Origin of the sequence: Alistipes megaguti, assembly GCF_944320325.1 — a bacterium.
In the GTDB taxonomy this organism is placed as follows: Bacteria; Bacteroidota; Bacteroidia; order Bacteroidales; family Rikenellaceae; genus Alistipes; species Alistipes megaguti.
Genome location: NZ_CALUHA010000012.1, coordinates 1 through 57,671 on the forward strand (window position 1 = coordinate 1; position 57,671 = coordinate 57,671).

The following is a 57,671-nucleotide window of genomic DNA, read 5'->3' on the forward strand; positions in this document are numbered from 1 at the left end:
TTCGATTGGTGTGTTGCAAAAATAGGGATAAAATTTGCAACATGCAAGTGCAAACGTTACAAATACGTTGCAAAAACGCGCCTCGAAGGGAGATTTGAGAATTCGGAAAATTTTTCTCTGTGTCGCTGTAAGTTGCTGATTGCCAGTGTTTTTATTCTTCGATTTTCCGAGTTTTGCTGCGTCAAGTTACTTTCCGATGCAGAATTTTGAGAAGATATTTGCCAGAACTTCGTCCGGGGCGATCGCACCGCGTCCCGTGATCTCGCCCAGGTGGCGGATCACCGGCCGGATCTCCTCGCTCAGCAGGTCGGCCGGAAGCCCTTCATCCAGCCCCCGCAGCGCCCGGCCCAACGACTCCCGGGCCGCCGTCAGCGCCTCGTAGTGGCGGCTGTTCGAGACAACCGGATCCCCGTGGTACAACCCTTCGGTATCCACCGCCTCGCGCAAAGCTTCGCACAACGCTTCGATCCCTTCGCCCCGTTTGGCCGAGATGCCGAGCGCCCCCTCCGGCAGTCGGAATCCTGCGGGTGCCGCATCCAGCTTGTTATAGACCGTCAGCACCCGCTGATCGGGTCGGATTTCGATCTTGGGGTCGGCTTCGTCCGAATCTTCCGCCGCCTGTGCGTCGATCAACCGGACGATGATCTGCGCCCGGCGGATGGATGCCTTCGTGCGTTCGATGCCCATCTGCTCCAGCCGGTCACCCGTCGTGCGGATTCCTGCCGTGTCCAAAAAACGGAACAGCACCCCGCCGATGTTGGCCCGCTCCTCGATGACGTCGCGTGTCGTGCCGGCAATCTCCGAGACCATGGCCCGCTCCTCGTTCAGCAGGCGGTTCAACAGCGTCGACTTTCCGACGTTCGGCGCCCCGACGATCGCCACGGCAACCCCCTCCTTGATGGCGTTGCCCAGCGCAAAGGAGCTCCGCAGGCGGTCGATCTCCCGCCCGATCCGCTCCATCGTTTCGCGCAGCGCCCGCCGGTCGGCAAACTCCACATCCTCCTCCGAGAAGTCCAGTTCGAGCTCCAGCAGCGAGGTGAGGTGCAGCAGCTGGTCGCGCAGCCCCTCCAACTCTTCTGAGTAGCCGCCGCGCATCTGATTCGTGGCCAGGGCGTGGGCCGCGCGCGTCGACGAGGCGATCAGGTCGGCTACGGCCTCGGCCTGCGAAAGGTCGAGTTTCCCGGCCAGATAGGCCCGGATCGTATACTCGCCCGGCTGGGCCATGCGGCCCCCGGCGGCAATCAGCAGACGGAGAATTTCGGAGACAATATATGAGGAACCGTGGCACGAGATCTCGACCGAATCCTCGCCCGTATAGGAGTGCGGCGCCCGGAAGACCGTGGCCAGCACGTCGTCCACCACCCGTTCATCGTCCACGATGCGGCCGTAGTGGACCGTATTGGCGGCCGCCTTGGCCAGCGGCCGGCTCCCCCGGAAGATGCGGTCGCAGACCGCCAGCGCCTCATCGCCGCTTATACGGACGACGGCAATGGCTCCCCCCTGCGCCGTGGCCGGGGCTACGATGGTATCATGATCCGTGCCCATTATCTACCCTCGATGCGCAGACGTTGGCCGATGCGGAGCTTGTGGGCGCTCTTGAGCTTGTTCCAGCGCATGAGCTGGGCCGTCGTCACCCGGTAGCGCCGGGCGATGGCTCCCAGCGTGTCACCCTTCTTGACCACGTAGATCGTCGTGCGCTGCTCGAGTTTTTTCTTGTCGATGTTTGCCGGGTTGATGTACTCCTTCAGGTACATCGAATCCTTGGCCATGATCTCCGGTTCGTGGGCGATGTATTGTGCCACGCAGCGTTGCGGCAGGACCAGTGTATAGGTCTTGGTCGTGGCCGGAATGATGTCCAGTTTGTACTGCGGATTGAGCTGTCGCAGGGTCTCCAGCGGGAGGTCGATCGTCGACGAGATCTGGTTCAGGTGCATCAGCCGGTTGATGTGCAGCGTGTCGACCGACAGCGGAATCGGTGCTTCGGTCGGCTCGATGTGGTGGAGCCGGTGGTAGGCATAGGCGTAGGTGGCGCCGATGAAGGCCGGGACGTAGCCGCGGGTTTCACGCGGCAGGTAGTTGTAGATCTCCCAGAAGGTCTTGCCGCCCGAACGGGCCATGGCCTTGTTGACGTTGCCCGGGCCGCAGTTGTAGGCCGCAATGGCCAGCGTCCAGTCGTTGTAGATGGCGTAGAGATCCTTCAGATAGCGGCAGGCGGCCTCCGTGGAGCGGAGCGGATCGCGGCGTTCGTCGACCAGCGAGTTGATCTCCAGCCCGTAGCTCTTGCCCGTGGTGGGCATGAACTGCCACAGACCGACGGCTCCCACCGGCGAGACGGCCGTCGGCGAGAGGGCCGATTCGATGATCGGCAGCGCCCGCAGTTCGACCGGAAGCCCTTCGCGGAGCAATTCGCTTTCGATGATCGGGAAGTAGTATTGCGACATGCCGAGGATGCGGCTGATCGTTCCCGAACGGGGGTCGACATAGCGGTTGATGTAGCCCCGGACGATCGAATTGAAGGGCAGCTGGATCGGTGACGCCAGATTGCGCAGCCGCTGCGTGTAGATCGAATCGGGGGTCTGATCGACCACGGCGGTCGAATCCTCGAGGATGTAGTGTTTGAAGAATTCGCTGTAGGCATCCTGTCGCTGGCGTTCGCGCCACTCGGCCAGCAGCGAGTCGGCCTGTTCGGCCGTCAGTCCCAGCGTGATGTCGTTCACCGGCGGTTCGACGGGTTCGGGCCCGGCCTCTTCCACCGGTTCGGGGCAGACCGTACGCAGCGAATCGGGCGTGAGGATCTGCGTCTGTTCGGTTTGGGTTTTCTTCTTTTTCTTGTTCTTGGCCCAGGGCCAGCGGTCGAGCGCCGACGCCGGAGCGGCTACAGCCAGCAACAGGGTGAATATCAGGAGTCTTTTCATCGTCTAAAAGTTGAGGCTCAGGTTGAACCCGAAGACCGGGCGGTTGCCCCGCAGCGTCGGTACGTAGGTGTAGTCGACCAGCGGCTCGAGATTCATCGACAGGTCGTCCGAGATGTCGTAGTCCTTCAGATGGGCGTCGACGTGGGCGTCGATGATCTGCAGCACGTAGAGCGCACCCGAGAGGATGATACACAGGTCGCGGTTGCGGCGATAGTTGTCCCTCAGGTTCTTGATGAAGTCGGCCGAATAGCGGCCCCGGAATTCGTCGGTCGGGCCGTTCGGATAGTTTTCGGGGTGTTGCTCGTAGTCGGACAGCAGGGCATAGGCCTTCTTGAAGCGTTGGAAGCCGCGGTTGTTCCAGTCGATGCAGTAGATCATCGAGGCGAAGCCGCCCACCACGAAGGGAACCTTCCAGTAGCTGCGGTTGTAGATCTGTCCGGCACCGGGGAAGATGCAGGCCAGCGTGGTGGCCTTCTTGACGGCCGAGACGTCGTTGGTCGAGTAGCTCACGGCCGCATCGCCGATGAAGTAGATGTACGAGGCGATGGTGAGTCCCAGATAGAGCTGTCGGCGCGTATTGCTGCGGATCATCTTCTCCTGCAGGGCGTCGAGTTCGGGCGTTCGCGTGAGGCTGACGTTCGTGTAGGAGTTGTACTGGCGGCGCAGGGGCTTGTAGGTCTTGTTTTCGTGGATGTAGAGGCCGAGGCCCGTGCCGACGAGTCCGTAGAGGATCGGCAGTTTCCAGTACTGCTTGTTGTAGACCTGGCCGTATCCGGGCAGGACGGTGGAGATCCAGCACACCTTCGAGAGCGACATCGAGTCGCTCATGAACCACCCCTTCTTGTAGACCTTGCGTTTGGTGGTGGTGTCGATGCCGTGCAGGGCGGCGTCGTAGCGGGCCAGGGCCGCGGAGTCGAGTTCGTGCAGGTTGTCCGTGCGCACGGCGGTGACGGCCGTCGAATCGATGAGGTAGTCGACCTGCAGGGCGGAGTCGATCTTCAGGGCGAGTTCCGCGAAACGGATCGAATCGCGCCGGGCACGCAGGGAATCCGGTTTCTGGAACATGCCGCCGCGCACGATGCTGCGGGCACTGCGCGGGAGTTGGGCCCGGGCGGCGTGCATTCCCGACACGGCCGCCACGACGAGCAACAGGAGAAACCGGATCTTCGCCATGGTTTCAGCAGGGATTTAGGCGTGTTTCGTAAAGCGTTCGATGAAACGTTCGATGTCGCGGTCGTCGTTGAAGCCGATGACGATCTTGCCGCCGCCGTTCTTCGAGCGTTTGATCGAGATATCCTCCGAGAAGTAGGTTTCGAGCTGTTCAACCAGCCGCGAGTAGCTCTCGGGATACTCCTCCTCGGCACCGGGAGCCGGTTTGGCCTGCGCTTCGGCCAGCATGCGGACGAGCTCCTCGACCTGGCGCACCGAGAGCCCCTTCTTGATGCAGCGCTTCAACACGCGCAGCTGCTGCTCCTCGGGGGCGCCGGCGATGGCCTTGGCGTGGCCCATCGAGATGAGTCCCTCCTTCAGGGCGAGCTGCACCTCGTCGGGGAGTTTGAGCAGGCGCAGGTAATTCGACACCGACGAACGCTTCTTGCCCACCTTCTCCGAGAGGGCGTCCTGCGTCAGGTGGCACTCGTCGATCAGACGCTGCATGCCCAGTGCAATTTCGATGGCGTTGAGGTCCTGGCGCTGGATGTTCTCGACCAGCGCCATGGCGTGAAGGTTCTCGTCGTCGACCTCGCGGATGTAGGCCGGCAGGGTCTTCAGATCGGCACGCCGGGCGGCCCGCCAGCGGCGTTCACCGCTGATGAGGATGTATTTTCCGTCGGCGGTCTTCTTGACCGTCACGGGTTGGATAACCCCCAGCTGGCGGATTGAGTCGGCCAGTTCGTCGAGCGCCTCCTCGTCGAACTGCTTGCGCGGCTGGGTGGGGTTGGGGATGATGTCGGCGATCTCGATCTCGGTCATCTGGCTCATGGGTTTGAGCTTCACGTCGACGGGCTCGCTGCCGAAAATCGCGTCGAGCCCCCGGCCTAATCCCTTCTGTGATTTCATAGTCTTCTCCTTTTATATCATTGGTACGGAGCGGGCGGATGGTCTGGCGGTTGCCGTTGGCAGATCCCTTCCCCGACCTCTCGATTTTATTTTTTTTTTCCCCCCCCCTCCTACTTCCGGTCAGTTGCGTTTTTTGCGGTTGCGCTTCAGGAATTCGCGGGCCAGGTTCAGGTAGTTCTCCGAACCGACGGCGCCGGCATCGTAAAGCATGACGGGCTTTCCGTGTGAGGGTGCTTCACCCAAACGGATATTGCGCTGAATTATTGTGTCGTAGGCCAGATCGCCGAAGTGTTCGCGGACCTCGGTGACCACCTGGTTGTTGAGTCGGTTGCGCATGTACATCGTCAGCAGGAAGCCTTCGATTTCGAGTGCGGGGTTGAAGGTCGATTTGATCTTGCGGATCGTATTGAGCAGTTTGGAAAGGCCTTCGAGGGCGAGGTATTCGCACTGGACGGGGATCAGCACCGAGTCGGCGGCCGTAAGGATGTTGACCGTGGTGTATCCCAGCGAGGGGGAGCAGTCGATGAAGATGTAGTCGAAGCGGTCGCGCACGGCGTTGACGATGCGTTTCATGACGAAGTGGGCGTTCTCCATCTTGGGCAGTTCGGTGTCGGCGGCCACCAGGTCGATCGACGAGGGGAGGAGCCAGAGGTTTTTGACGTCTTCGCTGTGGAGGATCACCTCTTCGGGCTGTTTCTCGCCGGTGAGACATTCGTAGATGCCCTCGAGATTGATGTCGAAGCCCAGCCCCGAGGTGGCGTTGGCCTGCGGATCGGCGTCCAGCAGCAGCACTTTCTTACCCAGCAGGGCCAGTGAAGCTGCCAGATTGATGGCCGTGGTGGTCTTTCCCACGCCGCCTTTCTGGTTGGCTAAAGCGATTACCTTTCCCATTTTCAGATTCGGTTTATAAGCAGGCAAATTTACGCAAATAATATGGCCCGTGCAAATCCGGAGCCGAGCTTTTCGTAAAATGGCCCCTGGGGACGGGTGTGGTGCCGTACGGCCGTGCGGAGGCGAAGAATTTCGGGATGAGGGGGGATGCATCCGCGAATTTTTCGTATCTTTGGAGGCTGTTGTACCGGCGTGGCCGGCACGATATGTGGGGCGCAGCGGACGGCGGGACTCCGACCGTTGCGGAGCGCCCGCAATGGATCAGATGGAAAACGTCATGCAGGAGATGAACGAACACAAGCAACAGGGGGAGTCCCGGACGGAGACTCCCGGAAGAGCGGCCGGCCCGGGTGTCGGAGCGGCCGAAACTGGGGGCGCGGCCAATACTGGGAAGGCGGCCGAAACTGCGGGGGCGGCTGAGACGGCGGGTGCCGCCGGAGCGCCGGAGCGCGAGAGCACCGGAGCGGCCGAAGCCGCCGGGCGTGCTGGAACTGCCGGTGTCACGGATGCGGGCCGGGCCTCCGAGGCCGCCGGTGCGTCGCAGGCGGGGAGCTGCAATGCGTCGCAGGCCGGAGCGCCGAAACCGGGCGGGAGCCGTTTCCCGACCTTCGGCGATCTGCTGGCCATGCTGGGAATCGCCTTCGTGGCCCAGATTCTGGTCGGGGTTCTGGGGCGGTTCGTCCTGGTGGCGATGGGTTACGGCGGCGATGCCTCGACCCTGACGCAGGATGTCGTCGGCAAGATCATGGCCGTACTTTATTTCGTCTCGATGTGTGTGACGCTGGGCGGCGTACTCTATTATCGGCACGTGCGCGGGGGACGCGGACGCTGGGCCCGCTTCTCGATCCGCGGACTCAACCCGACCCTGCTGCTGTGGGCCTTCGTGCTGATCTTTGCCGTCGGTGTCGTCCTTGAGCCGTTGCTGCGCCTGCTGCCCGAGGTCTCGCTCGAGGTCGGACGCGGCCTGTGGACCATGGTTTCGCTGATCGTGCTGGCCCCCGTTTTCGAGGAGCTGCTCTGCCGCGGCGTGGTGCTGGGCAGTCTGCGCGAACGCTACGGCGTGACGGTGGCCTGGCTCGTTTCGTCGCTCTTCTTCGGGGTGCTGCACCTGCAGCCCGTCCAGGTGGTCAGCGCCACGGTCGTCGGACTGGTGCTCGGCTACGTCTGTCTGGCCACCGATTCGCTCTGGCCCTCGATGCTCCTCCATGCGCTGAACAATGCCGCGGCCTATCTGCTCATGATCCTCTTCGTGACCCCCGGCGAGAACACCTCCACGCTGCTGATCGATCTGGTGCAGAACCACACCCTCTATGGGGTGATCTACGGGGCGGCGGTGATCCTTTCGGCCCTCTCGGGCTGGATGATGGTCCGCACGCTGCGGCGGATGAAGGAGGCGGAGAAAAATCCCGCCGAGGCGTAATATTCCGCCCGCAAAGTGCGTTACTTACGAGTAAAAAACCTATCTTTGCCCTTTGGAAAATGAATTGGCGTGCGAAAATAACGGTCGCGGCCGGTGTGCTGCTCCTGGCGGGTTGCCGGGAGCTGCCGCGCTATTTTGCCAGCGACACGACCATTGCCCGGGCCGGAGGCAAGGAGTTGCGCATGCTTGATGTCCGCTCGGTGGTCCCCAAGGGTTTGTCGGGCGACGACAGCGCCGCCTTCATGAAGCTCTACGTCGATCGCTGGATCGTCAAACAGCTCAAGCTCAAGGAGGCCGAGACGCTCTTCTCCTCGTCGGCGGGTGATATCGACAAGATGGTCGAGGAGTACCGGCAGGCGCTGCTGATCAAGCAGCTGGACCAGCACTACGTCGACCGTTCGATCGACACGCTCTTCACCGAAGAGGAGATCGCGGCCTACTACAACGCCCACAAGGGCGATTTCAAACTCGACCGGACGATCGTCAAGGGGCGTATCGTGCAGTTTGCGGCCGGCTACCGCCAGGCTGCCAAGCTCAAGATGCTGATGGCCTCGAAGAACAGGGTCCAGCAGCAGGATTTCAGCGACATCTGCGAGAAGAACAACTTTACGGTCAGCGATTTCCGCCAGCAGTGGATCGACTTTCCGGAGTTCCTGAGCTACCTGCCGACGCTGCGCTCGCAGAACTACGATTCGGTGCTCGCCTCGACGGCCGTGCAGGAGATGCGCGACAGCCACAGCCGCTACTATTTCCAGATCGACGCCGTGATGCGGGTCGGCGAGCCCATTCCGCTCGAACGCCTGCGGAGCAACATCCGCCGCATCCTCTTCAACCAGCGCAAGGGGGAGATCATCCGTCAGCACGAGGAGGAGCTGCTCCAGCGGGCCGAGGAGGAGGGTAAGGTGAAGATCTTCGGCGGCAAGCGGAATCCGTCCGAGGTGCTCACCGACGAGACGTCCGACGGCGGGATCGATAACGAAAACGAAGCTAAACGATAACAAGAAACCAGGACAAGATGTTGAAAAAAGGGATATTGGCCGTGGCTCTCGCGCTGCTGTTTGCCGGAGCGCTGGCCCAGAAACGTGAGGTGATGCTCGACAAGGTGGTCGCCGTGGTGGGCGGATCGTCGATCCTCTACTCGGAGGTGGACGACTATGCCCGGCAGCTGGTCGAGCAGCGCCGCCAGGAGGGTTACACGTCGGACCGCGACCCGATGAACGAGGCGCTTGAGGCGCTTCTGACCCAGAAACTGCTCTACAACCAGGCGCAGATCGACTCGGTGACGATCAACCAGGGTGACATCGTGTCGCGTGTCGAGGAGCAGGTGCAGCAGATGGTCGACATGGAGGGTTCGATTCCGGCGCTGGAGGCCAAACACCACATGCCGATCTTCAACATCCGCGAGATCATGCGCCAGCGCTACGAGGAGCAGGCCTACGCGCAGTCGATGCAGAGCGAGGTGATGAACAAGGTGACGGTGATCCCGGGCGAGGTCGAGCGCTTCTACAAGTCGATCTCGCGCGACAGTCTGCCGACCATCGCCGACCAGTATGTCTACGCGCAGATCACGAAGTTCCCCAAGTCGATGACGGCGGCCAAGCAGCGCACCCGCGAACGGCTGCTGGACATGCGCGAACGCGTCATCACGGGCAACGCGAAGTTCGAGAACCTGGCCCGGATGTATTCGCAGGACGGTACGGCCATGCGGGGCGGAGAGATGGATCCTTCGCCGCTGGCGAGTCTCGATGCGTCGTTTGCCGCGGCGCTCGAGAACATGAAGCCCGGACAGATCTCGGAGGTGGTGGAGTCGCAGTTCGGTTTCCACATCATCCAGATGCTCGACAAGCGCGGCCAGTTGTACCATTTCCGCCACATCCTGCTGCGTCCGGTCTATACGTCGGAGGAGCTGGGCGAGTCGCTCAACCTGCTGGACAGCATCGCCGATCTGATCCACAAGGACTCGATCACCTTCGAGCAGGCCGCGCTGAAGTATTCGGACGACGCTTCGTCGAAGATGAACGGCGGCATCGTTTCGAACCACGACATCCTGGAGCGTTTCAACGCCTTCGATGCCAAACTGACGGTGACGAAGTTCCTCAAGGAGGATTTCGGCCGCTTCAAGAGTCTCGATGACTACAACGCCCTGCAGCGGCTGAAGCCCGGCGAGGTATCGGATGCCTATCTGACCGAAGACATGCTCGGCAACCAGATGGCCAAGATCGTCAAACTGGTGGAGGTGATCCCGACCCATACGGCTTCGCTCAACGAGGACTACCTGCGGCTGGAGGAGATGGCCCTGCAGGACAAGCAGAACCGCGTCTTCCGGGAGTGGCTCTCGAAGAAGATCGACGCCATGTATGTCTACATCAGCCCCGAGTTCCGCAACGGGGAGTTCGAAAACAAACATTGGGTGAAATAGGCCGTGCGCAGGCTTGTATCCATAGCCGCCGTGGTGTTGGCCGTCGCCGTGGTGACGGCCCGCAGCGGCATGCAGGCGCCCGGTGCGGCTGAAGAACAGGAGGGTGAGAAGAAGCTCATCGACCTGAAGTCGGATCTGATGGGACCGGTGGCTCCGGGGGATTCGGTGGTCTTTCTTGTGGGCAACTTCGCGGCGCAGCACAACGGCGCCGTCATCACGTGCGACTCGGCGGTGCGCTACTCGGACATGCGCATCGAGTTCTTCGGCAACGTGCTCATCAACAAGAATACGACCTACATCTACGGGGACCGGGCCGAATACGACGGCAACGTGAATGAGGCGCGGGTCTATTCCGACATCGTGAAGGTGGTCGACGGCGACGCCACGCTCTACACCTATAAATTCCTCTTCAATACGAAGACCAACGTCGGGGAGTTTGCCGACGGCGGGGTGCTGACCAACCGCGAGAATCTGCTCGAGGCGGTGCGCGGCTACTACTATGCCGACACGAAGGATCTGGTGGCGGTCGATCAGGTTGAGATGCGCAACGACGAGTACGAACTCAAGGGCGACTCGGTGGTCTACAACATGGCCACGGACAACGCCTACTTCTTCGAGCAGACGAACATCTGGAACCGCGACGGCGACTACCTCTATGCCGACCGGGGCTCCTACGAGAAGTTGGACACGCTCTACATCATCACGCGCAACGGCTACATCCTGACCGAGAAGCAGGAGATCTGGAGCGACAGCATCGACTACTACCGCACGAAGAACCATGTCATCATGCGCCGTGACCTGCAGCTGGACGATACGGAGCACAAGGTGATCGGCTTCGGCGACTACGGTGAATACTGGAAGGAGCCCGGGAATGCCTTCCTGACGCGGCGCCCGGCCGTGGTGAGCTACGACCTTTCGCAGGGCGACTCGCTCTTCATGCGGGCCGACTCGATGTATCTGTTTACGATCAACGAGGCGCAGCAGCGCCGCGAGGCGGCTGCCGCCGCAGCCCGGGCTTTGGCCGATTCGCTGGCACACGCCGGGCAGGGGGCGCTTTTGGATGGCGATTCGTTGCGGCAGAGTCGGCGGCCGCAACTGGATTCGCTCGGGCGTCCCGTTCCTCCGGCCTTGCAGGAGGGTGCCGAGCGGCGCGACTCGACCCAATTTCCCGAGGCGGCCGATTCGCTGCGGACGGGGACCGACTCGCTGACGGCCGCGCCGGTCAATCCGCTTGATACGCTGGTCGGGGATGCCCGCAAGGCCTACCTCAAGGAGCAGGCACGCAAGGCCCGGGCCGAGGAGAAGGCCAAAAAGGCGGCGGCCAAGAAGGAGCTGCTGGCCAAGATCGCAGCCGAACGGCAGGAGAAGGCCACGGCCAAACTGCTGGCCCAGAAGGAGCGCGAAGAGGCGCGGCTGAAGGCACAGCGGCTGAAGGCCGAATCGAAACTCAAGGCCCGGCAGGCGCGGGCGGCCCGCAAGGGCAAACTCAAACCGATAGATCCGGGGGATCTGGCTGCGCTGCAGGAGTTGCAGGAGCAGATCGACCGCAATATCCGCGAACAGGATTCGCTGATGATGCGTCTGGTGGATTCGTTGGCCGCAACGGACTCGGCGGCGATGGTGATTCCTGCCGATTCGATCGACTCGCTGGCCGCACCGGCTGACTCGATCTACCGTCTGATGAAGGGCTTCCGCAACGTGCGGGTCTTCCGGTCGGATTTCCAGGCCGTGTGCGACTCGATGACGGCCATCAGCACCGACTCGACGATTCACCTCTATATCAATCCCGTGCTTTGGAACCAGTCCAACCAGATCACTTCGGACGTGATGGACATCTACACGGCCAACCAGCAGATCACCCATGCGGAGTTCGTCGGCAGCCCGATGATGGTCTCGCAGCTCGATACGACCCATTATAACCAGGTGGCCGGCAAGGAGATGACGGCCTGGTTCCGCGACAACGAGATCTACCGCGACGACGTGAACGGCAATGCCCAGACGATCTACTACATGCAGGACGGCGAACCTCCCCAGATCACGGGCATGGGGGTCATCGAAAGCGGCGACTGCTCGTTCTTCATCGAGGACAAGCAGATCGTGACGATCGTCTACCGCAAGGATCCCGTGTGGAACATCTACCCGATGGAGAAGATCCCGGCCGATCAGGACCTCTATTTGAAGGGCTTCAAGTGGGAGGGCGCGCGGCGTCCGTCGCAGACGGATGTCTTCGACCGTAGGATCCGGCCCTCGCAGCGCAGCGTGAAGTCGCGGTTGCCGCATCCCTCCTTCCCGTTGCAGCAGGTGCTCGAACAGCGCAAGAAACTCTATATCGAACAGGGCCGTTGGTCGGACCGCAACGATCTGGTCGATCCGGCCACCGTGGAGTGGATGCACGCGCTGGGCTACGAGGTGGGTCAGCCACGTGAATCGGGTCCCGAGCTCTGACCGGGAGCCGATGCCGGGGACCGTGAACTGCAAACCGGGAGTCGGGGCGCAGTACGATTCCGACCGGGGCGGATTCGAACAGGCTCGCCGAGTTTGTGAAAAATTTGAAAAAAAGGAAGAGGGCGAAGAACGCTTTCTTCCTTTTTTCGTTACTTTTGCGGCCGGTTAGTGAGAGAATCCGTTCGATGAAAAAGAGTCTTATCGCTCTGGCCTTTGGTACGCTGGCGCTCGGAATGTCGGAATTCGTGATGATGGGCATCCTGCCCGATATCGCCCGCAGCCTCGGTGTTTCGATCCCTATGGCCGGACATCTGATCTCGGCCTATGCGCTTGGGGTCTGCTTCGGTGCGCCGCTCATGGTGCTCGTGGCCCGCAAACGCCCCCTGAAACAGATCCTGCTGGCGCTGACAACGCTGATTATTGTGGGCAATACCTGTGCGGCGCTGGCCCCGAACTACTGGACGCTGCTGCTGATGCGCTTCGTCTCGGGACTTCCCCACGGTGCCTTCTTCGGCGTGGGGTCGATCGTGGCCGAACGGGTGGCCGACGAGGGCCGCCGGGCCGAGGCCGTCTCGATCATGGTCGTCGGCATGACCATCGCCAACTTGTTCGGCGTGCCGCTCGGAACCTTCATCAGCGGGGCGGTCACCTGGCGGGCCACCTTTGCCATCGTGGCCGTCTGGGGCGCCGTGGCCACGCTGCTCGTCCGGCTCTGGGTGCCGGCGCTCCCGCCGCTTCCCGATACGGGCCTCAAGGGGCAGTTCCTCTTTCTGAAGCATGCCGGACCGTGGCTGGTGCTCGCCTCGGTGATGCTGGGCAACGGCGGTATCTTCTGCTGGTACAGCTACGTCAGCCCGCTGCTGATCCATACGGCAGGATTCCTGCCCGATCGGTTGACGCTGCTGATCATGCTTGCGGGCTTCGGCATGTTTGCCGGCAATCTGATCGGCGGCCACTATGCCGACCGCTTCTCGCCCGAACGGGTCGTGCGCTGCACGCTGGCCGTGGCGACGTTGGCCCTGGTGGGGATTTTCTTCGGGGCCCGCATGCCGATTCTGGCCGTGGCGCTGATGTGCGTCACGACGGGATGCCTCTTCTGTGTCTCGTCGCCGCAGCAGCTGCTGATCCTCGAGAATTCGCGCGGCGGAGAAATGCTCGGTGCCGCCCTTGTGCAGGTGGCCTTCAACCTCGGAAACGCCCTCGGAGCCTACATCGGCGGACTGCCGATCGAACGCGGTCTGGGGTACGAATATACGACACTGCCCGGCGCCCTCTTCACGCTGCTGGGCATGGTCGTCATTGCGGTTTATATCCATAAATTCCCTCGTCATGCCACACGATAATCAGAAGGAGCTCTTCCCGGTGGTCGAAGCCTCGGGACGGGTTGTCGGAAGCGCCACCCGCGGCGAGTGTCACGGCGGTTCGATGTTGTTGCACCCGGTGGTGCACCTCCATGTGTTCAATTCGCGCGGGGAGCTCTACCTGCAGCGGCGTCCGCTGTGGAAGGACATCCAGCCCGGACGCTGGGATACGGCCGTCGGCGGCCATGTCGACTGCGGCGAGACGATCGACGAGGCGCTGCGGCGCGAGGTGCGCGAGGAGCTGGGAATCACCGATTTCCAACCCGAGCAGGTTGCGGTCTACGAATTCCGTTCGGAGCGCGAACGCGAACTGGTCCACGTCTTCCGCACGGTCTACGACGGCGAGGTGCACCCGAGTGCGGAGCTCGATGGCGGACGTTTCTGGTCGCCCCGGGAGATCCTCGACAACCTGGGCCGCGGGATCTTTACGCCCAATTTCGAGGGCGAGGTTCATCGAATCCTGAAATAGCTCCCGTTTCGGCGCGGTAATTGCGTCGTACCGGGGCATGCAAGCTCTTCTGAAACGTTGGACGCACGCCCTGCTCGAGTGGTTGGGCGTGACGTCGTCCTCCAGCGATGCGATGGATCGCTGGGTGGCCTTCGCTTTGGTCGTACTGGCGGCTCTGCTCATTGACCTCTTTCTGCAACTGATTGTCGTGCGGGGAATCCGGCGGCTGGTCGAGCGTACGCGTGTGAAGTGGGACGACCGTCTGTTCAGCGTCCCGGTGCTCAACCGTTCGTGTCATGTGGTGATCGCCGTGCTGTTGACGGCCGTGCTGCCGGTGATCTTCGACGAGCAGTCCGTCGGGCGGATCGTCGTACTGCGCATGATGCAGGTCTTCATCGTCTTCACCTTCCTGCGGTTGATCAATGCGCTGTTGTGTGCGGCCTTCCACATCGTCTCGTTGCGCCCCGACTGGCAGAACAAACCCATCAAGGGATTGCGGCAGACGGCCCAGGGCTTCTTTACGATCGTGGCCGTCATCCTGATCGTCGCCATCCTGATCGACAAGTCGCCCGTAAAGCTGCTGACGGGGCTCGGCGCTTCGGCGGCGGTGCTGATGCTGGTCTTCCGCGACAGCATCATGGGCTTCGTCTCGGGGATCCAGCTCTCGGCCAACAACATGCTGCAGGTCGGCGACTGGATCTCGGTGCCGAAGTACGGTGCCGACGGCACGGTCGAGGAGGTCTCGCTCACGACGGTCAAGATCCGCAACTGGGACAACACGCTGGCCATGCTGCCTCCCTACCTGCTGACGACTGACTCCTTCACGAACTGGCATGCCATGCAGCTTTCGGGCGGGCGGCGCGTCATGCGTTCGGTGTCGATCGACATGACCAGCGTCCATTTCTGCACGCCGGAGATGCTGGCCCGTTTCCGGCGGATCGACCTGCTGCGCGACTACATCGACCTTACCGAACAGCGCGTCGAGGCCTACAACGCCGCCCACGGCATCGCCCCCGGCGAGCGGAAGATCAACGGCCTGCACCAGACCAATCTGGGTGTTTTCCGCGCCTATCTGGTGCGTTATCTCGAGGCGGAGGTTCCGGTCAACAAGTCGATGACGCTGATGGTCCGTCAGCTGCAGCCGACCGAGACGGGTATTCCGATTCAGCTTTACTTCTTTACCGATACGGTGGTCTGGACCGAATACGAGGGTATTCAGTCGGATGTCTTCGACCATGTGCTGGCGGTGATTCCCGAATTCGGGCTGCGGGTCTTCCAGAGTCCGGCGGGGTCGGACGTTGCGGCGTTGGGCGATTATCTGCAGGGGGATGATGCTGCCGGGGATCCGGGCGCGGATGCCCCCGTGGCGAATGATTCCGACCGTCCGGATGCGGAGGATTCGCCCTCTAAAGGGTCATCATCAGCAGGACCTGAATGATGATCACGCGCAGGAACATGCAGACGGGGTAGACCGTGGCGTAGGAGACCGACGGGTTGTCGCCTTCGATGGTGTCATTGGCATAGTTCAGCGCCATGGGGTTGGCCATGCTGCCGCAGAGCAGCCCTGCGACCGATCCGAAGTCGACCTTCATCACCCGCAGGGCGAAGAGCCCGACCAGCACCACCGGCACGAAGGTCAGCAGAAATCCCACGCCGAGCCACAGCGCCCCTTCGGGACGCATGACCGTCTCGAAGAAGTGCGCCCCGGCGTCGAGACCCAGACAGGCCAGATACATCGAGAGCCCCAGGGCGCGCAGCATGAGGTTGGCACTCTGCGTCGTGTAGGTGATCATGTGCAGGCGGGGTCCGAACGTGCCGATCAGAATGCCGACGATGATCGGGCCGCCGGCCAGTCCCAGCTTGACGGGGATCGAGATGCCGGGGATCGAGACCGGAATGCTGCCCAGCGTCAGTCCGAGGATCAGACCGACGAATACCGAGATGAGGTTGGGTTCGTTGAGACTCTTGACGGCGTTGCCGAGAATCTTCTCGACGTTGCGGATCGCCTGGGCTTCGCCCACGACCGTCAGCCGGTCGCCCATCTGCAGCCGCAGGTCGGGAGTGGCGAGCAGCTGTACGCCCGAACGGTAGACGCGGCTGATGTTGATGCCGTAGTTGTTGCGCAGACGCAGCTGCGAGAGCTTCTTGCCGTTGATTTCGGGCCGGGTGACCAGGATGCGCTGCGAGATGAGCTGACTGTCGACGGCGTTCCAGTCGATGTTCTCCTTGTTCCAGTCCTTCTTCTCCTGCTCGCCGAAGATCATCCGCAGCGCCTCGGCATCGGCCGGGGTGGTGATGACGAGGATGACGTCATCCTGCTGCAGGGTCTTGTCCGACGTGGGGATCGAGACCTGTCCGTTGCGCCATACGCGTGAGATGACGAAGTGGTGGTGGCTCTGCAGGGCGATGTCATGGACGCTCTTGCCGAAGAGGGCCGGATTGGTGATGTGGTAGCTGGCGATGAAGACGTTCTTGCGGTGTTCGGCGTCGGGGCCGGGCAGGTCCGACGGCCGGACGAACAGTTTGCGCAGGAAGGCGATGGCCAGAATCACACCGACGACGCCCAGCGGATAGGTCACGGCACAGCTCAGCGCGGCGCCGCTGTCGTCCATGCCCAGCTGCTTGAGCACCTGCTGGGCGGCACCCAGTGCCGGGGTGTTGGTCGTCGCGCCGCACAGGATGCCTGACATGTCGGACATGCGGATGCCGAAGGCGTAGCTCAGACCGGCAGCCAGGAGCGTCCCGACGAGGATCAGGGCGATGGCCGGCGAGAGGAGCCGCGTCCCCTCCGAACGCATCGAGCTGAAAAAGCCCGGGCCCACCTGCAGCCCCAGTGCATAGACGAAGATGATCAGGCCGAAGCTCTCGGCATAGGTCAGCATCGCCGGATCGAGCTTCAGCCCGAGGTGGCCGGCCAGAATGCCCACAAAGAAGATGAAGGCCGTGCCGAGCGAGATTCCCATGATGCGGATCTTGCCCAGTCCGATTCCGAGTGCGGAGATCAGCGAGATGACCACCACGGCCTGCAGGGCCGTGGGTTCGAAGAGCAGATCCTTGAGCCATTCCATCTTGTGCGGGTTTTGAGCGGATTATGCGGTTTGAAAACGGTGCAAAAGTAGGTCAAATTTTTCTTTTTGCCGCCTTTTCGGCCGGAAAAAGTGCAGCCCGGGAGGCGCGTTTTGACCGAAGGGTCTGTATTCTGACCTGCAAAAAGCCCGGCTTTCGCGAGAAGGCCGGGCTCTGTGGCTGGGTGGGACGGGGAGCCTACCGGATGCGCAGGAACGAGTATCCGTAGCGCTTGACGGCGGCACGCTCCAGCTCCTCGCGCACCGACGGATGGGCGATTGCGATTAGCGCCCGGGCCCGTTCGGCGAGGTTCTTGCCGCGCAGATGGGCCACGCCGTACTCCGTGACGACGTGCTGGATCATGTGGCGCGTGGTGACCACGCCGGCGCCGGGCGTCAGCAGCGCCTTGATCTTCGACTCGCCCTTGGGCGTCATCGAGGGCATGGCGATGAAGGTCTTGCCCCCTTCCGAGAGGGCGCCGCCGTACATGAAGTCGTGCTGTCCGCCGACCCCTGAGATGATGCGCTCGCCGACCGAGTCGGCGCAGACCTGTCCCGTCAGATCGACCTCCACGGCCGAATTGATGGCCATGACCTTCGGGTTCTGACGGATGCGGAACGGATCGTTGGTCCACGCCACGTCCTTCATCACCAGATCCTTGCGGTAATCCATGTAGTCGTACAGCCGGCGTGAGCCCAGGGCTAGCGAGGCCACCGTTATGCCGGGCAGGACGACCTTCTGCGAGTTGTCGATCACGCCGCTCTCCAACAGCGGCAGCACGCCGTCGGTCATCGCTTCGGTGTGCAGACCGAGGTGCTTGTGGTCCTTCAGCGCGCCGAGCACGGCATTCGGGATGCCGCCGACGCCGATCTGCAGCGTGGCGCCGTCGGGGATCAACTCGGCGATGGCGCGTCCGATGCGCAGTTCGGTCTCTGTCGGTACGGCCGTCGGAACCTCCACCAGCGGGGAGTCGACCTCCACGGCCGCGGCGAAGCGCGACGAGTGGATCACGGCGTCGCCGTAGGAGAAGGGCATGGCCCGGTTGACCTGGGCGATCACCGTGCGGGCGCACTCCACGGCCGAAACGGCCAGGTCGGCCGAGATACCGAACGAGCAGTAACCCTCGGCATCCGGGGGCGAGACGTTGATCAGCGCCACGTCGAGCGGCAGGGTGCCGTCGCGGAACAGCCCCGGGATTTCGCCCAGAAAGGCTGGGATCGACTGCCCGTAGCCGTCGGCCAGCCAGCGGCGGATGTTGTTGGCCACGAAGAGGCTGTTCACGAGAAACGATTCGCGGTATTCGGGACGGCAGTAGGGGGCCTCGTGGGCCCCGACGGCAAAGGCCGAGTAGAGCTTCACGCCGCGCAGCTCCGCTCCGCGGTCGGCCATGGCGGCCACCAGCACCTCGGGGATCGACGTGCTCCCCTGGATGTAGACGCTTTGGCCCGATTGGATGAGTTTTACCGCCTCCGCGGCTGTCGTGTATTGCATGGCAGGTTGAATTTTCGCTTACAGCGGGTGGTTTTCGGCAAAGGCCTGGAGCCGCCGGTCGAGCAGCTCGAACTGTTCGGGGCGGTTCATCTGCGAGACGCAGACGCGGATGCCGTGCTGACGGCTGCCGGTCGACGAGAGCGAGATGGCGCAGACGCCGCACAGCAACAGTTCGCTCAGCAGCTCGGCACTCGTCATCGTGCCGTAGCCGATCGTGTAGAAGAATCCGTCGCCGACCCGCTCCTCGCGGTCCTTGTCATAGACAATGCGGAAGCCGTGGCGCAGGAAGATCTCCTTGGTCAGCCGGGCCCGGTGGGCATATTCGGCCGTTTCGCCGACGAAATCCAGCCGGCCGTCGGCCGCCGCGCGGAACATCGCCGCCAGGGCATACTGCGCCGAGTGGCTCGTGCCCGAGGAGGCGGCGTAGAGGAACGTCAGCACGTAAGCGTCGCCCAGCCGGGCAATGCCGTAGCGCTGTCGCAGCGCCTCGTATTCGCGCTGGAACAACGTGTCGGAGATCGCCGCCACGGCGATGCGCTGTCCGGCGTAGCTGAAGATCTTCGATCCGGAGATCAGGACGATCCAGTTCTTCGTATAGCGGGCCACCGTCGCCTGATAGGGTGTCTCGAAGGGGCGCCCGAGCGGTTTGCGGAAGTCCATGCAGAGGTAGGCCAGGTCCTCGATGACGATCGTATCGTAGCGTGTGGCCAGTTCGCCGATCGTGCGCAGCTCCTCCTCCGTGAGGCAGACCCACGAGGGGTTGTTCGGATTCGAGTAGACGATGGCCGCCACGTCGCCCTGCGCGAGGTAGCTCTCCAGCTTCGGACCGAGCTTTTCGCCGCGGTAGTCGTAGATGTCGAACGAGTCGCTGGGGATGCCGAGGATGTGCACCTGACTCCGCTGGACGGGGAAGCCCGGGTCGATGAAGAGGATTCTGCGCCGTGCGGGGTCCAGCTGCGAGCACATCAGGAAGGTGGTGAAGCTCCCCTGCATCGAGCCGACCGTCGGGATGCAGCCCCGCGGCGAGATCTCCACGTCGAGGTAGGCCTTGATGAAGCGTGCGGCCTGCTCCTTCAGCTCCGGCAGTCCGTACATGTTCGGGTATTGCGAGGCGACCCCTTCGGCCAGCGCCCGGCGTTCGGCCTCGATGCCCACCTGCTCGGGCGGAAGCCCCGGAACACCCATCTCCAGATGGATGAACTCCTCGCCCGTCGCGCGTTCCATGATGCGGGCGATGTCGCCCGACTGGCGGATCGTCGCCCGGGCGATGTCGGCGATGTCCATCTGCTTCAGCGCCGATTCGAGATACGAGCGGTCGTAGGGTGCGTTCATCGTGCGGTCTGTTTTTTGGCGGTTTCATACCCCGCACGGAAAGCCGCGAGGTTGGCCTCGACCACCGCCTCGCCCTTGCGGGCGAAGATGGCGCGGATGCCCTCTTCGAGTTTCGCGGGCTCGATGTCCAGCAGCGGGGCGGCGGCGCCCAGCAGCGCCATGTTGGCCGAACGCGGCGACGAGGCTTCGCGGGCCAGGGCGTCGGCGTCGAGCCGTACGACGTGCGGCAGCGAGGCAAGCTCCGCCTCGAGGGCTGTCTGGTCGGGGTAGTTCGGAATGTTCACGACCGGAACGGTGTTCGTTACCACCCATCCGTCGGCCGAGAGCCACTCCAGGTAGCGCAGCGACTCCATCGGTTCGAGTGAGACGATCAGGTCGGCCCCGCCGCGCGGGATGAGGTCCGAACGGATCTCCGACGAGGAGATCCGCAGGTGCGACTGCACGTCGCCGCCGCGCTGGCTCATGCCGTGAACTTCGGCCTGCTTGAGCTGCAGCCCCTCGGAGAGGGCGGCCCGGCCGATCACCGTGGCGATCGAGAGGATTCCCTGTCCTCCGACGCCCGAAAGTATGATATCTTTTTTCATCTCTGTGCGGTTTGGTTTATTTCCTGTACTTGGCGGCGGCATGGCGTTTGGCCGTCTGGATGCACTCGCGGCGCGGGATGATCACCGAGACGCCCCGGTAGGCGATCTCCTCGCGGATGACGCGTTTCATCTCCTCGCGGTTTTTGGGCAGGGGCACCACCACGCGGATGTGGGCCGGGTCGACGCCGATGCCGGCGCAGATCTGTTCGAGGCGTCCCGTGCCGGCCGAATCCTGTCCGCCGGTCATGCCGGTGGTCAGGTTGTCGGAGATCACAACGGTGATGTTCGCCCCTTCGTTGACGGCGTCCAGCAGCCCCGTCATGCCCGAGTGGGTGAAGGTCGAGTCGCCGATGACAGCCACCGAGGGGTGTTGTCCTGCGTAGGCGGCGCCCATGGCCATCGTGATCGAGGCGCCCATGTCGACGCACGTGTCGATGGCGTGGAACGGGGCAAGCCAGCCCAGCGTGTAGCAGCCGATATCGCTGAATACCTTTCCGTTGGGGAATTCGCGCACCACTTCGGTCAGGGCGGTGTACATGTCGCGGTGTCCGCATCCCTGGCACAGGGCGGGCGGACGCGGCACGACGATCTCACTGGCGGCGTGTGCCCGATGCGGAGCCAGCCCCAGGGCGGCCCGCACGCTGTCGGGGGTCAGCTCGCCCGTACGCGGAAGTTCGCCCGTCAGCCGGCCGCAGATCTTCAGCGGTGCGGGCAGTACGCCCCGCACGGCCTGCTCGATGAAGGGCTGTCCCTCCTCGATGACGAGCAGTTCGCCGCACTCCTCGGCCAGCCGCCGCACGAGCGCCTTCGGCAGCGGATACTGCGAAATCTTCAGCACGGGATAGGGACATCCGTCGGGGTAGTTCTCCATCAGGTAGTTGTAGGCGATGCCGCTGGCGATGATGCCCATCCGCTTGTCCGTGCCCTCCGTGTAGCGGTTGAAGCGGCTCGCTGCGGCCTCCTGCTCCAGACGTTCGTTGTCGGCGATGAGCTCCTTGCAGCGCACGCGCGAGTTGCCGGGCATGAGCACCCACTGGCGCGCCTTTTCGGGATAACTCAATGCATTTTCGGGCTGCGGCTCTCCCACCTCGACGACGGCCCGCGAGTGGGCCATGCGGGTGGTCATGCGCATCAGTACCGGAATCTGGTACTTTTCCGAGAGGTCGAAGGCCGTGCGGATCATGTCGTAGGCCTCCTGCTGGGTCGAGGGTTCGAACGTGGGGATGAGGGCGAACTGCCCGTAGAAGCGCGAGTCCTGTTCGTTCTGCGAGGAGTGCATCGAGGGGTCGTCGGCCACCACGACAACCAGACCGCCGTGGGCGCCGGTCATGCCCGAGTTGACGAAGGCGTCGGCGGCGACGTTCAGCCCGACGTGTTTCATGCAGACCATGGCCCGTTTGCCGACGAACGACATGCCGAGGGCCTCCTCCATGGCCGTCTTTTCGTTGGATGACCACGTGCGGTGGACGTTGCGTTCGGCGGCCAGCGGGTGGCTCTGGATATACTCCGTGATTTCGGTCGACGGCGTGCCCGGATAGGCGAAGACGCCCGACAGTCCCGCATGGAGGGCCCCCAGTGCGAGGGCTTCGTCTCCCAGTAAGAGTTCTCGTTTTGGCATAGTTCGCGGTTGGTTGGTTTTCGGTTTTTACAAAGTTACAAATTTTCAGCAGAATGACAATATTCCGCGTCGATTTATTAAATAGGTGTGCCGTTTTATGAAAAATAACCTGAAGTGTCAACTTTTTTATTTAAATGTGTAAAACGGCTGTCGGCATTTGTCCGGAGCCCGGTCTTTTGTCCGTGTCTCAGGGGCTTGCGCTTCGCAGGAATTTCCCGCGTCAACGGGGCGATGGAGCGACCTGTTCCCTCATCGGACAATATTGGAAGATTTCTTCCAACCTTTCCGATAATCGGATTTCAGGTGTGTTGATTCCCCGTTTTTTTATGCTTCAGAAAAAAATGGCTCCGGAGGGCAAAAATTTTCGTTTTAATCTTGGTCTGTTAACCTTTTTTTCTATATCTTTGTGCGTGGTTCGAAATTGGTATACCAGTTTGGTGATCCAGTTTGGTTGACCAAACGGGTGATTTCGGGCCTCTGTAAGTGCCATATAATCAATAAACTAACCTATACTTAAAGCTGCATTATGGCTAAAAATTACTTGCTGAAGTCGCTGATGCTGCTGGCTCTGCTGGTCAGCTCGGCAACTGTCCATGCGCAGAAAATCACGGTCCGCGGTGTGGTCAGTGATGAGAACGGCCCTCTGATCGGTGTCTCGGTGGTGGTCAAGGACCCCCCCCCGGCAACCGGAACCGCAACCGGTATTGACGGTTCCTATTCGCTCTCCGTTCCCGGAGAGGAGACGTTGCTCGAATTCTCGTATGTCGGTTATAAGACGGTGGAGATCAAGGTCGGCAAACAGACCACGATCAATGTGAAGATGGAGCCCGAGACTGAAGCCCTCGATGCGATCGTTGTCGTGGGCTACGGTGTGCAGAAGAAGTCCCACCTGACGGGTTCGATCGCCAAGATCGAAGGCAGCGTGCTGGCCGACCGCCCCGTTTCGGACGTTACGACGGCGCTTCAGGGTCAGATCCCCGGTCTGACGATCAACAATACCACCTCCGAGGTGGGTGTCATGCCTTCGATCCGCGTGCGCGGTACGGGTTCGATCTCGGCCGACAGTTCGCCGCTGGTGATCATCGACGGCTATCCCGTTCCCGACGGTCTGCAGACGCTCAACCCCTCGGATATCCAGTCCATTGAAATACTGAAGGATGCCGCCTCGGCCGCCATCTACGGTTCGCGTGCCGCCAACGGTGTGATCATGATCACCACCAAGAGCGGCTCGTCCGAGAAGCCCCGCTATTCGGTCAAACTCTATCAGGGCGTCAAGTGGGCCTACCGGCTCCACGACCTGCTGACCGCCACGGAGTATCTCCAGTGGCAGGAGAGGGAGGCCGCGTGGGGAGGTCCGGCCGTCAAGACGCAGGACAAGGTGGCTGCCTGGATCGAGCAGAATATCGGTTCGACCGACTGGCAGCGCGAGGGTCTGCGCGATGTGGCCAGCGTTACCAATGCCCAGTTCTCCGTCCAGGGCGGCAAACGCGACATCCGCTACTATTCGTCGGCTGCCTGGACCCGCGATCAGGGTATCATGTTGCAGAACGAGGTGCAGAAGGTGACCTTCCGTACGAAGGTGGATGCCAACCTGTCGAAGGCCGTCACCTTCGGCGTGAACGTCTCGGCCAACTACCAGAAGGCCTCGCGCCCGCGCAACAACTTCATCGACTTCTACCGTACGCCGTCGTTCCTGCCCGTCTACCACAACGCCTGGACCACGGCCCTGACCGGTTATACGGGATTTGCCCGCGGCAGCCACTTCAACAATCTCTATGCGCCGATCGGCGATCCGGACGAGTATGGCAACCCGACCTACAATACGACGGCCGTGTCGCCCTTCAACTCGGCCAACAACAACCCCCGCAGCGTGATGGCCAACACCACGCGCTGGAACGAGAACTTCCAGGGCATGGCCAACGTCTATCTGACGGTGGATATCTGCAAGGGCCTTCAGTTCAAGACCTCGAACGGCGTGAACGTGCGCTACCGCCCCTCGTACAGCTATGCCAACAAGAATGCCACGAAGGATGGTACGGCCAGTGAGGCCACCTTCACCAGCTCGCTCTATGTCGACATGCTTACGGAGAACACGCTCAATTACAACCGCACCTTCGGCCGTCACGACCTGGATATTCTGGCCGGTTATACGGCCGAGTCGACCCGCGTGCAGAACGTGGCCCTGAGCGGTACGGGCTTCCCGACGGACAACATCCAGACGCTCAACGCCGCCACGATCTTCGAACTGGCCTCCGAGAACAACGGCAATGGCAGCGGTACGGGAACCTTCCGTTACCCGAACGAGGTGCTCGAATCCTATCTGGGACGTATTTCGTACAGCTACGACGGCCGTTATCTGCTGTCGGCCTCGCTGCGACTCGACCGCTCGTCGCTCTTCTCGTCGGGCAACCGCAACGCCTGGTTCCCCTCGGTATCGGTGGGCTGGCGCATCTCCGAGGAGCAGTTCATGAAGGAGCAGCGCGTCTTCTCGAACCTCAAGCTGCGTGCCTCGTACGGTGTGACGGGTAACAACAACATCGACTATGTGGCAGCCCTCGAGGTGCTCAATTCGGCCAACTATCCCACCGGTGCGGGCAACGGCTCGTTGACCCCCGGTTCGGCCAACACCTCCTCGACGCTGGCCAACTCGAACATTACGTGGGAGCAGACCGACGAGTGGAACTTCGGTCTGGATGCGGGCTTCGTCGACAACAAGATCGCCCTGACCTTCGACGGTTACTATTCGGTGACCCGTGCACTGCTCTTCGAACAGCCCACGCAGTCGTTCACCGGCTTCCAATACTACTGGAACAACATCGGCAAGGTGCGCAACGCCGGCGTCGAGATCCAGCTCGACACGCGTCAGATCAACCACAAGAACTTCGAGTGGTCGACGACCGTCAACTTCTCGCTCACGCGCAACAAGCTGCTCGAGATCGGCGGCGAGGCGCAGGTCATCACCCAGGGCGAACGCTCCGAAAGCTACATCGCCCGTGTCGGCGACCCGCTGATCCAGTACTACGGCTTCAAGAGCATCGGCGTATGGAACTCGCAGGAGGAGATCGAGGCCAATCCGCACTTTGCGGGTGACGTGCCGGGCGGTCTGCGGCTGTGGGATGCCGACGGAAACGGCGAACTGAACGACAATGACCGCGTGGTGCTGGGTGATCCCTATCCCGATTTCACGTGGGGCATGACCAACAACTTCCGCATCGGCAATTTCGACGTGTCGTTCCTGCTGCAGGGCGTGCAGGGCGTGACGGTCTTCAACGGCGACATCTTCTACAACGAGTCGCACAAGTACAACCGCGCCTACATGGAGAACCGCTGGGTGAGCGATACGCACCGCGGCGACGGCAAGACCCCCTACGCCAAGAACGGTTACGACATCATGCTCACGGACCTCGGTCTGCAGGATGCCTCGTACCTCTGTCTGCGCGACCTGACGGTCGGCTATACGCTGCCGAAGAAGTCGGCCCGCAAGCTGGGTTTGAACGGCCTGCGCTTCTACGTGACGGGTTCGAACCTCTTCTATCTGTGGAGCGACGACTACAAGGGCATCAACCCCGAGTCGCGCATGACCTCGGGCAACTACGCCAGCCCGCTGATCGACGGCTACCAGCGAGGAGGCTTCCCGCTGACGTCGACTTTCACGTTCGGCATCGACCTTAACTTCTAACACCCGGAACGAAGATGAAAACTACGCTCAAATATATCGGTTCGATGATCCTGACGCTCGCTCTGGGCGCCTGCAACCTGGATCAGTACCCCTATTCCGAAATTGCTGCCGACGAGTACGTGAAGGATGCCTCGGCGGTCAACGACCTGGTGATCGGCACCTACAACGGCCTGCACAACGTCATGTATTACGAGTGGGCGCTCACGGAGCTGCGTTCGGACAACACGCGTATGCGTGTGAGCGGCTCCTCGTCGCAGGATACCAAGCTCATCGAGCAGCTCGACCAGGGGACTATCACCACGGCCCACACCTGGGTCGAGAACTACTGGAATGCCGCCTATGCGGCCATCGACCGCGCCAACAAGGTCATTTCGTACCTCGACGTGGTGGAGGATCCCACGCAGCGCGCCCAGTACGAGGGCGAGGCCAAGTTCCTGCGTGCACACCTCTATTTCAATCTGGTGCGGCTGTGGGGCCCGGTGTTCCTCGTGACGAAGAAGACCGGTGCCGACGAGGCCCGCTACATGCAGCGTTCGCCCGTGGAGGACATCTACGCGCTGATCGAGGGTGACCTGAATGCCATTATCGATGGCAACATGCTCCCCGAAACGTCGGCTTCGGGCGATGAGGGTCGTGCCACGATGCCCGCCGCCAAGGGGCTGCTGGCCAAGGTCTACATGACGCGCTACGAGGTGGGCTCGGAGCAGTACATGAAGGCGGGCGATCTGCTGCGCTCGGTGCTGGCTTCGGCCGGAAATCCGCAGAGCGGCGCCGATCTGGTCCCCTACGACCGGATCTTCGCTACGGACAACGAGATGAACAAGGAGATCATCTTCGCCGTGCGTTACCTCTCGGGCAACGTCGGCCTGGGCAGCCCGTTCGGCACGCTCTTCGGCCCGATGAACAACGGCAACAACGTGATCATGGGTTCGCCCAAGCACTACAACTATCCGTCGGACGATCTGTTGTCGGCCTTCAACAACAACGGTACGGCCGAGAATCCCGACAAGCGCAAGGCGGTAACTCTGAAGGAGAGCTACTACAACGCCACGACCGGTCTGACGGTCGAGGCCCGCTGGTGTGACAAGTTCCTCTCGCCGATCACCACGGAGTATGACGGTGAGAAGGACTGGCCGATTCTGCGCGTGGGCGACGTGGCGCTGCTGCTGGCCGAGTGGATCAACGAGACGTCGGGTCCGACGGACGAGGCAATGCGTTATCTGAACATGATCCGCGAGCGCGCCGGCGTGGCCACCTATACGACGACAGACCTCTCGTCGAAGTACCTCTTCCGTGAGGCCGTGCGCAAGGAGCGCCGCTTGGAGCTGGCCTGCGAGAACCAGCGCTGGTTCGACCTGATGCGCTGGGGCACGGCCGTCACGACGGTCAACAACTTCTTCGCCTCGGAGCTCTTCTACTCGGAGTACGACTATACGGTCAGCCCGATTTCGGAGTGGCAGGTGCTGCTTCCGATCCCCATCTCGGTGATCAACATCAACCCCGAAGTGGCTCAGAATCCCGGATACTAACCGATAACAGCAAAAACCTATGAAACGAATCTTGAATCGAATATGTGCTTTTGCAACGGCCGTCGGGATGCTGCTGGCGACGGGTTGCGACAAGACCTACGTGGACGATGTGACGCTCTATGCGCCGCTGATCGAGAGTTTCTCGCCGGCTTCGGCCCCCGTGGGTACGGAGATCATCATCACGGGTCAGCACCTGAGCGGTGTGACAAAGGCCTACATCGGTGACCAGGAGATGGTCATCAAGGAGAAGGTATCGGATACGCGTCTGTCGATCGTGGCCGGAGCCAACGGCCGCGACGGGCGGATCATCCTCGAGAATACTCAGGGCAAGGGTGAATCGGAGAGCGAATTCACCTATTCGTATGCCGTTCCGTCGTTGAAGCCGGCCCTGCTGCAGAAGTCGGTGGTCATGGGCGAGCAGCTGCTCCTGACGGGTACGGATCTCTCGGCCGTCGAGGCGGTGATCTTCACGGCCGAGGGGCAGGAGAACGGCCACGAGGGCGATATCCAGGAGCAGAGCACCACGGAGATCGTGGCCCGCGTTCCCTATGTCGAGAACGGCAACGTACGCATCACGCTGCGTTACTTCGACGGCACCTCGTCGGTGACCACGCCGCTCGACGAGGCCCCCTCGATCGAGGTGGTGCGCGTGGTTCCGGTCTTCGACCAGCCGGTGACGCTCGAGCGTACGGCCGTCGGCAAGTCCGTGACGCTGACGGGCGAGAACCTCGACAAGGTCGACCGCATTCTGGTCGGCGAGTTCGAGGCCCTGATATCGAAACAGCCCACGTCGCTGACCTTCACGGTTCCGGCCGGTGATTTCCAGGACGGCGACACCGAGACGACCGTTGTGGCCGAATACTTCGACGGCAACGAAACGATTACGCTCAGCGAAGCCTTCGTGGTCTACGTTCCCTACCTGATGTTCTGGGAGAACATGCGCGTCTGGGCCCAGGGCCGCGACGTGGAGTCGATGTCGTCGTTCTTCTCGCCCCAGACGGGCCGCGTCTATGCCAACTCCGACTGGCGGACGGTCATCGACCCGATCTCGTACCAGTATCAGGTTGCGACCTGCTCGGCAGGCAATACGCCCAACAAGGCGGTGATCACCGAGGAGCAGTACAATTCGGTCAACCCCTACTTCTTCTTCTCGGGCATGAGCGCCGGACAGCTGCAGGTCAACTCGCCGGCCAACTCGAAGGGTCAGCTGCGCAACTTCTACTTCGAGAACAATTCGGCCGACGAATACCGCGTTACGGGCGTGAAGGGCGACTGCTACGGCACTCCGGTGCTGACGTTCCGCTACCTGGATTCTTCGAATGCCGCCGAGAAGGCGCTGATCGACCAGGTGAAGAACCAGACGCTGGAGCACATCGACGAGGAGAGCTTCCCGATCGACGTCGAGGCCAAGACCGTGGGCGGCATCGGCATCAGCTCGGCCAAGGGTACGCTCAACAGCGACGTCTGGGCCGCCGGCAAGTACACGGCCGGCACGGATGCCGCGGCGGTGGATGTCGACGCCGTGCTGATGGTGCTCTACTACGGTTACGACGGTTCGGCCGAGAATGTGGCCGCCAACATCCGCAGGATCGGCTTCCTCCACATCCGCACGGTCAACTTCAAGACCTACAACAACACGAATGCCCCCTCGTCGAGTGACGTGACCTTCAACTGCTACTGGCAGAAGTACGATTACGACTACTCGAAACTGGCAAACCAACAATAACCTAAAACCCATTCGACGATGAAACGAATCACGAAATATCTGACCCTTCTTCTGGCGGGATCGCTGGCGGCGCTGACCGCCTGCGGCCCCGAGCAGAGTGAGGTCGATGCGCAGCATACGCCTTCGATCAATTCGACGACCCTGTCGCCGATGACCGACGAAAGCGGCAGCGTCCGTGCCTATATCGGTACGGAGGTTTCGGCCGGGGGATTCAACCTCGACCTGGTGTCGCACGTCACGGTGGACGGGGTAGAGGCCGAGATTACCGAGCAGACGATCAAGACGCTGAAGTTCAAGATTCCGGCGCTGGATCTCGCTCAGCAGGATGCCACCTATCAGGTGTGGATCGATGTCTACGATGCCGACGGCGAGAGCGTTATCTTCCACTATCCCTATTATCTGACGGTTCCGGTGACCGACGCCCTGATCACGGCGTATGCGCCGGCCGAGGGTACGGTCGGTACGGAGGTGACCCTCACGGGTCGCAACCTCGAGCAGATCACCCGTGTACACTTCGGTAAAGTGACGGTCGAGGCGGCCGGTTTTGCGTCGGTATCGGCCGAGGAGATCAAGGTGGCCGTTCCGGCCGGGGAGTATGCCGCCGGCGACAGTGAACTGGCCATCACGGCCGAGTGGGGCACGGCGACGATCGACGTGACGGGCGAGACGCTCTTCACATTGCACACGCCGAAGTTCGATGCCGCTTCGCAGGAGGAGGGCGAGCAGAACGTCCTTGGTGACGAGGTGACCTTCAAGGGTCAGAACCTCGATCTGGTGAGCGGCATGAAGTGGGGCGAGTACGATCTGATCGTGATGACGGCCGAGGCCGGCACCATCACGGTGAAATTCCCCACGTCGATCGCTGCGGCCGATCCGGTTGTGGCCGAGGCTGAGCTGACGGCCCAGTGGGGTACTCCGGCTCAGACGACCACGGTCGCTTTGGCCTGGCGTCTGGATACGACGCCCGTAGGTCCGGCCAAACCCGAACTGATTTCGATGACGGCCCAGGACGGTGGTGATAAGTTCTATCTGGGCAAGACGGTGACGGTCAAGGGTGAGAACCTGGCCTCGATCGAGGGCTTCAAGGTTGATGGTGTTGCCGCCACGCTGGTTGGCGAGCCGACGGATGTCGAGGCGCAGTTCATCGTTCCGGACGGCGTGACGTTCACCGAAGCTAAGGAGGTTTCCGTGAAGGCGCTTTACAACGGCAGCAACGAAGTGGACTTCGGCACGGCCATGGTCTATCCGTTCTACTACTTTACCAATATTACGATTGGTGCTCAGGATGAAACGAACCGGGATAAGGCCTTCTTTGTTCCCGATTGGGGACGGGTTATCTCTACCGATGAGTGGAAAGATCTGGATACAAAAGCAATATTGGGGGCAGGAATTGGCAAAAATACCATCGATCCGAACAAGATGACCGAGGAGGAGTATTATGCACAGCCTGTTTACTTCCTGACAGGATTCTCCGGTGGAAGTTTAACGTTGCAGTCTCCGGCTAACAGTTCGAGTATGTTGTCCAATTTTACGACATCATCGGGTCACGACATCGTAAATTCGGGAACGTATGGCTGTTCTGTCTGCTATTTCCGGAATGCTTCCCAGGAATCCAAGCTGGCTGATGTCGTAGCTGCCATTCAGGCCGGAACCATGCAGTCCATGCCCGGGGTTACCGTGGTTCCCAGCGCAGCTTCGCCGAAATATGCGGCAGAGCCCAGCACGTCAACATTCGGTCAGGGTCAGATCATTCTGGTTGCATATACGACGTATGATTTCAGTTGTGATCAGACCTCCAATAAGAAACCGACAGCCGATGATTTTTACAGATATGGGTATATCTGTATTCATGAAGACGGAATTTCGGAAGAAGCCCCGGGATCTGAAGCTTCAACGATCACCTTCGACTTCTACTGGTCGAAACCATTGAACGAATAAAAACCGGTTTTTTAGTAGGTTAATTGGGGAACGAAACCGGAAATCCTCTTCCGGAATGACCGGAGGAGGGTTTCCGGGGACGTTTAAGAAGAAACTCAAGCATGATGCGTAAAACCATATTGTTGATGCTGCTGGCCATTCAGACGCTGGCCTGCTCGGGGGGCGAGGCCTCCGCGGTGGAGCCGTCGGCGGGCAGTGGAAACACCTCTCAGGGTGCCGGTTCCGACCAGGGGCAGGATTCCGATCCGACCCCGGACCCCGAGACGACACTCTACGTCTCGTCGGCCGACGAACTGAAGGCTCTCGGGACGCTGCAGCCCGGTACGGTCGTCGTTTGGCGCAACGGACTCTACAGCGATCAGATCGCCGAACTGAAGAGTGCCGGTACGGCCGAACAGCCCGTCATCCTGCGGGCCGAGAAGGCCGGGGCGGTCTGCTTCACGGGTACGTCGCGGATCTCGGTCTCGGGAACCTGCGCCGAAGTGGAGGGCTTCTGGTGGCGCAACCCCGAACCCGTCTCGGGCAAGTCGGTCGTAACGCTGGCCAAGGGCTCCTCGCACTGCACGGTGCATGACTGCGCCATTACGGGCGACAATACGCGGGAGGATGCCGAAACCGACACGAAGTGGGTTTCGCTCTACGGCACGGACCACCGCGTTGAGGGATGCACCTTCCGCGACAAACGCAACATCGGCACGCTGATGGTTGTCTGGCTCGAGGAGGGCGTAACGCCCCGCCATACGATCGCGGCGAACCACTTCGAACGTCCCGTGACGCTCCGTGACGACAACGGCAAGGCGATCAACGGGCAGGAGACCATCCGCATCGGCACGAGCACCTACTCGATGCAGGAGGCCGCCTGCACGGTCGAGGACAACTACTTCTACCACTGCCACGGCGAGCAGGCCGAGATCGTCTCGAACAAGTCGTGCGGGAACACCTACCGCCGCAACCTCTTCGTCGAGTGCCAGGGTACGCTGACCATGCGCCACGGCAACAACTGCACGGTGACGGGCAACTACTTCGTCGGAAACGGCATGTCGGGTACGGGCGGTATCCGTCTGATCGGCGAGGGGCACACTGTCGAGCACAACTACCTCGAGGGGTTGGCCGGTACGGGCTACCGGTCGGCCATCTGTCTGGTGCGCGGGCAGGAGAATCCGGCTTTGAGCGGCTACTGGCAGGTCAAGAATGCCAAGGTGCGCTACAACATGGTCTACGACTGCAAGTACGGACTGAATGTCAACTATGCGAGCAGTTCGAGCAATCAGGTGGTGCCCGTTGTCTCGACGGTGATCGAGGGCAACATCGTTTCGGCGACCTCGTCGGGCTACGCCGTGGATTGCGCCACGGAGCCCGCGGCCCCCGAGATCGAATGGAACGATAACAAACTCTACGGTCGGCAGCGCGGTGTTTCGCTGCCCTCGCTGACCTCGGCTCCGGCCAAACCCAACGTACAGCCCGCCATGGATGCCATCCGTGAGGCGGCCGGGTGCTCGTGGAAAACCGAATAACGGTAAGAAAGAAGATGATGAAATCGCTGAAATATCTGTTGCTGACGGTGGCCGTGCTGGCAGCCGCGACGCTCCCGGCGCGTGAATACCGCGTGGCTGCAGGCGATGTGGCCGCGACGCTGCGCGAGGCGAAGCCTGGCGACCGCATTGTGATCGAAGATGGCATATACAACGATCTGACGCTGAAATGGCTCGGCCGCGGCACCGAGAAAAAGCCCCTGTGCATCGAGGCTCAGACGCCCGGCGGGGTGGTCTTCACGGGCACCTCGACGTTGCGTCTGGCGGGAGAATGGGTCGAGGTGAGCGGCCTCTGCTTCCGGGACGGACACGCGCCGTCGGGTTCGGTCATCGAGTTCCGCAACGGCCGCGAGGTGGCCAACCACTGCCGCCTGACGGAGTGTGTCGTCGACGGCTACAACCCCGCACGCCGCGACATGGCCTACAGCTACATCCTGCTCTACGGACGTCACAACCGCGTCGACCACTGCACGCTGACCGGCAAGCTCAACCTGGGCGTCACGCTGATCGTGATGCTCAACGAGGAGCGCAGCCAGCAGAACTTCCACCGCATCGACCACAACTGGTTCGGTCCGCGTCCGGTCTATGGTTCGAACGGCGCCGAGACGATCCGTGTCGGCACCTCGCAGCAGGCCTACTCGTCGTCCAATACGCTCATTGAGGAGAACCTCTTCGACCGCTGCAACGGCGAGGTCGAGGTGGTCTCGATCAAGTCGAGCGACAATACGATCCGCCGCAACGTCTTCTTTGAGTCGGAAGGGGTGCTGGCCCTGCGCCACGGCGACCGCAATACGGTCGAGGAGAACCTCTTCGTAGGCCATGGCAAACGCAATACGGGCGGTATCCGCGTGATCAACGCCGGCCACAAGGTGCGCCGCAATACGCTGGTGGGCATCGCCGGCGAACGCTTCTTCTCGGCGCTGGCCCTGATGGACGCCGTGCCCAACTCGCTGCCCAACCGCTACTGTCAGGTCGAGGATGTCGAACTGACGGACAACACTTTCATCAACTGCTCGAACATCGAGTTCGGCACGGGCAAGGACCTTGAGCGGACGCTGGCCCCCGAGCGGGTGTTGTTCGCCCGCAATACGATCGTCAATCCGAAGGCCGACACTCCGTTCATCGCCGTTGACCGCACCGACGGCTTCACCTTCCGCGACAACCGCGTCGCGCTGGCCCGTCCGTGTGAGATCAAGGGTTTCGAGAACGTTCAGCCGCAGCTTCCCGTACTGCCTGCGGAGACGGAGATGCGTGCCGGCAAGGGGGCCTCGTGGTACCGTCCCGAGGTGCAGGCACAGTCGCGCTCGGAGCGCGTCTATACGGTGCATGCCGGTGAGGACCTTCCGGCCGTGGTCGAGCAGGCCGAGGCGGGGTCGGTGGTCGAACTGGCCGATGCCGGCGGTGACTACGCCATCCAGCGTGCCATGGTGGTGCGCGTACCGCTGACGATCCGCGGCGTGAAGGGGGGCGAGCGTCCCGTCGTGCGTTTCAACGGAACGCGCGGTGACAACATGGTGACCATCGCCGATGGCGGTGAACTGCATATTGAGGGGATCGCCTTCTCGGGCCGCCTCGAGGATGGCAAGGCGCTGGCCAAGGCCGGCATCTCGACGGCCCGCGACATGATCCGCCCCTACAACCTCTGGGTGGACAATTGCGCCTTCTACGACTTCGGCGAGGGCGGCTTCTTTGCCGTCAAGGGAACGCAGGCCACCTTTGCCGGACGGGTCGAGATCCGCAACTCGATCTTCCGCGACCTCTCGGGCGACGCCATCAACTACGCCGCCGAACGCGACGACAAGGGACGCTACAACGCCGACGACATGGTGATCGAAAACTGCTCGTTCTACCGCATCCTCGGACTGCCTATCAACATCTACCGCGGCGGCAGCGACGAGTCGACGGCCGGTCCCTATGTGACGATCCGCCGCTGCAACTTCGAGGACTGCTGCAACAAGGAGCGCGGTTCGGTGATGCGGCTCGTCGGTCCGCAGGTGCTCGACATCGAGGGGTGCAACTTCTCGAACAGCGGCCGGGGCGGACGTTCGATCCGTCTGGACGAGGCCACTTGGGAGAAGGTCTCCATCTCGGCGTGCAATTTCTGGAATGCCGGCGCCATCCTCTCGATGACGGGCAAGGCCGTCAAGGGGGAGCTCTATGAACTGGAACCCGTCTATGTCGATGCCGCGCATTACGACTTTGCGCAGCGCGAGGATTCGCCGCTGGCACGGCTGGGCATAGGTGTTAAAAACGAATAACCGAATGAAGAGACTGCTTTTTATGACCTTCGGAGCGCTGCTGACGCTCGGTGCATGGGCCGGAGAACACCCCTCGCTGATGCTGACGGCACAAGGTGTGGCCGAGATGCGCGACGATTGCGGCAAGGTGCCTGCCTTCGACGCCTCGATGGCGCGTACGCTGGCCGGGGCGGATGCTGCCGTGGCCTCGCCGATCGAGGTGCCCCAACCGCGCGACGGCGGTGGCGGCTACACCCACGAACGCCACAAACTGAACTATTACGAGATGGTCGACTGCGGCATCGCCTGGCAGGTGACCGGCGAGGAGAAGTATGCCCGCCGCGTGGCCGACATGCTGAAGGCCTATGCCGACCTCTATCCGACGCTCGGATTCCACCCCGTCAAGCTCTCGAAGACGCCGGGCCGCCTCTTCTGGCAGACACTCAACGAGAGCGTCTGGCTGGTCCACACCTCGATGGCCTACGACTGTGTCTACGATTACATGTCGGCCGACGAACGGGCCTATGTTGAGCAGAACCTCTTCCGCCCGATGGCCGACTTCCTGATGAACGGCATGGAGGGCAACCGCGCCAACAACAAGGTCTTCAACAAGATGCACAACCACGCCACGTGGGCCACGTCGGCCGTCGGCATGATCGGCATGGCGATGGGTGACGAGGATCTGGTGCGCAAGGCCCTCTACGGTACGGATGAGACAGGCAAGCACGGCGGCTTTATCCAGCAGCTGGACTACCTCTTCTCGCCCGACGGCTACTTCACCGAGGGCGCCTACTACCAGCGTTACGCCATCTGGCCCTTCATGGTCTTCGCGCAGTGCATCGAGCACAACCGCCCCGATCTGAAGATCTTCCAGTATCGCGACGGCATTCTGCTCAAGGCCGTTTCGACGCTGTTGCAGCTGGCCTACGACGGCCGCTTCATGCGCTTCAACGACGCGCTGCTGAAGGGCTACGACGCCCAGGAGCTGGTCTATGCCGTCAACATCGCCTATAACGCCGACCCTTCGAACAAGACGCTGCTCGACGTGGCGGCGCGCTATCAGGACTGGGTGCTGCCGACCGATGCCGGATTCGCCGTAGCGCGTGACATCGCCCGGGGCGAGGCCCGGCCGCTGACCTTCCACAGCGCCCTCTTCCGCGACGGACGCAACGGTGACGAGGGGGGCATTGCGGTGATCCGCTCGACCGACCCCGCGCTCAACAGCGCCCTGACGCTCAAGGCTACCTCGCACGGTCTGAGCCACGGCCACTACGACAAGCTGACGATCGCCTACTACGACAACGACAACGAGGTGCTGTGCGACTACGGCGCTGCCCGCTGGCTCAACATCGAGGCCAAGTACAAGGGTCACTACACGCACGAAAACAAGTCGTTTGCCATGCAGACCGTGGCCCACAACACGCTGGTCGTCGACGAGCGTTCGCACTTCGACGGCAACTACGACGAGTCGATGAAGCACCACTCGGAGATCCTCTTCACGGACTTCTCGCGCAAGGATGTGCAGATCGTCTCGGCTCGGGAGACCAATGCCTACCCGGGCGTGGCCATGCAGCGCACGCTGGCCTACATCACCACGCCGTTCCTGCAGTATCCGCTCGTTCTCGACCTGCTGCAGGCCCGCAGCGACAAGGAGCACCGCTACGACTACCCGATGTGGTACGGCGGCCACATGGTGAGCGTGAACTTCCCCTACGAGAAGGCCCTCACGACGATGTCGGCCCTGGGCGAGGCAAACGGTTACCAGCACCTCTGGTGCCAGGCCCGCGGCCGCAACGAAAAGTCGGCCACGACGACCTTCACGTGGATCACCGGCGACCGTTTCTACTCGCTGTCGACGGCCACGACGCCCGCCAGCGAGATGGTCTTCGTCGAATCGGGAGCTTCGGATCCCGACTTCAACCTGCGCACCGAGAAGGGCTACATGATCCGCGAGAAGGGCAGGAAGAACCATACCTTCTTCTCGTCGCTGGAGACCCACGGCACGTACGATCTGCAGGTCGAGCAGTCGGCCAATCTGACCTCGTCGTGCGTTGGCGTGCGGCTGGTGGTCGATACGCCGGAATACACGGTGGCCGTGGCCGAGTACAAGGACGGGCACAGCGTCACGCTCTGCGTGGCCAACCGCTCGTTTGATGCCGGGAAGCACCACACGGTCAAGAGCGCCGAGGGACGTTTCGAATGGACGGGTCCCTACGATGTGAAGATGAAATGATTGAAACTGAAAAACCTCTAAAAAACAATTAAGGATATGAAAACACGCAGTGAAACATTCCAGCTCGAGAGCGAGCTTCCGTGGGAGACCCCGGGACCGGGTATCCGTCGTCAGATCATGGGTTATGACGGCCAGTTGATGATCGTGAAGGTCCATTTCGACAAGGGCGCCGTGGGCACGATGCACGCCCACTACCACAGCCAGGCTACCTACGTGGCCAGCGGCAAGTTCGAACTGACGATCGGTGATGAAAAGAAGGTGCTCGGAGCGGGCGACGGCTATTACGTGGCTCCGGACGAGATCCACGGATGCGTCTGCCTTGAGCCGGGTATTCTGATCGACACCTTCTCGCCCCACCGCGAGGATTTCCTCAAGAAGTAACCGCTTAACGACTGCCTGAATGAAAATCAATGGATTGCGGTGGATCGTCCTGGCGTTGATCGCCATCGTGACGATCATCAACTACCTCGACCGTGGCACGCTCAACTACATGTGGGTGGCCAATACGAAGGTGGTCTGCGCCGCGGGTGACTACACCTACGACGCTGCGGCCGATACCTATACGGTGCTTTCGGACGGCAAGTCGGTGACGCTGGCAGGTGACGAGGTGACCAAACTCACCGACGGAGCCATCGAATATGTCAAGCATGGCGGTATTGCCAAGGAGCTGGGGCTGATCGACGTCAACGCCTCGGCCGAAGAGCAGCAGCGGCAGGCCAAGAACATGCTGGCCGTCATCACGATGTTCTTCATGATCGCCTACGGCGTGAGCCAGCTCGTCTCGGGCAAGATCTACGACCGGATCGGTACGCGGCGGGGCTTTACCCTCTCGGCGCTGGTCTGGGGCGGTGCCGATGCGCTGGCCTCGATCTCGACGGGTCTCAAGTCGCTGACCTTCTTCCGCGTGATGCTCGGACTGGGCGAAGCCGGACCGTGGCCCGGAACCACCAAGTCCAATGCCGAGTGGTTCCCGCAGAAGGAGCGTGCCCTGGCTCAGGGTATCTTTGGTGCGGCCGCTTCGGTGGGATCGATCATCTCGCCGGTGTTGATCCCGATGCTGTTCCTGGCTTTCGGCTGGCGGGTGACCTTCGCCGTGGTGGGTTCGCTGGGCATCATCTGGGTGATCCCCTGGCTGATCATCAACAAGAAGGGACCCAAGGAGCACCCCTGGATCACCGACAAGGAGCGCGAATACATCATCTCGGGTCAGCCCGAGTGCCGCGTCTCGTGCGATACGGCCAAGTCGTGGGGACGGCTGCTCAGCGAGCGCAAGAACTACGCCGTCATTCTGGGCCGCTTCTTCCTGGATCCCATCTGGTGGATGTTCGTCACGTGGCTGCCGATCTACCTGATCGAGGTCTTCGGGCTGGACATCAAGCAGATCGCCATGTCGGCCTGGGTGCCCTACGTGGGTGCCGCCATCGGCTCGGTAGCCGGCGGATGGTTCTCGGGACTGTTGATCAATCGTGGAAAAACCGTTAACTTTGCACGCAAAGCCGCGATGATCGTCGGATCGTGCTTCATCATTCCGGGCATGATTTTGGCCGCTGTCGCCTCGTCGGCAACGATGGCCGTCATCATGATGGCCTTCATCCTGGGCGGTTATCAGTTCGTGATGACCAACATCCAGACCCTTGCCAGCGACCTGCAGACCGGCAAGGCCGTCGGTTCGCTGGCCGGACTGGGCGGCGCTTCGGCCGTGCTCGGAACCATCATCTCGATCCTGTGTATCCCCTACCTGACGCAGAGCGGCGATTGGACGGCCTTCTTCATCCTCGGAGCGGCTCTCGTCCCGGCCTGCCTGCTGTGTGTCTTCCTCTTCGGCGGACGCATCGAGCAGCTGAACAAGTAACACCTCTCCCGGCCGGGCCTTTCTTCAGGAGGACGCCCGATCGGGTTGACCGAATAGAAAAGACGTAATACAAGTAAAACCTTTTTAAAACTTAAAAAGAGATGAAACTGAGTGGAAAAGTAGCCGTCGTAACGGGCGGTGCGCGCGACCTGGGTCGTGCAATTTCTGTGAAACTGGCTGCCGAAGGTGCCAAGGTTTGCCTGAACTACTTCGACAATCCGGACGATGCCCAGAAGACCCTTGAGATGATCAAGGCCGAGGGTGGCGAGGCCATTGCCGTACAGGGCGACATGACGAAGGCTGCCGACGTGAAGAACCTCTTCGCCAAGGCTGCCGAGGCTTACGGCGGCAAGGTGGATATCCTGGTCAACGTCGTAGGTGGTCTGGTGGGCCGCAAGCTCATCACCGAGCAGGATGAGAAGTGGTATGATTTCATCATGGATGTCAACATGCGTTCGGTATTCCTCTGCACCCGCGAGGTAGTTCCGATGATGCCTGCCGGCGGTTCGATCGTCAACTTCTCGTCGCAGGCTGCCCGTGACGGTGGTGGCCCGGGTGCTTCGGTTTACGCTACGGCCAAGGCTGCCGTTATGTGCCACACGCGTGCCATGGCCAAGGAGCTCGGCCCGCAGGGAATCCGTGTCAACGCCCTGGCTCCGGGTATGATCAACACCTCGTTCCACGACCGCTTCACGAAGCCCGAGGCTCGTGAGAACCTCCACCACACCGCTCCGCTGCGTCGTGAGGGTAATGCTTCGGAGGTTGCCGACCTGGTATGCTTCCTGGCTTGCGACGAGTCGAGCTACATCACCGGTACGAACATCGATATCAACGGTGGTGTCCTCTTCTCGTAGTCGACGCTGAAGTTTTTTCGAGTGGGCGGACGGTTTCCCGAAAGGGTGCGTCCGCCCTTTTTTTACCCATGATCCATGATGATGAAACGTATCTTGTTGCTGATGGCGTCGTTGGCGGCGCTTGTGCCGGCCAGCGCGCAGTACTCGTTCAACGGTGAGTTGCTCGACCGCCTTGCGGAGGCTTACCGGAAGGGGGATCCCCGGGCCGTAAAGGCGGTCGAAGAGGTGGCAGCCGAGGCTGACAGCACGCTGCTCGGCATGGAGCCGCTGACGGTGACGGCCAAGAAGCAGCTGCCACCCAGCGGTGACCGCCGCGACTACCTGTCGCTGTCGCCCTACTGGTGGCCCGACCCCTCGAAATCCGACGGCCTGCCCTATATCCGCCGCGACGGTGAACGCAACCCCGAGGTCTACGACTGCCCCGAGCGGGAGAACGGTGACCGGTTGGGGGCTGTGACCCGTACGCTGGCGGTGCTCTACCGTGTGACGGGCGACGAGCGCTATGCGGAGAAGTGTGCCCAATTGCTGCGGACGTGGTTCCTCGACCCCAAGCTGGGCATGAACCCCAACATGACCTATGCCCAGCTGATCAGGGGCCGTCAGACGATTCGCGGAACGGGAATCATCGATGCGCGCCGCATGGCCTTTGCGCTGAATGCCGCCCAACTGATCGACTCGTCGCCGGCGTGGAGCGACTACGACCGCCGTGAACTGCGCGAGTGGGCGCGGACCTTCCTCTACTGGATGGAGCACAGCGTCAACGGACAGAAGGAGCTCCACGCGGCGAACAACCACGGACTGTGGTACGATGCCATCCGGCTGATGACGGCCCGGGCTGCGGGACTTGACGACCGTGTTCGGGAGATTGCCTGTGAATCGGTCAAACCCCGGTTTGCCAAGCAGGTGGCCGAGGACGGTACGCTTCCCGAGGAGCTGGTGCGCACGCTTTCGCTGCACTATTCGACCTTCGTGTTGGAGGCCCTCTCGACGGCACGCAACGTGGCGCGTGCCGAAGGCGTCGAGTTGTGGGAGATGCCCGAGGCGCAGCGCGCGCTGGAGTATCTGATTCCCTACTACGAATCGCCCGAAAAGTGGCCCTGGCCGCAGATCAAACCCTTCGCACAGCGGCGCGGTGCGGCGCTGCTCTATGAGGCGGGGCTGGCGCTTGATCGCCCGGAGTGGGTCGAGACGGCCCGCCGCATCGGCTTTCATACGTCGAAAGCCGATTTCGAGGCGATGCTCCATTTCGAACTGCAGTAGTCGGCCCGTCGTGAAAAAACGGCAGCTCCGTGAGGGGCTGCCGTTTTCGTTATCGGGCGGAACCGGTCGCTATTCGCGATCCGTGCGGAAGGGGATGACCGGAATTCCGTAGGTGTTGCAGAGGGTCGTGGGCGTGTAGTTGTGGAAGGCGTAGCGCACGGCGACCGGCTCCTTGACCTCCTTGGAGGTCACCTCGACGATGGGTTTCGAGATGACGACACGCCCCTCGGCGGGATGGAATACGCCGTCCTTGCCGGCCAGTTCGAATCCCGGAACCACTTCGTGCTGCGGGGTCATGCCGTAGCGGGCATTGTCGAAGGTGACCACGGCCTTGTCCTTTTCGAATTTCACCTCCTTGACCTGGACGGCCGACCAGCAGTTGGCCCGTACGCCGTAGCAGCGTACCAGCGCTTCGGCCGCCAGCCGCTGGCCCACTTCGCGTTTGCGGCGGGGGTGGATCGAGAGCTCCTCGCCCAGATCCGTCGTGGCGATCATCGCCGAGTTGGGAATCAGCTTCTGGGCATCACACTGTGCCTCCATCACCTGTACGCCGTCTGTCGCAGCGGCGTCGTTGTAGGAGTAGGGGGCAATCTGCACGTAGAGGAAGGGCATCCGGTTTTTCGTATCGCCCCATTCGGCGCGCCAGAAGCGGACCATCTCCTGCATGAGCCGTGCATAGCGGGCCGACTCCTTGCGGTTGGCCTCGCCCTGATACCAGGCAAAGCCGCGGGCCGTGTAGCCGGCCACCGGTGCGATCAGTCCGTTGTAGAGCAGCCCGCACTTGGCGCGCTGCTGGATTTTCGGGTCGGCGTTGATCTTCTCCACGTCGTAGCCCATGGCGGTGAGCGAGGCAGGGTCCATCCAGGCCTCGATTTTCGAACCGCCCCAGCTCGTCGAGACGATGCCCACCGGCACGTCGAGCGCCTCGGTGAGCGACTGTGCGAAGAAGTAGGCGGCGGCGCTCATCAGCACGGCCGTCGTGGGTGAGGGGATCTCCCAGCGGGCCCCCTCGAAGGTGCGTTGCGGCGTTGCGGCCTCCTTTTTCGGAAGGGTGATCATGCGGATGCGGTCGCGGTACTGCGTCGACTGGATGATCGTCTGCAGCGATCCCTCGACGGGCTGTCCCGTGTAGCCGCGCAGGGGCATGTACATGTTCGACTGTCCGGAGCAGATCCACACCTCGCCGATCAGGACGTTCGACAGCGTCACTTTCGAGTCGGCATCGCTCACCGTGAGCGTCTGCGGGGCGTAGGATCCCTCGGGGGTGGCGATTTCAACTGTCCAGCGGCCCTTTTCGACGGCCGCACGCACCGGGGTGTCGCTCCACGAGGCGGCGAGTGTCACCTCCTTGTGGTCGGAATCGCCCCAGAGCAGGACCTTCTGCTGCTGTTGCAGCACCATGTTGTCTCCGAAGATGGCCGGCAGGGTTACCTTGCCCTGGGCGCTCCAGGCCGTCGTTGCGGCAAGGAGCAGGAGCAGTGTGCGCTTCATTGCGGTCAGAGGTTTTCAGCCAGGAAATCCACCGTCTTGAAGAAGACCTCCTCCATCTTGTCCGAGGCCTTGGCGCTCAGGTTGTGGTCGTAGTTCTCGAGCACCTCGAGGTCGACCTTTCCGCCGCGCTTCTCGAGGGCTGCGGCGAAGGCCTTGCTCTGTGCGCACTCGACCGTGATATCGGCCGTACCGCAGAAGAGCAACGCTGCCGGAACGTTCTTCTTCGGTACGAGGTTCACGGGCGAGGCGGCGTGCAGCACCTTCGGGTCGCGGTCGCAGAAGTAGCCGATGCGCTGCGGATCCTTCGAACGCTGGCAGATGGCGGCCGTCTCCAGGTCGTAAATGCCCGAGTAGCCGACGAAGGCTTTCGTGCCGGCCGTGCGCATGGCGCCGACGGCAGCCAGATGGGCACCGGCCGAATTGCCGACAAATCCGATCCGCGAAGGGTCGATGTTCAGCTCCTTGGCGTGGTCGCGCAGGTACTTGACGGCGGCCAGCACGTCGTCGATCGAAACCTCGACCGTGGCGCCGGGCTGCGGGGCCAGCGTATAGGCGATACGGACACCCGTTACGCCCTTCTGTTTGGCCATGTACTGCGACAGGGTGCGCAGGGCGCCGTTGTTGCCGCGGGCCCAGCCGCCGCCATGGCAGTAGATCACCACCGGAGTGGGCTGCTCGCTCACGGCCATGTCGACGGCCATCTTCAGCTCATAACCGTCGTGCGTGCGGTAGACGTACTCGCGTACCTCGACTCCTTTGTAGTCCTTCGATTGCAGCCGGTCGCGCTGGTAGGTATAGGGCTCAAGCAGCCCCTCGACCTTCGAGAGGTCGACCAGCTTGGCGTAACGGGCCTCGTTGATGAGCGAATAGCTGCCGTCCGTATTCTGTTTCAGTTTCATCGAATAGCGGTTCGTAACCTGGGCCGGCTGTTGTGCGGCCTGTTGCGCCGAGGCCGTGAATGTCACGGCCAGAAGTGCTGCAAAAAGGATTTTTTTCATGATTTTCAGGTCGGGTTAGGAAATTTTTACTACTTTTGTTTGACTTTGGAAATTGGTTAACCAAAATTTAAGTACGAACAAAGATAGCGATAAAAACAAGAAAAGCAAACATGAAACGACTGATTTTATTGATTTCGCTGCTTGCCGGACCGGTTTTCTCGGCCTGTTCGGGGAATGCGTCCGCACCGGTGACGCCACCCGAGGAGATGCCTTCGGATACGGACACGGATGATGAACCTCCATTTTATGGCGGCGAGCTTCGGGCCGACGGCAATTCGGCCGGGACCTATGACCTGATTCTGCGCAACGGCTTCAACTACGAAGCTCCCGATCAGTCGGGGGCCCATGCCGAGGCTCCGTTCCAGCACGTGCAGCAATCCTACTCCGAGGAGCTCGGCGAGTATGTCTTTGATTTCTATATCCATGTGGAGAACGACGACGACCGCGGCAAACCCAACGTGACGGACCGTCAGCGCAACGAGATCAAGACCGACGCCAAATCGCCCGAGTCGATGGTGGCGCAGAAGGGTGAAGAGATGATTTTCCGCTGGAAGTTTCGTCTTCCGGAGGGAATGCTGACGACGAAGAACTTCTGCCACGTACACCAGATCAAGGGGATTGACAACGCTCAGGAGACGGCCGACATCGATTATCCGCTGATTACCTTTACGCCCCGTACGCTCTCCAACGGCAGTCGGCAGCTGCAGGTGATCTACGTGGGTCCTTCGGCCGATAAGACCGGCAATATCTATCTGGCCAAGGTTCCGCTGTCGGATTTCCTGGGCCAGTGGGTCGAGGTCGAGGAGCGTGTGGTTTGCGACGTGGAGGGAAGCTACCAGCTGCTGGTCAAGCGCGTCTCCGACGGCAAGACGCTGATCTCGGTCTCGAAGCATACGCGCAACATGTGGCGCGAAGGTTCGACGGGCATTCGTCCCAAGTGGGGCATCTACCGCAGTATCGGTGCCAACGGGTCGCTGAAACCGGAGTTGCGGGACGAGATTGTTCAGTTTGCTGATTTTTCCGTAGAAAAGGTCGTTCGATAATTTTGGTTGAATTGGTTTTTTTTATGACCTTTGTACCGTCAACAGAAATTAACCCTGAATGAACTACTCGCCCAATATCAAACAAGTCGAAACCGTCCTGAAGTATATCAAGGAGCAACTCTATTCGGGACGTCTGCAACCCGGTGAGCGTCTTCCGGCTGAGCGCCGTCTGGCCGAAAAGCTTGGCGTAGGACGCGCTCACGTCCGGGCGGCCTTCCAGAAACTCGAATTTTACGGCATCGTCCAGACCTTCCCGCAGAGCGGTACGGTTGTTGCGCAGGAGAAGATGCAAATTCTCGAGCGTATGATTACCGATGCCCTTCAGATCGAACAGTACGACTTTGCGTCGCTGGTCTACGTGCGTATTCTGCTTGAGATCGAGGCCATCCGTCTGAGTGCCCGCAACCGCACGGTCGATGATCTGGTCGCCATGGAAGAGGCTCTCAAGGAGTGCGAGGAGAAGTTCTACACCGACGAACGCGTCTCGAAGGACTTCGCCTATCATCAGGCGCTGGTCCGCGGCGGACACAATCCGGTGATTGCTTCGCTGCTGTTGGTCATCACGCCCGATGTGCTGCGCTACTATCAGCGTTACCGGGTCTGCTCGGTCCCTTCCGAGGAGGTCTGCTTCGAGCATCGCGAGCTTTTGCGTTTCGTGCGCGAACAGAACGAGGAGGCGGCTGCCGAGATGCTGCGGCATCATTTCAAGTCGCTGCGCGAGTTTGCCTCGACGAACAACGATCCGAATCACTTCCTTGAAGAGCAATCCGTCACGTCGGTCGTCAACGAGTAGGGCTTATGCATAAAAAGAGGAACGAGCCTTTGTGGCTCGTCCCTCTTCTTTGTGTATGAGGCAACAGGGTCTGGCGGCCTCGACCGTCCTTGTCTCTGACCGGTCCTTTCCATTAGCCTCATCTTTGACCGACCCTTTCCGCCTGTCCCATCTCCGGCGGCTCTCTCTGTCAGTCTTGCTTTTATCGGCTCTCTTCGTCGGCGCCATCCGCCTTGCGGATCCTTATTCGCGGTTGAGCCACTCCTGCAGTGGAGCGGGGAGTTCGAGCGACTGGCAGTCGAGCGTTTCGAGCAGCCGGCGCCCCTGCGGCGTGACAGAGTAGAAGAACTGGCGTCGGTCCTTGCAGCACATTTCCCGGACTGCCAGCCCCTTCGATTCGACCGAGCGGAGCACCTTCGACATGTTCGACGGCGTCAACCCGAGCGCCTCGCCCAGTTCGCCGGGGCACATCTTTTCGCACTGCGAGAGGGAGCAGAGCGTCATTCCTTCGTTGAGCGAAATACCGTAATGCGCCTCGAAATCGGCTTCGAAGCGCATGACGGCCCGCTGCAGGTCGCGGATGCGGCAGAGCTTATCCATTTTGTGCGGCTTTGTGGATGGCCTGCATGCCGCAATGGCGCATGCACTTGCCGCATTCGATGCAACGTGTCGGGTCGATCACCGGAAGCGAGAATCCCTCCTGCGAGATGGCCTCGACCGGGCAGAGCCGGATCAGCGGACAGCGGTGGTTTTGTGGGCAGAGCTCCGCGTCGATCATCAGGACCATGGCTTTACTGCTTGTTGTTGAGCATGATTTCGTTGATGGCCTTCTTGAGCGTGGCTTTGGGCAGAGCACCCTGGGCCATCTGCGGTTTGCCCTCCATGGGGATGAAGAGCAGCGTGGGGATCGAGCGGATGCCAAAGGCGGCAGCCAGTTCCTGCTCGGCATCGGTGTCGATCTTGTAGATGTAGATCTGGTCCTTGTACTCGGCGGCCAGCTCTTCGAGAACCGGCGCCAGAGCCTTGCAGGGTCCGCACCACGTGGCGTAGAAGTCCACCAGGGCCGGTTTGTCGCCCAGATATTTCCACTCCGTGGGGTTCTTTTCGTAGTCGGCGACCTTCTTCAGAAAGTCGGCTTTCGTCAGTGCAATCGTATTCATCTCTTTCGTGTTTTGTGTGTTTTCCTTTTTCTTCGTGTTGTTCTGTGCGCAGCCCGTCGCGAAGAGCGAGAGGGCGGCAATTCCGAGCAGCAGTCGTTTCATGGCCTCTTTTTGGTTGATTTCCTATCAATAACGATGCAAAGTTGTGAATTATTTTCCGATAAAACAAATTTCCAATGGAAAATATTTTGCTGGATTGGGAAAAGGGCCTTTTGCGGGGATTGGAAAGCGGGATAAAAGGCGTGTGGAATGAGTCGGAAGCGAATGCCTTGCTGATGCCTGCCTGCCGGCTTACCCCCCCCCTGCCTATTCGAGATAGATCAGCACGTTGCCGCTGATTTGCTGGAGCGAGATCTCGCAGAGTTTCGTGTTGTACTGCGCCGTAAGGATACGCTCCTCGGCATCCAGCAGGCTCTTCTGCGCCTCGCGCATCTCGATGCCCGGCAGGTCGCCCAGCCGGTAGCGTTCCATGGCAATCTCGTAGTTTTCGCGGGCCGCCACAAGGTTGTCCTCCTCCAGATGGATCACCTCGAGATTGTTGCGGTAGGCCTGCCAGAAGTTCGAGAGGTTGGCCCGCAGCGAGAGTTCGAGCTGCTGACGCGTCAGCTCGGCATTCTCGACGCTGATGCGGGCGTTGCGCTGTTCGCGGCGGCGGTTGCCGTCGAAGAGGGTGAAGCCCACCGAAACCCCGGCATTCAGCCCGAGTGTGCCGCGCGAACGGTTCGTGCCCGTGCCGTAGAGGTTGTAGGAGTATCCGTAGCCGGTCGAGAGGTTGACATAGGGGTAGTTCCGCGCCTGGAGGATCTTCAGGTCGAACTCCGCGATGGCGGTGTCGTGGCCGGCCATCAGCAGCGAAGCGTTGGCCGAGAGCGTGCGGTCGAGCAGTTCGTCCCAGTCGAGCGAGGCGTTGACCCGGATTACCGAGTCCTGCACGGCGATCCGGCGGTCGAGGTTCTCGTGGGCCAGCAACTCGTTGATGCGGATGCGCGAGGCGGTGACCACCTCCTGCTGCGACATGTACTGCGAACTGTCGGCGTTGAAGTCCACGCGGGCCTGCAGCAGGTCGAGCCGCGAGAAGTTGCCCACGCGGAAACGCTCCTCGGAGATGCGCAGCCGTTCGCGCGAGAGCTGCACCGCATTGCGGAAATTCCTGAGCCGCAACGTCTGCTGCAGGTAGTTGTAGTATTCGGCCGTGAGGTTGGCCATGAAGTCCTCGATGGTGATGCGGGTCTGCAGGGCTCCCATCTGCTGCAGCTCCCGAAGGCGGTCGTAGGTGGTCCGGATGCGGAAGCCGTCGAACAGCGTCCAGTTCACGGCCACACCCACGCTGGCCGTCTGGTCGTAGACGCTCGTTTCGGTGCTTTGCGAGCCGTCGCGCAGCGTCGTGCCGCGACGGTTGTCCCACGTGCCGGTGTAGCCCGCCTGGAGGTCCACCGTGGGCAGCATGCCGGCATTGGCGGCCGTGGCGTTGTTGTCGCTGATGCGTTCTTCGTTGCGGACGATGCGCACGTCGTAGTTGCGTTCGAGTCCGATCTCCAGGCAGCGGCGCAGCGTCAGCGGTTCGTTCTCGGGGAAGTCCCGCATCGGTTCGGGACTTGGGTTTGTCGGGGTCTGGGCCAGTGCTGCGGCCCCGAATCCCGTCAGGAGTATGGTCAGAAGGAGGTGTTTCATGCCTGTTGTTTTTTCGATTTGCGGGACCTGTCGGTCGAGACGTAGCTGTAGATGGCCGGGACGATGTAGAGCGTCAGCAGCGTCGAGACCACCATGCCGCCCACGACGGCCACACCCATGGCCACGCGTCCGGCGGCACCCTCGCCCGAAGCCACGGCCAGCGGCAACATGCCCAGCACGGTCGAGGCGCTGGTCATCAGAATCGGGCGCAGACGCTGCTGGGCCGCCTCGGCGATGGCGTGCCGCTTGTCGATGCCGGCCTCCTGCTTCTGGTTGGCGAACTCGACGATCAGGATGCCGTTCTTGGCCACCAGACCGATCAGCATGATGATGCCGATCTGGCTGAAGATGTTCATCGTCTGGTCGGTGCTCCACATGAAGACCAGCGCGCCGGCGATGGCCAGCGGCACGGTGAGCATGATGACCAGCGGGTCCTTGAAACTCTCGAACTGCGCCGCCAGAATCAGATAGATCAGCGCGATGGCCAGGATGAAGGCGAACATCAGACTCGACGAACTCTCGCGGAACTCCTTCGAATCGCCGGCCAGCGCCGTGCGGAAGTCGTCGCCGAGCGTCTCTTCGGCGATGCGGTCCATCTCGTCGAGTCCCTGCCCGATGGTGCGGCCCTTGGCCAGACCGGCCGAGACGGTGGCCGAGAGGAAGCGGTTGTAGTGGTAGAGCTTCGGCGGGGCGACGTTCTCGACCAGCGAGATGAGGTTGTCCATCTGGATCATCTCGCCCTTGTCGCTGCGCACGTAGATCGACCGCAGGTCGGCGGGTTTGTTGCGCTGCTGGCGGTTGATCTCGGCCAGAATCTCATACTGCTTGCCGTTCATGTAGAAGTAGCCGAGGCGCTGGCCGCTCAGTCCGTACTGGAGCGTCTGGGCGATGTTGCGCGTCGAGACCCCCAGCAGGTTGGCCTTGTCGCGGTTGACCTCGATGCGCACCTCGGGTTTGCTGAACTTCAGGTCGACGTCGGCCATCTGGAAGACGGGGCTCTCGTAGACCCGGCGCATGAACTCGGGCAGCACCTCCTCGAGGCGTTCGAGGCTCGTGGCCTGCAGCACGTACTGCACGGGCATGTTGCTGCGGCGTCCGCCGAAGGTGCTCTGCTGCTGGACGAACGAACGCGCCTTGGTCTTCGAGCGCACGGCGGCCGAGAGCTCCTCGGCAATCTCCATCTGCGAGCGTTTGCGGTCGGCGATATCGGTGAGCGAGACGCGGATGTTACCCGATCCGCTCGAGACGCGGGCCATGACCGAGGCGGCCTCCGGAACCAGCGAATCGATCAGCTGGTTGATCTCCTCCGTATAGTCACGCAGGTACTCGTAGGTGGCGCCTTCGGAGCCGCGCGTGTTGATCGTGATCTGCGAACGGTCCTCCAGCGGGGCCATTTCGGCGGGGATGGCACTCCACAGCCAGCCGATCAGCCCGAGTGTCAGCGCGACGACGGGCAGCGCCAGCCAGCGGCGTCGCAGCAGCGAGGCCAGAGTCGAGGCGTAGAAGCGGTTTAACCACTCGAAGAAGGGCTCCGTGGCGTTGTAGAACCAGTTCTTGCGCTCCTGGCGCACCAACAGCTTGGTGGCCAGCATCGGGGTGATGGTCAGCGCCGCGAAGGTCGAGATCAAGACGGCGCCGGAGATCACCAGACTGAATTCGCGGAACAGACGTCCGGTGGTCCCCTCCATGAAGACGATCGGGAAGAAGACGGCGATCAGCGTGATGGAGGTCGAGAGGACGGCGAAGAAGATCTCCTTGGCCCCTTCGATGCCGGCGTCGCGGGGCGACATGCCGCGTTCGATGCGGATGTAGATGTTTTCGGTCATCACGATGGCGTCGTCGACGACCAGACCGACCGACAGCACGACGGCCAGCATCGAGAGGACGTTGATCGAGAAGCCGGCCACGTACATGATGAAAAACGTACCGATCAGCGAGACGGGGATCACGATGCAGGGGATGAGCGTCACGCGCCAGTTCCGCAGGAAGAGGAAGATGATAATGATCACCAGCACGAAGGCCTCGTAGACGGTCTGCTTCACCTCGTCGATCGAGGCGCGGATGAAGCGCGTGTTGTCGAAACCGTAGGAGGTGACCACGTCGTCGGGCAGATCCTTCTTCATCGTCTCCATGCGTTCGTAGACGGCGTCGGCGATCTCGATGTGGTTGGCGCCCGGCTGCGGGACGACCACCACGCCCACCATCGGGATGCCGTTCATCTTCATGTAGCTGCGCGTATCCTGCGGGCCGAGTTCGGCGCGTCCGACGTCGCTCAGGCGGATGATGCGGTCGCCGTCCTCGCGGATCACCAGGTCGTTGAACTCCTGCGAGGTGTGCATCAGCCCCAGCGTGCGGATGGTCAGTTCGGTGGTGTTGCCCTCGATGCTGCCCGAGGGGAGCTCGACATTCTCGCGGTCGAGGGCATCCTTGATGTCCGAGGGGGTTACGCCGTAGCCGGCCATCTTCGCCGGGTCGAGCCACAGCCGCATCGAGTAGCGCTTTTCGCCCCAGATCTGCACGCCGCTCACGTCGCTGATCGTCTGCAGCTGCTCCTTGACCGTCAGGTCGGCGATTTCGCTCAGTTCGAGCAGCGAGCGCTTGTCGCTCTGGATCGTCACCATCAGAATCGGCGTGGCGTCGGCATCGGCCTTCGTGACCGTCGGCGGGTCGCAGTCGCGCGGCAGGTAGCGCTGCGCCCGCGAGACCTTGTCGCGCACGTCGTTGGCGGCGGTTTCGAGATCGACCGAGAGTTCGAATTCGACGGTGATGCGGCTCTGACCCTGCTGGCTGGTGCTCGACAGCGAGCGGATGCCCGGGATGCCGTTGATGTTCTGCTCGAGGGGTTCGGTGATCTGGTTCTCGATCACGTCGGCGTTGGCTCCCGGGTAGGAGCACTGCACCGAGATGATCGGGTTGTCGACGCTCGGGTATTCGCGCACGCCGAGGGCCTTGTATCCGATGAAGCCGAACAGGAGAATGATGATCGTCATCACGGATGCCAGCACGGGACGCCGGATGCTGAGTTCGGAGATGTTCATGCGGCGCGGGTTTTAGTCGATGCGATCGAGTTGGACGGGGAGGCCTTCGCGCAGCTGGAGCGTTCCGGAGGTGAGGAGCGTGTCGCCGACCTGAAGGCCGTTGATGATCTGAATCTGGGATTCGGTGCGCAGTCCGGTGGTTACCTCGACGGCGTGGGCCTTCCCGCCGCGGTAGAGGAAGACCTTGTCGATGCCCATTTCGGGGACGATGGCTTCGGTCGGTACGGCGATGGCGTCCGAAATCTCGTGCATGCGGATCTCCACCGTGGCGAAGCGTCCGGGAAGCAGCCGTCCCCGGGCATTCGGGTAGCGGGCCCGCACGGCCAGCGTGCGGGTTGTGACGTCGACCTGCGTTTCGGTGGCGTAGACCGTGGCCTCGAAGCGCTCCTGGCGGCCCTCGACGGTGAACGAGAGGCGCGTGCCGGGATGGATCTGGCTGGCGTAACGCTCCGGGACGTAGAAGTCGATCTTCAGCGGGGAGATCTTCGTCAGCTTGGCCACAACGACCGACGGCGAGGCGTAGGCCCCCTCGCTGACGTTACGCAGACCGATGATGCCGTCGAACGGGGCGCACAACTCCGTGAGGGCGATATTGGACTTTACGATGTCGATATCGGCGTTGAGCGTGGCCAGTTCGGTACGGGCCTGCTCGTAGGCCTCCTGGCTCACGGCGTCGCGTTCGAGCAGGGCGCTCTGGCGATAGACGCGGTCTTCGGCCAGTTTGAGCTGGGCCTCGTAGCGTGAGAGCTGGGCCTGCAGAGGGCGGTCGTTGACCTTGGCCAGCAGCTGGCCCTTACGGACGGCGGCGCCCTCCTGGAAGTTGATGGCCACGATCTTGCCCGAGGTCTCGAACGAGAGGTCGACCTCCTCGTCGGGCAACAGGTTGCCCACGGTGGTGATCCCGTCGGTGAGGGACTGTGGGCGGATGATCAGACCGTTGACATTGAGCGTATTCCGTGAGCGGGGTGCGATCGGCTCACCGGCGCTCTCTTCGGCCGGGGAGCGTTTGCCGTAGTAGTTGTAGATGCCGAGAGCCGCACAGAATACCGCCAGGATAATGGCCGTAATGATCCATTTCTTCTTTTTATTCATGGTCGAGAGTGAGCTTTGGGTTGGGTGATTGTTGACAAAGATACGTTTTTTGAACCGGAAAACCGAATAAAGTTTTCTGTTTTTTGCTGTTCCGGAGCAACTTTTACGGGGTCGGAGGAGGGAATTCCGATCTTTTTTTTATCTTTGTGGGGACGATCCGCACCGAAGCGGTGTTGCGGTCGCCGATTCCGATTCCTTACCCGAAAAACTGCTGCTGATGAAACTGCGAACCCTTCTTGTCGGTACACTGATGCTCGCCTGGGGGCTGTTGCCTGCCCGGGCCGGAGCCCGTATCGAAGCCTGGCGCGATGCCGAAACCAATGCCGTCAACCGCGTGCCGATGCATGCCTCGTTCTTTGCCTACGAAAGCCGCGAGGCGGCCCTGGCGGGCGACCGCAAGGTCTCGGAACGCTACCTGTCGCTCAACGGCGTGTGGCGCTTCGCGTGGGTCGAGGACGCCGACCAGCGCCCGACGGACTTCTACCGCACGGACTACGACGACGGGCATTGGTCGACGATGCCCGTACCGGGGCTCTGGGAGGTGAACGGCTACGGTGATCCGCTCTACGTGAATATCGGCTACGCCTGGCGCGAACAGTTCAGGAACAATCCGCCGGAGGTTCCCGTCGAGAACAACCACGTGGGTTCATACCGCCGCGAAATCGTGATCCCCGAATCGTGGCGCGGCGAACAGATCATCGCCCACTTCGGTTCGGTGACGTCGAACCTCTCGCTGTGGGTCAACGGTTCGTTCGTCGGTTACAGCGAGGACAGCAAACTCGAGGCCGAGTTCGACATCACGCGCTACGTGAAGCCCGGCCGTAATCTGATAGCCTTTCAGGTCTTCCGCTGGTGCGACGGAAGCTATCTCGAGGATCAGGACTTCTGGCGGCTGAGCGGCGTGGGGCGCGACTGCTATCTCTACGCCCGCGACTGGAAGCACATCGAGGATGTCCGGCTCGGAGCCTCGCTCACGGATGATTTCACGCGCGGACGGCTCGACGTCGAGCTGCTCTTCCCGCGCGAGGCCCGGGGGTGTACGGCCGAGGTGCGGCTCGAGGTGCCGGGAGCGCCGGATGGGGCTCTGATCGGACGGGTCAAGGTCTCCGGCGAGAAGGAGCATTTGACACTCGACGCGGGGCAGGTGGAGGCCTGGACGGCCGAGACTCCGCGGCTCTACGACGTGACGGTCACCCTGACCGATCCGACGGGCCGGCTGCTGGAGGCAATTCCCCTGCGGACGGGTTTCCGCAACGTCGAGATCCGCGACGGACGGCTGCTCGTCAACGGACAGCCAATCCTCATCAAGGGGGTCAACCGCCACGAGATGGATCCCGACAACGGCTACTATGTGACCGAGGAGCGGATGCTGCAGGATATCCGGCTGATGAAGCAGGCCAACGTCAATGCCGTGCGGACGTGCCACTATCCCGACGACAGCCGCTGGTATGAACTCTGCGACGAGTACGGGCTCTACGTGGTGGCCGAGGCCAACATCGAGTCGCACGGCATGGGCTACGGCAACCGGACGCTGGCCCGCAATCCGCTCTACGCCGGGGCGCACCTGGAGCGCAATCAGCGCAACGTCATGCGCAACATCAACCACCCTTCGGTGATCATCTGGTCGCTGGGCAACGAGGCGGGTGACGGGGAGAATTTCACGGCCTGCTACAAATGGATCAAGTCGTTCGATCCGTCGCGCCCGGTTCAGTACGAACGGGCCGAAGGGGGAGACAACACCGATATCATGTGCCCGATGTACTGGGAATACGAACGGTGCGAGAAATACGCTTCGGAGAATCCGCGCAAGCCCCTCATCCAGTGCGAATACGCACACGCCATGGGGAACTCCGAGGGTGGTTTTGCCGACTATTGGGATCTGATCCGCCGCATCCCCTCCTACCAGGGCGGTTTCATCTGGGACTTTGTCGACCAGTCGCTGCGCGTGAAGCGCAACGGCCGTTGGATCTATGCCTACGGCGGTGACTTCAACCCCTACGACGCCAGCGACAACAACTTCTGCGACAACGGACTGATCTCGCCCGACCGGCGTCCGAATCCCCATTATGCGGAGGTTGCCTTCCAGCACCAGTCGATCTGGACACGGGCGGTGGATCTGCGGGCGGGACGGATTGCCGTCTATAACGAGTACTTCTTCCGCGACCTGTCGAACTATCGGCTGACGTGGACGCTGCTCGAGGAGGGGCGCCCCGTGCAGTCGGGGACGATCGAATCGCTCGACGTGGCTCCGCAGCAGACGCGCGAATACACGCTGCCGCTCGAACTCGACGGACTGGAGGGCGAACTGCTGCTCAATGTGGCGTATGACCTCAAACGGTCGGAACCGGCTCTCGAGGCCGGAACGTGCCTGGCCCGTGCCCAGCTGCCGGTCGTTGAGCACCGCTTCGAGCCGCTGACGATTGCCAACCGTCCGACGGATCGCCATTCGCAACCCTCGCTGACGCTCTCGGACGCCGACCGCAACTATGTGCGGATCTCGTCGGAGTGCTTCACGCTCGACATCCGCCGCAGCGACGGTATGATCACCCGCTACGAGGTCGGCGGAACGCCGATTCTGGCGCCGGGATGCGTGCTGCGTCCGAACTTCTGGCGCGCTCCGACCGACAACGATTTCGGGGCCGGCCTGCAGCAGAAGTATGCCGCCATCCGCCATCCGGAACTGCGGCTCAAGCGGCTCGACAGCCAGCTCCGCGACGGGATTGTTTACGTGCAGACCGAGTATGACTTCCCGGCCTATGCTGCCCGGCTGACGGTCAACTACGCGATCAACAACGTCGGAGAGATTGTCGTCGAAGAGCAGGTGAAGGTGACGGGCAAGGCCGACGACAAGTCGCTGCCGCGCCTCTTCCGTTTCGGCATGCTGATGACCCTTCCGGCGGATTTCGACCGCATCGACTACTACGGCCGCGGCCCGGGCGAGAACTACGCCGACCGCAAGACAGCCTCGTTCCTCGGTCTCTACCGCCAGACGGTCGACGAGCAGCCCTATCCCTACATCCGGCCGCAGGAGACCGGCACGAAGAGCGACGTGCGCTGGTGGCAGCAGAGTCTGCCCGGCGGTTGGGGGCTGCGCATTACGTCGGATGCTGCCTTCTCGGCCTCGGCGCTTCGCTATTCGCCCGAGTCGCTGAGCGGCGGATGGGTGAAGGAGCAACTCCACTTCCCGGAGATCGACGCCGACGGACGCGTCTGGCTCTGCATCGACGGCCGGCAGATGGGCCTTGGCTGTGTGGATTCGTGGGGCGCCCTGCCGCGCGAAGAGTACCGCATTCCCTACGCCGATCTCACGTTCCGCTTCAAGCTATCGCCCGAGCGGCTGCTGCGTTGATCCGTACGGGCCGCAGCAATGCGGCCCGTAATTTGCTGCCATCCGATCGACACAAAAACAACCGCCTTATGAAAGAGAAGGAAAAATGTTCGCCCTGCGAGGCGAATTTCGAACGCAACATCCATCATCTGGTCAAGGAGGGTGAGGCTCCGACCCCGAAGGAGCGCCACGAAAAGCAGGAGGAGGTAAAGTCCGCCTTTGCTCAGGAAGAACGTCTCCACAAGCACGAAGAGTAACCGCTTCGGCCTGAACGTCTGACAGAAGAACCCCGGATGCACGGATGCATCCGGGGCTCTTTGTAGGGTGTGATTCGTGTACGATCCCTGCGTACCCCCCCCCTCCATCCTTGTGCGATTCGAGGCGGGATCACGCTTTTCGGTTACTGCCGATCGGCGTTGTGGTAGGCTTCGACGCCCGAGCGGAGGAACTGGACGAAGGCCGCCACATCGAGGTCATAACCGCGCGGTTCGACCAGCGGCTGTCCGTCGGCACCCTGCAGCACGTAGTAGGGCTGGGCGTTGACGCCGTAGGTCTTCAGCGCATAGTAGGAGTTGATCTTTCCGAGGCTCTTGAGCACCTTGCCGGCATCGGTGGTGACCCATTCGCTCTCGGGCAGCTCCTTCTTGTCGTCGGCGTAGAGGGCGCAGATGACATAGTCGTTGCGCAGGATGTCAAGCACCTGCGGGTCGGACCAGACGCGTGCCTCCATCTCGCGGCAGTTGACGCAGCCGTGCCCCGTAAAGTCGATGAAGATGGGTTTGCGGACCTTGGCGGCATAGGCTTCGGCCTCCTTCAGATCGAAGAAGCCTTCCAGCCCGTGGGGCAGGTGGAGGAAGTCGCTGTACTTGGGTTTGCCGATGCCGCTCTGCGAGGCGGCGGGAGCTGCGGCGGTGTTGGCGCCGAGGACGAAGTCCTGCGAGGTCAGCGGCGGCAGATAGCCCGAGAGACCCTTCAGCGGAGCGCCCCACATGCCGGGGATCAGGTAGACGACGAACGAGAAGACGATGATGACCAGCGCCAGACGTCCGACTCCGAGATAGGGCACGTCGCTGTCGTGAGCGAACTTGATCTTGCCCAGCAGATAGAGTCCCATCAGGGTGAAGACGACGATCCAGATGGCCAGATAGATCTCCCGGTCAAGGATTCCCCAGTGATAGGTCTGGTCGGCCACGGAGAGGAATTTCAGACCGAGGGCCACCTCGATGAATCCGAGGACAACCTTCACGGAGTTCAGCCAGCCGCCGCTTTTGGGCATCTTCTTCAGCACCGAGGGGAAGAGGGCGAAGAGGGTGAACGGAAGGGCGAAGGCCACCGAGAAGGCCAGCATGGTGAGGATCGGGGTCCAGAATTCACCTGAGGTCGACTTGATGAGCACCGAACCGACGATGGGGCCCGTGCAGGAGAACGAGACCAGCACGAGCGTCAGGGCGAGGAAGAAGATGCCGCTCAGCCCCTTGGTATCGGCCTTCGAGTCGGTCTTGTTGACCATCCACGAGGGCATGGTGATCTCGAATGCTCCGAAGAACGAGGCGGCGAAGATCATGAAGACGAGGAAGAAGATGATGTTCGGCAGCCAGTGCGTGGCAAGCCAGTTGAAGATGTCGGCCGTCACGGCATCGCCGCCGACGATGCGTGTGATGATGATAATGACAGCGATGGGGACGGTATAGAGCAGCACGATGAATAGCCCGTACAACGCGGCGCGCAGACGGCCCATGGCGGCTCCGCCCTCGCCCTTGAGGAAGTACGAAACGGTCATCGGCACCATCGGGAAGACGCACGGCGTCAAGAGGGCGGCAAATCCCCACAAGATGGCCTCGATGATCAGGGCCCAGATCGAGCCCTTTCCGGCGGCATCCTTCGTGGCGGGCGTTTCGGCGGCGGGAGCAACCTCGGCCTGATCCCCGGCGGCGGGAGCCACCTTGGCACCCTCCGGAACGGCGATCTGCAGTTCGAGGTCCTCGGGCGGCATGCAGCTCGTATCGTCACAGATCATCCACTCGAGTTGGGCGGTGACCAGGGCCTGGGGGGCCGTCAGCGTCACCTTCTGGGCAAAGCGGACGGTTCCTTCGTAGGTTCCGATCTCCATGCCGTAGACGTCGTCGTGGTAGCGGTGCGGCGGGTCGAGCGGCTCGACCTCACCGTCGAGGGCAGCACCCTCGCCGGGCG

General features: G+C 61.7%; 41 protein-coding genes (1 of these 41 running past the window's edge). 22 read left to right on the top strand and 19 right to left on the bottom strand.

The genetic code is table 11. The features are described from left to right. Positions 1–186: 186 nt before the first annotated feature. The 5 genes from mnmE to PUQ42_RS04695 form a co-directional block, all read right to left on the bottom strand. On the bottom strand, positions 187–1,545 hold the full coding sequence (mnmE, locus tag PUQ42_RS04675) for a tRNA uridine-5-carboxymethylaminomethyl(34) synthesis GTPase MnmE (RefSeq protein WP_273371430.1): 1,359 nt from the start codon (positions 1,543–1,545) through the stop codon (positions 187–189). Continuing rightward, entirely contained in the window at positions 1,545–2,915 is a 1,371-nt protein-coding gene (locus tag PUQ42_RS04680) for a lytic transglycosylase domain-containing protein (RefSeq protein WP_273371432.1), read from the bottom strand. Before PUQ42_RS04680 ends, mnmE begins: the two co-directional genes overlap by 1 nt. A 3-nt stretch (positions 2,916–2,918) precedes the next feature. Further along, on the bottom strand, positions 2,919–4,088 hold the full coding sequence (locus PUQ42_RS04685) for a DUF5683 domain-containing protein (RefSeq protein WP_273371435.1): 1,170 nt from the start codon (positions 4,086–4,088) through the stop codon (positions 2,919–2,921). A 15-nt stretch (positions 4,089–4,103) separates the two neighbouring features. Beyond that, positions 4,104–4,973, bottom strand: a complete 870-nt coding sequence (locus PUQ42_RS04690) for a ParB/RepB/Spo0J family partition protein (protein ID WP_273371437.1) — start codon at positions 4,971–4,973, stop codon at positions 4,104–4,106. A 120-nt stretch (positions 4,974–5,093) separates the two neighbouring features. Further along, positions 5,094–5,864, bottom strand: coding sequence for a ParA family protein (locus PUQ42_RS04695; protein WP_087309340.1), 771 nt, complete (start codon positions 5,862–5,864; stop codon positions 5,094–5,096). A gap of 286 nt (positions 5,865–6,150) precedes the next feature. Between PUQ42_RS04695 and PUQ42_RS04700 the strand changes: the two genes are divergently transcribed. The 7 genes from PUQ42_RS04700 (at position 6,151) to PUQ42_RS04730 (ending at position 15,395) form a co-directional block, all read left to right on the top strand. Then, a complete protein-coding gene (locus PUQ42_RS04700; RefSeq protein WP_273371439.1) occupies positions 6,151–7,284 on the top strand; it encodes a CPBP family intramembrane glutamic endopeptidase in 1,134 nt (377 codons plus the stop codon). A gap of 59 nt (positions 7,285–7,343) precedes the next feature. Further along, positions 7,344–8,282 (top strand): hypothetical protein, encoded by a 939-nt coding sequence (locus tag PUQ42_RS04705; protein ID WP_273371441.1) that lies wholly within the window; start codon positions 7,344–7,346, stop codon positions 8,280–8,282. 17 nt (positions 8,283–8,299) lie between these two features. Beyond that, positions 8,300–9,703, top strand: coding sequence for a peptidylprolyl isomerase (locus PUQ42_RS04710; protein WP_122119683.1), 1,404 nt, complete (start codon positions 8,300–8,302; stop codon positions 9,701–9,703). 3 nt (positions 9,704–9,706) lie between these two features. After that, positions 9,707–12,148: an OstA-like protein gene (locus PUQ42_RS04715; protein WP_273371446.1), complete on the top strand. Its 2,442-nt coding sequence runs from the start codon at positions 9,707–9,709 to the stop codon at positions 12,146–12,148. A gap of 185 nt (positions 12,149–12,333) precedes the next feature. Next, a complete protein-coding gene (gene araJ, locus PUQ42_RS04720; RefSeq protein ID WP_273371448.1) occupies positions 12,334–13,491 on the top strand; it encodes an MFS transporter AraJ in 1,158 nt (385 codons plus the stop codon). Further along, entirely contained in the window at positions 13,478–13,978 is a 501-nt protein-coding gene (locus PUQ42_RS04725) for an NUDIX hydrolase (protein ID WP_273371451.1), read from the top strand. The genes araJ and PUQ42_RS04725 overlap by 14 nt, the downstream gene beginning before the upstream one ends. Before the next feature lie 37 nt (positions 13,979–14,015). After that, complete coding sequence (locus PUQ42_RS04730; protein WP_273371452.1) at positions 14,016–15,395, top strand: mechanosensitive ion channel family protein; 1,380 nt, start codon at positions 14,016–14,018, stop codon at positions 15,393–15,395. Here PUQ42_RS04730 and PUQ42_RS04735 read toward each other — a convergent pair. From PUQ42_RS04735 to PUQ42_RS04755, 5 genes are all read right to left on the bottom strand, one after another. Further along, positions 15,364–17,025, bottom strand: a complete 1,662-nt coding sequence (locus PUQ42_RS04735; protein WP_273371454.1) for a putative transporter — start codon at positions 17,023–17,025, stop codon at positions 15,364–15,366. The genes PUQ42_RS04730 and PUQ42_RS04735 overlap by 32 nt on opposite strands. Before the next feature lie 196 nt (positions 17,026–17,221). Next, the gene (locus tag PUQ42_RS04740) at positions 17,222–18,514 is read right to left on the bottom strand and encodes an acetyl-CoA hydrolase/transferase family protein (protein WP_273371456.1); all 1,293 of its coding nucleotides are present in this window, start codon (positions 18,512–18,514) and stop codon (positions 17,222–17,224) included. 18 nt (positions 18,515–18,532) lie between these two features. After that, positions 18,533–19,846: a pyridoxal phosphate-dependent aminotransferase gene (locus PUQ42_RS04745; protein WP_273371458.1), complete on the bottom strand. Its 1,314-nt coding sequence runs from the start codon at positions 19,844–19,846 to the stop codon at positions 18,533–18,535. Beyond that, positions 19,843–20,430, bottom strand: coding sequence for an indolepyruvate oxidoreductase subunit beta (locus PUQ42_RS04750; protein WP_273371461.1), 588 nt, complete (start codon positions 20,428–20,430; stop codon positions 19,843–19,845). The genes PUQ42_RS04745 and PUQ42_RS04750 overlap by 4 nt, the downstream gene beginning before the upstream one ends. 16 nt (positions 20,431–20,446) lie before the next feature. Beyond that, positions 20,447–22,048: a thiamine pyrophosphate-dependent enzyme gene (locus PUQ42_RS04755; RefSeq protein WP_122119675.1), complete on the bottom strand. Its 1,602-nt coding sequence runs from the start codon at positions 22,046–22,048 to the stop codon at positions 20,447–20,449. A gap of 526 nt (positions 22,049–22,574) precedes the next feature. Here PUQ42_RS04755 and PUQ42_RS04760 point away from each other — a divergent pair. The 11 genes from PUQ42_RS04760 (at position 22,575) to PUQ42_RS04810 (ending at position 40,888) form a co-directional block, all read left to right on the top strand. Further along, positions 22,575–25,727 (top strand): SusC/RagA family TonB-linked outer membrane protein, encoded by a 3,153-nt coding sequence (locus PUQ42_RS04760; RefSeq protein WP_273371464.1) that lies wholly within the window; start codon positions 22,575–22,577, stop codon positions 25,725–25,727. Positions 25,728–25,741: 14 nt separating this feature from the next. After that, on the top strand, positions 25,742–27,256 hold the full coding sequence (locus PUQ42_RS04765) for a RagB/SusD family nutrient uptake outer membrane protein (RefSeq protein ID WP_087403815.1): 1,515 nt from the start codon (positions 25,742–25,744) through the stop codon (positions 27,254–27,256). Between the two features lie 19 nt (positions 27,257–27,275). Next, complete coding sequence (locus PUQ42_RS04770) at positions 27,276–28,982, top strand: IPT/TIG domain-containing protein (RefSeq protein WP_273371467.1); 1,707 nt, start codon at positions 27,276–27,278, stop codon at positions 28,980–28,982. Between the two features lie 18 nt (positions 28,983–29,000). Next, positions 29,001–30,920: an IPT/TIG domain-containing protein gene (locus tag PUQ42_RS04775; RefSeq protein WP_273371470.1), complete on the top strand. Its 1,920-nt coding sequence runs from the start codon at positions 29,001–29,003 to the stop codon at positions 30,918–30,920. 104 nt (positions 30,921–31,024) lie between these two features. Continuing rightward, entirely contained in the window at positions 31,025–32,434 is a 1,410-nt protein-coding gene (locus PUQ42_RS04780; protein ID WP_273371472.1) for a polysaccharide lyase 6 family protein, read from the top strand. 17 nt (positions 32,435–32,451) lie between these two features. After that, positions 32,452–34,710, top strand: a complete 2,259-nt coding sequence (locus tag PUQ42_RS04785) for a chondroitinase-B domain-containing protein (RefSeq protein ID WP_273371474.1) — start codon at positions 32,452–32,454, stop codon at positions 34,708–34,710. A 4-nt stretch (positions 34,711–34,714) separates the two neighbouring features. Beyond that, positions 34,715–36,922: a heparinase II/III domain-containing protein gene (locus PUQ42_RS04790; protein WP_122119668.1), complete on the top strand. Its 2,208-nt coding sequence runs from the start codon at positions 34,715–34,717 to the stop codon at positions 36,920–36,922. 36 nt (positions 36,923–36,958) lie between these two features. Beyond that, positions 36,959–37,303, top strand: a complete 345-nt coding sequence (locus PUQ42_RS04795) for a cupin domain-containing protein (protein WP_087309358.1) — start codon at positions 36,959–36,961, stop codon at positions 37,301–37,303. A gap of 19 nt (positions 37,304–37,322) precedes the next feature. Next, a complete protein-coding gene (locus tag PUQ42_RS04800) occupies positions 37,323–38,774 on the top strand; it encodes an MFS transporter (RefSeq protein ID WP_122119667.1) in 1,452 nt (483 codons plus the stop codon). Positions 38,775–38,875: 101 nt separating this feature from the next. Beyond that, a complete protein-coding gene (locus PUQ42_RS04805) occupies positions 38,876–39,628 on the top strand; it encodes an SDR family NAD(P)-dependent oxidoreductase (protein ID WP_087403808.1) in 753 nt (250 codons plus the stop codon). Between the two features lie 81 nt (positions 39,629–39,709). Further along, on the top strand, positions 39,710–40,888 hold the full coding sequence (locus tag PUQ42_RS04810; protein WP_273371478.1) for an alginate lyase family protein: 1,179 nt from the start codon (positions 39,710–39,712) through the stop codon (positions 40,886–40,888). A 69-nt stretch (positions 40,889–40,957) separates the two neighbouring features. Here PUQ42_RS04810 and PUQ42_RS04815 read toward each other — a convergent pair whose 3' ends face one another. Continuing rightward, on the bottom strand, positions 40,958–42,379 hold the full coding sequence (locus tag PUQ42_RS04815; protein WP_273371482.1) for a sialate O-acetylesterase: 1,422 nt from the start codon (positions 42,377–42,379) through the stop codon (positions 40,958–40,960). Positions 42,380–42,384: 5 nt separating this feature from the next. Continuing rightward, a complete protein-coding gene (locus tag PUQ42_RS04820; RefSeq protein WP_273371485.1) occupies positions 42,385–43,377 on the bottom strand; it encodes an alpha/beta hydrolase in 993 nt (330 codons plus the stop codon). A 110-nt stretch (positions 43,378–43,487) separates the two neighbouring features. On the opposite strand from PUQ42_RS04820, the gene PUQ42_RS04825 reads away from it, so the two are divergent. Together PUQ42_RS04825 and PUQ42_RS04830 are read left to right on the top strand one after the other, a co-directional pair. After that, on the top strand, positions 43,488–44,420 hold the full coding sequence (locus PUQ42_RS04825; protein WP_087309364.1) for a hypothetical protein: 933 nt from the start codon (positions 43,488–43,490) through the stop codon (positions 44,418–44,420). Between the two features lie 58 nt (positions 44,421–44,478). After that, entirely contained in the window at positions 44,479–45,213 is a 735-nt protein-coding gene (locus PUQ42_RS04830) for a FadR/GntR family transcriptional regulator (RefSeq protein WP_087309365.1), read from the top strand. A 222-nt stretch (positions 45,214–45,435) separates the two neighbouring features. On the opposite strand, the gene PUQ42_RS04835 is transcribed toward PUQ42_RS04830, so the two are convergent. The 6 genes from PUQ42_RS04835 to PUQ42_RS04860 form a co-directional block, all read right to left on the bottom strand. After that, positions 45,436–45,792, bottom strand: coding sequence for a MarR family winged helix-turn-helix transcriptional regulator (locus PUQ42_RS04835; protein ID WP_087403802.1), 357 nt, complete (start codon positions 45,790–45,792; stop codon positions 45,436–45,438). Beyond that, entirely contained in the window at positions 45,785–45,979 is a 195-nt protein-coding gene (locus PUQ42_RS04840) for a 4Fe-4S binding protein (RefSeq protein WP_273371491.1), read from the bottom strand. Before PUQ42_RS04840 ends, PUQ42_RS04835 begins: the two co-directional genes overlap by 8 nt. Positions 45,980–45,983: 4 nt before the next feature. Beyond that, a complete protein-coding gene (gene trxA / locus PUQ42_RS04845) occupies positions 45,984–46,454 on the bottom strand; it encodes a thioredoxin (RefSeq protein ID WP_273371494.1) in 471 nt (156 codons plus the stop codon). 204 nt (positions 46,455–46,658) lie between these two features. Continuing rightward, positions 46,659–48,023, bottom strand: coding sequence for a TolC family protein (locus PUQ42_RS04850; RefSeq protein ID WP_197714838.1), 1,365 nt, complete (start codon positions 48,021–48,023; stop codon positions 46,659–46,661). Then, the gene (locus PUQ42_RS04855) at positions 48,020–51,061 is read right to left on the bottom strand and encodes an efflux RND transporter permease subunit (protein ID WP_273371496.1); all 3,042 of its coding nucleotides are present in this window, start codon (positions 51,059–51,061) and stop codon (positions 48,020–48,022) included. Before PUQ42_RS04855 ends, PUQ42_RS04850 begins: the two co-directional genes overlap by 4 nt. Before the next feature lie 12 nt (positions 51,062–51,073). Then, positions 51,074–52,153, bottom strand: coding sequence for an efflux RND transporter periplasmic adaptor subunit (locus tag PUQ42_RS04860; protein WP_122121477.1), 1,080 nt, complete (start codon positions 52,151–52,153; stop codon positions 51,074–51,076). A 250-nt stretch (positions 52,154–52,403) separates the two neighbouring features. On the opposite strand from PUQ42_RS04860, the gene PUQ42_RS04865 reads away from it, so the two are divergent. Beyond that, on the top strand, positions 52,404–55,502 hold the full coding sequence (locus PUQ42_RS04865) for a glycoside hydrolase family 2 TIM barrel-domain containing protein (RefSeq protein ID WP_337956025.1): 3,099 nt from the start codon (positions 52,404–52,406) through the stop codon (positions 55,500–55,502). A 68-nt stretch (positions 55,503–55,570) separates the two neighbouring features. Continuing rightward, positions 55,571–55,738 (top strand): hypothetical protein, encoded by a 168-nt coding sequence (locus PUQ42_RS04870; protein WP_162992788.1) that lies wholly within the window; start codon positions 55,571–55,573, stop codon positions 55,736–55,738. Positions 55,739–55,881: 143 nt separating this feature from the next. Here PUQ42_RS04870 and PUQ42_RS04875 read toward each other — a convergent pair whose 3' ends face one another. Further along, positions 55,882–57,671 carry the 3' portion of a protein-disulfide reductase DsbD family protein gene (locus PUQ42_RS04875; RefSeq protein WP_273371501.1) on the bottom strand. The gene runs 214 nt beyond the window's last position, so the window shows 1,790 of its 2,004 coding nt (coding positions 215–2,004); the start codon falls outside the window, past its right edge; the stop codon is at positions 55,882–55,884.

What these genes read in the sequence shown, in the direction of transcription:
- trxA (WP_273371494.1), bottom strand. Translation starts at nt 46,454, where the DNA reads ATGAAACGACTGCTGCTCGGAATTGCCGCCCTCTCGCTCTTCGCGACG.
- PUQ42_RS04775 (WP_273371470.1), top strand. Translation starts at nt 29,001, where the DNA reads ATGAAACGAATCACGAAATATCTGACCCTTCTTCTGGCGGGATCGCTG.
- PUQ42_RS04820 (WP_273371485.1), bottom strand. Translation starts at nt 43,377, where the DNA reads ATGAAAAAAATCCTTTTTGCAGCACTTCTGGCCGTGACATTCACGGCC.
- araJ (WP_273371448.1), top strand. Translation starts at nt 12,334, where the DNA reads ATGAAAAAGAGTCTTATCGCTCTGGCCTTTGGTACGCTGGCGCTCGGA.
- PUQ42_RS04705 (WP_273371441.1), top strand. Translation starts at nt 7,344, where the DNA reads ATGAATTGGCGTGCGAAAATAACGGTCGCGGCCGGTGTGCTGCTCCTG.
- PUQ42_RS04830 (WP_087309365.1), top strand. Translation starts at nt 44,479, where the DNA reads ATGAACTACTCGCCCAATATCAAACAAGTCGAAACCGTCCTGAAGTAT.
- PUQ42_RS04780 (WP_273371472.1), top strand. Translation starts at nt 31,025, where the DNA reads ATGCGTAAAACCATATTGTTGATGCTGCTGGCCATTCAGACGCTGGCC.
- mnmE (WP_273371430.1), bottom strand. Translation starts at nt 1,545, where the DNA reads ATGGGCACGGATCATGATACCATCGTAGCCCCGGCCACGGCGCAGGGG.
- PUQ42_RS04850 (WP_197714838.1), bottom strand. Translation starts at nt 48,023, where the DNA reads ATGAAACACCTCCTTCTGACCATACTCCTGACGGGATTCGGGGCCGCA.
- PUQ42_RS04770 (WP_273371467.1), top strand. Translation starts at nt 27,276, where the DNA reads ATGAAACGAATCTTGAATCGAATATGTGCTTTTGCAACGGCCGTCGGG.
- PUQ42_RS04745 (WP_273371458.1), bottom strand. Translation starts at nt 19,846, where the DNA reads ATGAACGCACCCTACGACCGCTCGTATCTCGAATCGGCGCTGAAGCAG.
- PUQ42_RS04680 (WP_273371432.1), bottom strand. Translation starts at nt 2,915, where the DNA reads ATGAAAAGACTCCTGATATTCACCCTGTTGCTGGCTGTAGCCGCTCCG.
- PUQ42_RS04810 (WP_273371478.1), top strand. Translation starts at nt 39,710, where the DNA reads ATGAAACGTATCTTGTTGCTGATGGCGTCGTTGGCGGCGCTTGTGCCG.
- PUQ42_RS04815 (WP_273371482.1), bottom strand. Translation starts at nt 42,379, where the DNA reads ATGAAGCGCACACTGCTCCTGCTCCTTGCCGCAACGACGGCCTGGAGC.
- PUQ42_RS04840 (WP_273371491.1), bottom strand. Translation starts at nt 45,979, where the DNA reads ATGGTCCTGATGATCGACGCGGAGCTCTGCCCACAAAACCACCGCTGT.
- PUQ42_RS04785 (WP_273371474.1), top strand. Translation starts at nt 32,452, where the DNA reads ATGAAATCGCTGAAATATCTGTTGCTGACGGTGGCCGTGCTGGCAGCC.
- PUQ42_RS04740 (WP_273371456.1), bottom strand. Translation starts at nt 18,514, where the DNA reads ATGCAATACACGACAGCCGCGGAGGCGGTAAAACTCATCCAATCGGGC.
- PUQ42_RS04755 (WP_122119675.1), bottom strand. Translation starts at nt 22,048, where the DNA reads ATGCCAAAACGAGAACTCTTACTGGGAGACGAAGCCCTCGCACTGGGG.
- PUQ42_RS04750 (WP_273371461.1), bottom strand. Translation starts at nt 20,430, where the DNA reads ATGAAAAAAGATATCATACTTTCGGGCGTCGGAGGACAGGGAATCCTC.
- PUQ42_RS04690 (WP_273371437.1), bottom strand. Translation starts at nt 4,973, where the DNA reads ATGAAATCACAGAAGGGATTAGGCCGGGGGCTCGACGCGATTTTCGGC.
- PUQ42_RS04725 (WP_273371451.1), top strand. Translation starts at nt 13,478, where the DNA reads ATGCCACACGATAATCAGAAGGAGCTCTTCCCGGTGGTCGAAGCCTCG.
- PUQ42_RS04860 (WP_122121477.1), bottom strand. Translation starts at nt 52,153, where the DNA reads ATGAATAAAAAGAAGAAATGGATCATTACGGCCATTATCCTGGCGGTA.
- PUQ42_RS04765 (WP_087403815.1), top strand. Translation starts at nt 25,742, where the DNA reads ATGAAAACTACGCTCAAATATATCGGTTCGATGATCCTGACGCTCGCT.
- PUQ42_RS04700 (WP_273371439.1), top strand. Translation starts at nt 6,151, where the DNA reads ATGAACGAACACAAGCAACAGGGGGAGTCCCGGACGGAGACTCCCGGA.
- PUQ42_RS04825 (WP_087309364.1), top strand. Translation starts at nt 43,488, where the DNA reads ATGAAACGACTGATTTTATTGATTTCGCTGCTTGCCGGACCGGTTTTC.
- PUQ42_RS04685 (WP_273371435.1), bottom strand. Translation starts at nt 4,088, where the DNA reads ATGGCGAAGATCCGGTTTCTCCTGTTGCTCGTCGTGGCGGCCGTGTCG.
- PUQ42_RS04730 (WP_273371452.1), top strand. Translation starts at nt 14,016, where the DNA reads ATGCAAGCTCTTCTGAAACGTTGGACGCACGCCCTGCTCGAGTGGTTG.
- PUQ42_RS04790 (WP_122119668.1), top strand. Translation starts at nt 34,715, where the DNA reads ATGAAGAGACTGCTTTTTATGACCTTCGGAGCGCTGCTGACGCTCGGT.
- PUQ42_RS04865 (WP_337956025.1), top strand. Translation starts at nt 52,404, where the DNA reads ATGCTCGCCTGGGGGCTGTTGCCTGCCCGGGCCGGAGCCCGTATCGAA.
- PUQ42_RS04795 (WP_087309358.1), top strand. Translation starts at nt 36,959, where the DNA reads ATGAAAACACGCAGTGAAACATTCCAGCTCGAGAGCGAGCTTCCGTGG.
- PUQ42_RS04760 (WP_273371464.1), top strand. Translation starts at nt 22,575, where the DNA reads ATGGCTAAAAATTACTTGCTGAAGTCGCTGATGCTGCTGGCTCTGCTG.
- PUQ42_RS04695 (WP_087309340.1), bottom strand. Translation starts at nt 5,864, where the DNA reads ATGGGAAAGGTAATCGCTTTAGCCAACCAGAAAGGCGGCGTGGGAAAG.
- PUQ42_RS04735 (WP_273371454.1), bottom strand. Translation starts at nt 17,025, where the DNA reads ATGGAATGGCTCAAGGATCTGCTCTTCGAACCCACGGCCCTGCAGGCC.
- PUQ42_RS04855 (WP_273371496.1), bottom strand. Translation starts at nt 51,061, where the DNA reads ATGAACATCTCCGAACTCAGCATCCGGCGTCCCGTGCTGGCATCCGTG.
- PUQ42_RS04835 (WP_087403802.1), bottom strand. Translation starts at nt 45,792, where the DNA reads ATGGATAAGCTCTGCCGCATCCGCGACCTGCAGCGGGCCGTCATGCGC.
- PUQ42_RS04805 (WP_087403808.1), top strand. Translation starts at nt 38,876, where the DNA reads ATGAAACTGAGTGGAAAAGTAGCCGTCGTAACGGGCGGTGCGCGCGAC.
- PUQ42_RS04800 (WP_122119667.1), top strand. Translation starts at nt 37,323, where the DNA reads ATGAAAATCAATGGATTGCGGTGGATCGTCCTGGCGTTGATCGCCATC.
- PUQ42_RS04870 (WP_162992788.1), top strand. Translation starts at nt 55,571, where the DNA reads ATGAAAGAGAAGGAAAAATGTTCGCCCTGCGAGGCGAATTTCGAACGC.
- PUQ42_RS04710 (WP_122119683.1), top strand. Translation starts at nt 8,300, where the DNA reads ATGTTGAAAAAAGGGATATTGGCCGTGGCTCTCGCGCTGCTGTTTGCC.